Below are 57671 nucleotides of genomic sequence, written 5' to 3' on the forward strand. Positions count from 1 at the left end.
AATTTCAATCCACTCCCTCCGCGAGGAGGGAGACAGCAAAACTGTACAATGACAAACAGCAGGCTTGCCGCGATTCATACAGTTTTGACAAGGCAGTTTGATTTTAAGGCTCAAAAGCTGCCAAAAAAGCCTCTTGATCTTTGAATAAGGACGGGAATTCAGGTGCGAATGCAACGGTGATTTTTTGTTCACTTGCTGTTCGCACTAAAATATCAGTTCGCCTTCAACGTCGATTGCAGATTTCGTACCTATATGCTCAACATTCGACTTTGTTCGGTTCCCGAGATTATATATTCTCAGGCTGTCCTTGTGCTCATCTATCTCATCCTCCAGCTGCTTTCTGAGAAGTCTGAGCTGTGCGGCGTCCACAACGCACTCAAACACGGAATTCTGAACTCTCACTCCATAGTTCATACATTGCTTGGCAACTCGTCTGAGGCGCTTCCTGCCTTCCTTATCCTGAGTATTCACATCATATGTCACAAGTATCAGCATATCATCACTTCCACATAAACGGCGGATAGCAGTCGGGTGAAGAAATATCGTCATATTTGCCGCTTTCAGCCATTAGCTGAGTTATGTCCTGAGCGACTGATATCTCACGCAGACTGCCAAGCTTTTCTTCCTTCAGCTTGATAAGGTATACGGAACAGGTATCGGCATTTTCACCGTGTCTGTTGCAGCGTCCTGCTGCCTGCACAGCATTGTCCAGTCCTGCAAGAGAACGTACCACACATCTGAACGAAATATCAACGCCTGCTTCAATAAGCTGTGTAGTCACGCATATCACAGGCTTTCCCTCAGCGAGGAGAGAACGGATCAAGTCTATGCTCTCGCGCCTGTGCTGAGGACACATATTCGTGCTGAGATGTATGACTTCAGTTTTATCTTCGCACTTATCTTTTATGAGACTATACAGATTCAGGGCAGCAGCTTTTGTATTTACGATTACCAGAAGGTTTCCTGATGCCTCAAATCTTTGACAGCAAAAATCGGCGGCTTCCTCATAAGAATAACCGTAAGGGTCAATATGTGGAATTATATCAGTTCGCCTGAAAACCTTAAAATCCATGCTGTAGTCACCCGTCATACTGTCGTTTTCATCAATTATCATCGGGTGGCGAACATCGTCGGTTATCGGCTGAGTTGCCGTACAAAGAACTACAGCAGCTCCGCAGATATGTGACAGAAAATTCACGGCAAGGTCAAACATATTCAAACACCTCAGCGGAAGCGACTGAACCTCATCAATGATCATCACTGATTTGGCAAGTCGATGGAAACGCCGTACAGAAGATGTTTTGCCGAGAAACATCGAGTTCAGCAGTTGTACCATAGTCGCTGCGATAACAGGCTTGTCCCAGCGCTCTGTATGTAGCTCATAATCGAGAAGCTCCTCATTATCGTCTGATTTTTCGGCAAGAGCGTTTGAATGGTGCTCAATGAAATTATCATCACCGACAATACCACGTATCTCAGCGCTGTTTTGTTCGAGTATCGACATAAACGGAGCAGCATACATAATCCGTTTCATTCCGTGTTTAATGCAGTATTCAATGGCAAAGCGCAGTGAAGACAGTGTTTTACCGCCTCCTGTGGGAACAATTAGCCTGCATATCCGCACGTCGTTGACCGCAAAGTCTCTGCACCGCTCGGATATGCTCTGCCTTTGAACAGAAATGGGGTCAGTCCTGTCTGCAAATCCGCTCAGCTTTTGCTCCATATTGCAGCGAATCGTCTGCCAAAGTTCCCTATCCGCTGATTCTTCACGTATATCTGTATTGCTCATAAAAGAAGCGGTATCAGTTCTGTCAGCGTCTATCAGAGCTGATTCTATCATACGTTCAAGCATTCCCATATAGAAAGCGGCTTCTTCTTGTTTTTGAGCTATACCTTTTATCTTTAGCCTCAGAGCTTTATATTCACCGTCAGCATTAATCAGCAACTCATGTAGCTCGTCTTTTGATATGACCTGTTCAATATTGCTTTTTATCTCATCATAGTTTTTGTCATTTGTAATACGTTCCTTGAAGTAATCTCTACAGTTTTCGCCGATCCAGTCATGTAGACCGTGATGAGAGATTATTACCCTTGCTATAAGTCTGGCAGTTCCAATAAATTCTTTATCGGCAGTTTCTGTGATAAATCTTGCCCCCGCGTAACTATGGTCGATTTCACCGCGCGAAAAAGCGGAATCGCCCCTGATATATCTGTCAAAATCGGAGCACAGTTTGCCTGCATCATGCAACAGACCTGCAAGCTTTCCGAGGTTTTCAGCATTGAAATGTTTGCAGTACAGCGCACAAATTTCTGATGTATTTCTGCAATGTTCCATTACTGATTGTTCTCTTGTCTTATTTGAAGAAATGTGTGCAGCAAACAATGTATGTACACCTCTTTTTTATAATTCTATAGCAATATTATATAACAATGAGCCCATCTTGTCAATAAGTTTTATCAATAATTGTGCAATTAGGATGAAATAAAATCTAATGTGTAAGATGAAGTATAATAGGCTCTTATGGAAAGACCATTCTCGGCGATACAGTACCACCTATAAAGCAGAAATCATTCTATTTATCAGCATTTCCATCCAAAGCAGCATTTCTGTTTGGTTTTTGAAAAAAGATTTCGTGATTCTGCTTCAAGAGAGTTCTGCGCTCGAATAGCAGATGAAAAACATTGCTGAAGTAAGTAATAAATTTATCGCTTCCATTCCGACTATATGGAGTTCCGGTTCAAATCAAGTGTGAAGATCAGCATTGAAAAGTGAACAGATGACTTCTGCTTGAAACAATGCAAAGAGTTTTGTATATTAAGCGCATAACAACCTTTGGTTTTTATGCAATCCTCCAAAGTTGTAATAATATTGTTGACAACTTGCAGTTCTTGTGATATACTAATGTCAGAAAGTTGAAACAGTAATGTTTACAACTTTACAATTCACCAGAATCATGTTATAATCAGGAGGTACTTATTATGAAAATCGCAGTAGTTTGTGCAAACGGCAAGGCAGGTCAGCTTATCGTGAAAGAGGCAGTAAACAGAGGATTTGACGTTACAGCAGTTGTCAAGGGAGAGAACAAGTCCGCTGCTCAGAACGTGATCGTGAAAGACCTGTTCAACCTGACCGCAGCAGACCTTGCAGACTTTGACGCAGTTGTGGATGCATTCGGAGCATGGACCCCCGACACGCTTCCTCAGCACTCCACTTCACTTGCTCACCTGTGCGATGTTCTTTCAGGAACTGACACAAGACTTCTCGTTGTCGGCGGCGCAGGAAGCCTGTATGTGAACGCTGAGCATACCGCCTGCGTTTCTGACGGTGCTGATTTTCCCGAAGTTTTCAAGCCGCTGGCTTCTGCCATGGCAAAGGCGCTTGGTGAACTCCGTCAGAGAAATGACGTAAAGTGGACTTACATCAGCCCCGCAGGAGATTTTCAGGCTGACGGCGAGCGCAGCGGCAAGTACATTCTCGCAGGCGAGGAGCTGACGCTCAACTCTAAGGGCGAAAGCATTATCAGCTATGCAGATTATGCTATTGCTATGGTTGACGAGATCGAAAAAGGCGATCACATCGGTCAGCGTATCAGCGTGGTAAGAGAGTAAGAAAGAGATGAACATCTATGCAGATCACAAGTAAATTCACCGTGGCAGTGCATATTCTCACCTGCATCGACATTTTTGGCGGTCAGATGAGAGTGACCAGCGACTTCCTGTCGGGCAGTACGGGGGTAAATGCGGTGATAGTCCGCAATGTCCTCGGACAGCTTCGCAATGCAGGGATAGTTGAAACTCGTCAGGGCAGCGGCGGCGCACACCTTGCAAAAGCACTTGACGAAATAACGCTGTACGATATTTACAAGGCTGTTGACTGCGTAGATGACGAGGGACTGTTCCACTTCCATGAAAATCCCAATGCGGAATGTCCCGTGGGTCGCAATATCCACAAGGCTATGGACGGCAGGCTTGAAGCGGCGCAGTCGGCTTTGGAAAACGAGCTGAAAAGCACTACACTTGCGCAAGTTGTTGCTGATACACGCAAGATAATAGACGGAGAATAAAAAGAGAGTGTGCTGAAATGATCGGCACACTCTTTCCATAGGAGGACATATGACAGCACATGATTATCTGAATTTTATCGTTGAAGAGATACACTCCACCGTTGTGGCAACAGTGGACGGTGATGGTCTGCCCGTGACCTGTGTGATCGACATGATGTATGCAGACGAGAACGGACTGTACTTTCTCACCGCAAAGGGAAAGAATTTCTATCAGCGGTTAAAGGACAAGGGCTATCTTGCACTTTCGGGAAAAAAGGGAGAGGATACCATGAGCTGCACTGCTGTTTCTGTCCGTGGCAAGGTCAGGGAGATCGGTGCAGAAATGCTCCCTCTGCTGTTTGATAAGAATCCCTATATGTGTGAAATTTATCCCACCGAAGAAAGCCGCAAGGCACTCACCGTTTTTCAACTATATGAGTGCAGCGGAGAGTGGTTCGACCTGTCGAAAAAGCCTATCGAGCGTAACAGCTTCACATTCGGCGGTGCAGAAAGCAAGGAAAGCGGATATTTCGTGACCGATGATTGCATCGGGTGCGGTTCATGTCTGAGCGACTGTCCGCAGAGCTGTATCGAACTGAAAGAAAAAGCTGTTATCCGTCAGGAAAACTGTCTGCATTGCGGAAACTGTGCGGAGGTCTGTCCTGTGGGTGCAGTCATAAGGAGATGATCGTATGAAGAAACTTGATTATTTGCTAAACTATCTGCTGTCAGAAAGAAACGATGTTGACGGAATTGAGATACCAAACAATGATACGGATAAATTCCGCCTTTACCGATGTTTGAGCAGCAAAAAAATATGCGTGTTCCGTCAGAGCTTGTGCCGAAGTGTCCTGTCTGCGGAAAGCCTATGAGCATGAACCTCCGAGCAGATGACACCTTTGTTGAGGACGATGGCTGGCACAAAGCGGCGGAGCGTTATGATGAATTCCTGCGCCGCCATGAGGGACTGCATATCCTGTTCTTAGAGCTTGGCGTAGGCATGAACACGCCTGTCATCATAAAGTATCCGTTCTGGAAGATGACCTATGCAAACCCGAAGGCGGTCTATACCTGCGTGAATTACGGCGAAGCGTATGCACCGGACGAGATCAGAGGTCAGAGCATTTGCATCAATGGGGATATTCATGAGGTGCTGAATGCATTATGAGAATATGAAAATAGAGCGTGAGGTATCATCTCACGCTCTATTTTATTTGAGTGATGTCAGGTTTTTATAGTACCAGATTATTTGGTGCGCTAATGTGAGCCTCCCATATTAAGCTGCATTTATGCTTTTAATGAAATAGTAGATGAATTTCTTGAAAAGCCGAGTTTGCTATGGTATAATGTGTATAGTATTAAGGAGAGTGGAGGTTTTTATGAAAACAGAATACAGAAAACTGACAGAAAAAGAGCTTGACACTTTTATAAAAATGAGGATAAACCAGCTGCGGGAGGAAGGAGCAAAGGAGGATACCGACCTCTATCCTGCACTGAAAGACTATTACACACGGCACATGGCTGACGGCACTTTTGTAGCTTGGCTCGCACTTGACGGCGATAAGATCATCGGCACAAGCGGAATGTCATTCGTAGAAAAGCCGCCGTATTTCGGCTGTCCAAGCGGCAGGATAGGACTGCTGTCAAGTATGTTCACGGACAAGGAATATCGGCGCAAAGGCATTGCAAGCGAGCTTCTGAAGCGAGTGGTAGATGAAGCAAGGAACTACGGCTGCGGGACAGTTCAGATCACGGCATCGGATATGGGAGTGAAACTGTACACGGCATTCGGATTTACGCACAACAATAATTTCATGCAGTATAAACTGTAACGGAGGCATCATCACAAACGAGATATTTACAAGAGTAATCATCCGTATCTGACCGTCTTAGTCTCGGTAGGATCGGATATGAAGCACTTCTCATTGAGGAGAGTGATCTTTTCATTGCGGAGCAGTTCTCAAAAGCACACTTTCCCGTCGATCCGACGGTGCTCGGGAGCGATGTGCAGTTTCTGAACACATAAAGAGGTCTGACTCAAAAAAAGAGGAGCACTAAGCTCCTCTGATTATCGGTTATTTGTAGCGCTCAGTCCCGAAGAGGACCTTGTCGAAGAAGTCCTTTGTTTTCTCCTCGCCGAGATTCTTCTTGAACACATCTGTGGAAACTCCGCCTTTCTCGACGAGTTCATCACAGTAACCCTGAATAATATCGTGCTTTTTTGAAGCTGCCTCATCGGAGAGAGTGTCAAGTTCGGAAGCCGATGTCATATATGTGCTTATCGCGTCCGAGAACATCTCCTTTATCTTTTCATCGTCCTCTCCCCTGCCTGCCTTGTGGAGCGCCACCGTGAGGAGGTCATCATACCACGCAGGCTCGGTCGAGATGTTTTCGAGGTCTGAATATCTGTCCTCGAATCCGCGGATCTTGTCCATTACCTGAACGTACTGCGGAGCGGAGGAATCCTCTGTAAGGTCATAGAATTCCGCGTAAGCCTTGCGTTTGCCGTAGATGTACATAAAGTCCATTGAGAGCATCGGCATATCCTTCTCATACGGAGTGATGATATAGGATACCATCTGCATCATTCCCATATTCACCTTCATCACAGAGAGATTGCCGAGGTCCTTTATGTCGTACTGTGAAACGTCGAATTTCATAATACCGTACATTTTTATCTCGCTGTATTCGCCGGCATCGACAGGAGTGACCTCTGTGGCTCCCGAGAGAGTCTCCATACCCGCATCGAGAGTGCTGTTCATCACCTTCATATTTTTCGATGCATTCACCGCAGTAAAGACGGCGATCGCACCGACGAGAAGTACGATGATGAGCAATAGAGCGAGTATCACCCTGCGTATTCTGCCTTTTTTCTTAACTGTTTTTTCCATAGTAGTCCTCCTGTCAGAAATATCAAAACATCACAATTATAACATCTGACGCGGGATATGTCAATAGAGTATATCTATTAGCATAGACAGACGTTATATCGCCCTTTTAATATACAAAGCAGAGCTTGATATGAAAGCTGAGGCGCGGTCTATCTATCCTCATTGGGGCATTTTTCAAAGATCAATACGGCACTATGGACAGTTCACAAAAAGCGCGTCGAGAGCTGTTCAGCGTTCACTTCATAAAGCAGAGCAGATCAGAATACGTATCATAGCTCAACACGGATAAGTTTCTTTCAGAAATTCGATCAGCATCTCGGGGATATACTGATAGTGATGGGATTCATACAGCTTGTAGGTCAGTTCTGCGTTATGTGCCTCCAGACGCTCTTTCAGCTTTGCGACGCCTTCCAGAGTAGTATCATCCCCCTCACGGTAATTCTCGGCATAATCGGGATCCTCGAGCGAACCTGCACAGAGGAATACGGTCTTGTCCAGAGTATCGTTCCTGTCGAAATAACCGTAATCGTTCATATAAATGTCATTGCTGATGCCTTCATATTCATTATAATGCTTCAGTCCCCATAACGCAGGACTGCCGATGATGTAGTGACCGAAGGGCTGATTCTCGTATTTGTCCGAATTGAACAGTGCATGGTGGGTGAACACACCGCCGTCCGAATGACCGTACAGCGTTGAATTACCGCAGTCGATATTATAATTCTCGCACAGATACGGCATAAGGTTGTCAGTGATAAAATTCAGGAGCAGTTCACGGTTGATCACGAGATCCTCATAGCGCATTTCCTGGTCGGGGTCGGTGACATCGTAGCTGTAATAAAGGCTGACAAGTATCACAGGTGCAGCCTCGCCGTTCTCCATGCATTTTCTCAGCTCGGGACAATTACCGAAGCGCCAAATACCGTCTGTCAGGAAGAAAACGGGATAGGTCCTGTCCTTGTCGTAATCGGGCGGAAGCGTTACGTGTACAGTGAATTCCTTGCCCATTTCTTCGTCGTAAATGCTTATCTCGTCAACGGAATCCTTTATTGCTTCAACGGCATCACGGTCGAATTCCCAGTCGTCTCTGTGGTCATTGAAAGCGAACCAAAGATTCATATGATCATCTCTGTGATCAGCAGTTCCTTCGGGAAGTGTCTCATAATCGCCGCTTTTCAGTGCATCATAAGCTATCTGCAAATACATTATCTCTGTATCGACGAGTTCTTTTGAATAACCCCATTCAGTGTCTCTGTCACGGACATATTCAAGGTATTCCTCAAAAGACTTGAATGACTCTTTAACAAGTTCAGTCTCGCCGTTTTCATCAGGCTGAGAAGTAATGAACCAGTACGAACCGCCGTCATAAAAATCATCTTCAGCGGGTATAAAATACGGCAGGACAAACCCGTCTACAATAATAGTTGACGGCAAAAGGTCATCGTCGCCTTTTTCTGCTCTCTTTTGGAGCTTCCGCAGTTCATGGTCATATTCTTCATCGGTAAACATATCACGGTTTTCATCCAGATATTTACGTGTAGTCTCCGTGTCACCTTTTACAAACTCAATGCTCACATTGTGCTCAGCGTTCGGATCAGTATTGGGCTTTTCAAATTTGTCCAGCAGGGTGAGTTCACGCTTGCTGACCCATTCCAGCTCGTTTTCCGTCATTTTATTAGTGAGCTTTGCGGGCGATGATGTCTGCGTCTGTATCGGTATGGCAGAGCTGCTTTCGGTCGTTTCTGAACCGAGACTGTTTTCAGTCTGCGAAGAGCTTTCCTGCTTGCCTGCGCAGGCAGTCATGGATAAAGTCATTGCAAGGATCAAAAGAAGTGTGACTGTTTTTTTCATTATCATATTCCCTTCAGCACGATCATTGTGCGGTATTGTCTTGATGTGAACAGCAAACAGAGTCTGCTCATATCGTGTGATGTTGTTCACACGATACCGTCAGACTTTTTCCTCTTGTAATATCAATGATACCAAGCTACTCAAACAGAGATATCTGTCACGACCCATTCGTTTTCCTCAAGGGGATAGTCGCTGCCGCAGAACGGGCAGTCTTTGACCTTAGCCGCATCGAAGCTTGCGCCGCATGACGGGCAGGTCACAGCCATGACAGAAAAGCCGAGATCGGTTGGCTTTTTGATAACTTTCCGCAGGCTCAGGCGTATCTTGTCGGACTCGCGGAGGACTTTTCCGCTGCGGTAGTGGAGGCTGTCGGTATAAAACGTGAGCGAAACATCGCAAACACCGTCTCTGATGCTGTATTTGTCCACGCCTGAATTAAAGTAGGTAATATCCACGATCTCACGAAGTTTATCGGGGATCGGACTATCGCACTGGCAAATGGTCAATTCCTGCGGATTCGGGCTGAAGAGCATGAATTTCAGGAGAGACATGGACTTGTCACGGAAGTATTCTGTTGAAAAAGCGGGGTCAAGCGTACGCATCTTATTGCAGAATATCAGGGACTTTACAGTTTTACTGCCGCCGCGCGCATTCTTACCCATCAGTTTTACCGAAGCGAAACTGTTGACGATGAACCACGCACCGACGCCAAACATCACACCGAGTATCACGCTTGCAAATATAGCGGATGCGGCGTTCATCAAAAGCTCGGCACCCGCCAATGCTCCTGTGAAGGCTTTGAACAGCGTCGACACGACGATTATTATCGAAAAGAGACAGATACAGATCAGTACATATTTTACGATCTTCCTCGTATCGAAGAGCTTTTTGCCGTCTTCCTGGATGAAGAAATGCATAACCTTCGGATAGAGTTCATCCATGAGGAATTTCGTATTACAGAATTCGCATCCTGATTCGAGCTTACCAAGAGTAGACGATGCGCCGCAGTTCGGACAGCACATTGCAGTATCGGGAGAAGGAACGCCGCCCTTTTTTGGATTCTGCATTACAACGGTCAGACCGCCATCAGAGTCACTGCTGTATATCTCCTTTTGGGAATTGCGGATATTTGTGGTGAGATGCTTGCTTCCGCCGATGATGGAATTCACAAAGACGCTGTCGCCGTAGGAAAGCGCCCCGATCTCGTGACTGCTCTCTTTCGGTTTCCCGATCTGAATCTGCATATCCAGCCCAAGAGACCGCAGCTTCTGTTTTTGCAGTTCCAGCGTGAAGCGAGTATCCTGACTGGCAAGCTCAGGTATAGCGCCATTGCAGTACCAGTCGGAAAGCTGTTTTGCAAAACTGTGATAATACTGCTTATTATCTTTTTTATTTGAGTGATTGTTACTTGATCCGTATTCTTCCATAATGTCATTTTCTCCATTTCCTGCTCGGCATCGGGAGGCACGCTCCGCATCTGAATGGCAGGAAGTATTGCTTTAAAATTTAGTAATAAAGGCATCAGCCAATTCCGATCAGCACGAGCGGTGTTGCCTTTATACTAATAATATCAAAAGTCCGAACTCTTGTCAATATATATCGAAATACACAACCGCACTGATGCTTCTGTCGCCGCTGCTATAGCAAAGAGCAAAGAATAAGACAAAAAGGGAAAGGCAGCGTAACAGCGTTGTCAGGTAAGTGAACGCAGGCAAGGGACTTATGAAGAAGTAAGGGTAATTTGCAGTCCCTGAAGCATCATCGGTATGATGTCATAGCAATGAAAAAACAATTTTGCACAGTCCGTAAAGGCACAGACCTTGTGCAAAAAAAGCTCTCCAAGGGGAGCCCCCTTTGGCGGTTTCGCAGGATACCGAATATGTACCGTAAATTTACGGCTCGGTAGCCCACAAATTCCGCTAAGGGAAGCACTCCAAAGCGGAGAGCTTTTTTCATTTACTTGAACAGCATGATAATGAACTGCTCGACGAGCACGACGGATATCAGCGCAACGGGATAAGTCGCAGCATAAGCGGAAGCAACGTCCTCGGTGCCTGCGGTAGTAATGAGAGTACCGAGCGCGGGCGTAGAAGTCATACCGCCCGTTATAGAGCCGAGATTATTGAGCAGATTGAGCTTGAGCACATACTTCGCGAACAGGAAACCGATTATCATCGGTACTATCGTCATTATCATTCCATAGAGGAAGTATATCGGCTGGAAATATTCAGCGAACTTAGCTCCGCCCGAAACTCCTGCACCGATGAGGAAGAACATAAGTCCGAGCTCGCGGAAAACCTTGAGGGTCGAATCCTTAGGCATGATGCTGATGCTACCGATGCGTCCGAAGTGACCGAAGAGGAGTGCTACCAGCAGACAGCCGCCTGTTGTTGAGAGCGAGAAATTCTTGAACTTGACAGAGCCGATTATGATACCGAGAACAGCTGCAAGAGCGAAAGGCATGATACCGAAATCGTCCATGTGGATGAGCTTCTTGTCAGACTTCATCTGCTTGGATTTCTTCTCCTTGCCGACGAGGAGCTCACGCTCCTTAGCCATATCAGCACCAACCATTTTCGGGATGAGCTGAACAAAAAGTACGACTCCGAGAACGCCGAAAATATACGCTATTCCGTAGCCAACGCTTACAACAGGCTCGAGGTCAGCACCTGCCGCGTCCTTAGCAGCTGAGAATCCGGGAGTGCTTGTGAGCGCACCGGAGAGGAGTCCCGACATAAGCGCGGTGAATTCTCCCGTATCGAGGTCGGTGAAGTTTCTGCCTATCATGATGCATCCCGCACAGGCGAGTCCGCCGCTGAGAATGATGATTATAGCGAGGAGAACATAGGACTTGAAATTCTTCTTGAAGTTGGCGAAGAAATTCGGACCCGCGATGAATCCGACCGCAGAAACGAAGAGTATCAGACCGAGGTTATCGACTATCTTGAGTGCCGAATCGACGAAAGAGACATCAGCGATGACAGTGCCTGCTGCGTCCTTCTGGCTGACGACGAGCTGAGTAGTGAGCTGGTCGTGGAAGATCATACCGTACACGAGAGCGACGATGAAAACGCCGGCAGTGCCGAGAGAAATGCCCTTGATCGTGATACGTCCGAGGATGTATCCGAGCGCAGCGATGAGCAGCACGGAAAACATCAGGAAACCGACGCTCTTCACGGTCAGTAAACCGTCAAACAATTCCATAGATATTTACACTTTCTTTCATATTTATTCACAGCAACGGGACACGCATGGTGTCCCGTCCGTCATATTCACTTTGATTTTCTTGCGTAATGCGGGAGCAGCATCGGCGAAGCGGTACCGCTTGCAGCGCCTGCAGCCTCGAGCTCCTTGTTGAAGCGTTCGATGTGCTCGAGCGTGAGCTTCGCGGGAGTATCCGTGCCCTTAGCCTTAGCAGCCGCACACACGCCCGCATTTCGGCCGAACACGATAACATCGAGGAGCGAGTTGCCCATAAGGCGGTTCCTGCCGTGGATACCGCCCGCGACCTCCCCTGCCGCGAAGAGGTTCTCAACGTCCGTACCGCAGTCCTCGGATATGTTGAGACCGCCGTTCTGGTAGTGGAGAGTCGGGTAAACGAGGATAGGCTCCTTGCGAATATCTATGCCGTACTTGCCGAACATACGCATCATAGCGGGGATACGCTTCTCGATGGTACCCTCACCGTTCTTGTACTCTATCATCGGGGTATCGAGCCATACAGCCTTGCCGAGATTGGTCTCGACGCCCTTGCCGCGCTCGGTACACTCACGGATAATGGAAGCCGCAGTAACGTCACGTGTCTCGAGCGGGTGCATGAACACATCGCCGTCGATGTTGACGAGCTTAGCTCCGAGCGAGCGAACCTTCTCGGTAACGAGCGCGCCGAAGATCTGCTCGGGATAGCCCGTACCCGTCGGGTGATACTGGAGGGTATCGGCGTAGAGGAGGCTCGCACCGACCCTGTATCCGAGCACAAGGCCGTCAGCCGTAGCGCCGTAGTGGTTGGAAGTCGGGAATCCCTGATAGTGCAGACGTCCCGCACCGCCCGTTGCGATTATGACAGTCTTTGCGCGTGCCACGAGGAGCTCCTTAGTCTCCATATTCATGAGGACAGCACCTGCCGCTCTGCCGTTTTCGTCGAGGATTATCTCCACAGCCGCCGTGAAGTCGATGACGGGAATACCGCGGTTGAGGACCTCATCGCGGAGAGTACGCATTATCTCGGCGCCCGAGTAGTCCTTAGCCGCGTGCATACGCTTGCGTGACGTACCGCCGCCGTGTGTGGTTACCATAGTGCCGTCGGCTTCCTTGTCGAACTCCACACCGAGCTTATTGAGCCACTGGATAGCCTCGGGAGCCTTGGTAACGAGCTTTGCAACGAGCTCGGGCTTAGCGGCGAAATGGCCGCCTCCGAAAGCGTCGAGGAAATGGATAGCGGGTGAATCGTTGGGCTTATCGGCAGCCTGAATACCGCCCTCAGCCATCATGGTGTTGGCGTCGCCGATACGGAGCTTAGTGACTATCATAGCCTTCACGCCCGCCTCATCAGCCTCTATGGCAGCAGAAGCGCCTGCTCCGCCGCCGCCGATGATGAGCACATCGGTGTCATAGTCGGGAGAAGTGAGGTCAACGTCAGCCGCGCTGATACGGCTCTTTCCCTGCAAGAGCTCAGCGAGCTGAGTAGGCACCTTATCGCCCTTGTTGACGCCCGCAGAGAGCACAGTGAACTCCTCCTGCTTGTAGTCGGGGTGGAAATGAGCGAGCAGCTCGTCCTTTTCCTCGGCAGTCATACGTCTGGGCTCGAGCTCGGCGTTAGCGGCTCTCTTCTCCGCAACTATCTTCGCGAGCTCGTTGAGCTTATCTATCTTATACATTGTGCGCCCTCCTTACTTCTCGATATCGCGGTGGTTGTACATATCCTTGAGCTCGTCAACGTTTGTGACAGCCTTGGACATGAGCTCAGCCATCTTGTCGTTGAAGATACCCTCGTTGACCTCATTCACGCGGTCATTGAGGTGCTGACATTCGGGAGCGATGTACTTGCCGTTGAGACGTCTTGCGAGCATAGCTACCTGCGGGTGTGAGATACCTGCGGGACAGCGTGACGAGCACACACCGCACATAACGCAGTCGAAGCTCTCCTCGGCGCACTTCTCGTACTCGCCGCGCTGAGCGTAGGCGATGTACTGCATAACGTTGAGCTCCTGCGTGCAGGCCTTAGTGCAGGCATTGCAGCCGATACAGCTGTATATCTCGGGATAGAGCTGCATCATTATCTGCTGGTCGGGCTTTATCTCCTCGATGTTGTAGACTTTCTTTTCGAGCGGGAAGAAAGGCAGCGTAGCGACGTACATCCCCTCCTGCACCTCAGTCTGACAGGCGAGGCAGCCATGCAGCCCCGACTCGCCCTTAATCCTGTAAATGGTAGCGCAGGCGCCGCAGAATCCGTTGCGGCAGCCGCAGCCTCTCACGAGCTCATAGCCCGCATATTCCATAGCAGTCATTATAGTAAGACCTGCGGGCACCTCATACTTTTTGCCGAACAGGTAAACATTAAGCATATTTTCCATGAATAGTTCTCCTTATCAATACTCGTCGGGCAGCTCACCGAGCTGGTCGAAACGGAAAACGGGACCGTCCTTGCAGACGTACTTATTGCCGATATTGCAGCGTCCGCACTTGCCCACGCCGCACTTCATACGCAGCTCCATAGTGGTATAGACCTGCGTCTCGGTGAAGCCGAGCTCCTTGAGCCCCGCAAGCGTGAACTTTATCATTATCGGAGGTCCGCACACGAGCACGGTCTTGCTTGTGGAAGGAGCGAGCTCCTTGACGTAGTTGGGAACGAATCCGACGTGACCGTCCCAGCCCTCCTGCGGGTTGTCGATAGTGAGGTCGACCTCTATATTCGGGTCAGCCATCCACTCGTCGATTATCTCCTGATAGTCCACGAGGTCGTCCTTGGAGCGCGAGCCGTAGATGACCTGCACATCGCCGTAATTGGCGCGGTTATCGCGGACATAGTTGATTACGGAGCGGAGCGGCGCGAGACCGATACCGCCCGCGATAAAGAGGAGGTCCTTGCCCCTGAGGTCGCCCTCGACGGGGAAAGCGTTTCCGTACGGACCGCGGATAGTTATCTGCTGACCGACCTCCATAGCGTGGAGCCACTCGGTAAGGCAGCCGCACTTCTTTATGCTGAACTCCATGTACTCCTTATTTGTGGGAGATGAAGTGATAGAGAACATCGCCTCGCCCACTCCGGGGATAGAGAGCATCGCGCACTGACCTGGCATATGCTCGAAGACCTTGCCGCCCTCGGGAGCGACCACCCTGAACGTCTTGACGTCGGGGGTATCCTGCCTGATATCGGTAACAACGCCGATCTTCGGAATCAATGTATCGTTGTTCATCACTTAGCCTCCAATGCTTTCATTACCTTGACGATATTCATGGAAATGGGACATTTTGCGAGACATCTGCCGCAGCCCACACATCCGAACTCGCCGTCGTTGTTGGCGGGGAAGTACACGAGCTTGTGCATAAAGCGCTGACGGAAGCGTTCGAGCTGAGTCAGACGCGGATTTCCGTGCGCCATCTTTGTGAAGTCGGAGTACATACACGAATCCCAGCAGCGGAAGCGCTTGATGCCGTGCCCCGTGTTGAAGTCCTTGATATCGTAGCACTGACAGGTGGGACATACGAAGGTACAGGTGCCGCAGCCGAGACACGCCTCGGAGAGCTCCGCCCACTTGTCGGAATTGAAGTATTCGTTGAGCTTATCGCCGCCGAAATTCTCGGTCGAGAGCTTCGCGAGCGGGAGCCTGCCCATTATCTCTCTTGCCCTTGTCTGGACTTCCATAAGCTTGTCTGTATCGCCGTCCTCGAGGAATGAGGAAATGGACTCGACAAACTTCTCCCCCTTCTCGGTGTTGGCGAGGAAGAAGATGTTCTCGCCGTCGTCGAAGCAGGAAACGTCTCCGCCTGGGACAGTCGGGTCAATGCCGAATGTCTTGCAGAAGCAGGTCTCGGCGGGACGTGTACAAGCCATAGTAATGACAGTACCGTGGTCGCGGCGGTTCTTGTAGAAGGAGTCAACGGGCTCGCAGAGGAACACCTTATCGAGGATAGTGAAGCTCTTGGCGTCGCAGGCGCGCACACCGAAGATGACGAAATCCTCGCACTCCTCACGTATGTCCCTGACCTCGATATTCTTGCCCTCGAGCCTGAATTCGGCGAGGTTCTCGGTCTGCGGGAAGAAGAAGTCCTTGGCACTGCGGACGGTATTGAGCTCCTTAGTGAGCTTCATGCCGCTCTCGTACTTCTTATACTCAGCAGCGCCCTCCTCACGGTCGGTGGGGATATAGAGGTCCTGCTTTGCAGCGACGGCGTCGAACAGCTCATAGAGCCTTGCCTTTGAGATCTTCTGCATTACTCAACACCCCTTTCGTGAACGACAGACGGCTCGCAGTCGTCCTTGGTATAATCTGTAAGAGGCGCTCTTGAAGTAGTATCGGCGCCCGCCTGATACTCGCCGTAGAGCTCGTTTATATCCTTGATGAACTTTCGGTTGAGCAGGTGGAGCGGAATATGCTGCGGACAAACGCGCGAGCACTCGCCGCAGTCGGTACATCTTCCCGCAACGTGGAAAGCGCGGATGATGTGGAACATATTCTCCTCGAAGCTGTCAGCGGGAGCCTTGTTGTCGATACCCGACTTCGGGTTGTCGAACACGCAGTTCTCGCAGGTGCAGGCGGGACAAACATTCCTGCACGCATTGCAGCGTATGCACTTGGAAAGCTGGTCACGCCAGAAGTCGAAACGCTCCTGAGCGGACATATTCTCGAGCTTCTCCACCATCTCAAAGCGGTTGGAATCGAGCACATCTCCGTCCTCGCCGATGAGCTCGTCGAAAACGACGTGCTTCTTGCTCTTGCAGGACGCGCACTTGCCGAGCACAGCCTCATAGAACGGCATAGTCTGAGTGCCGTAGACAGTCTCTATTTTCAGAGTATAGTCCTCATTCTTCACACTGAGTATACCTGTAATGCCCTTTGCCTTTATCTTTTCGATGTCGAGCTTGGGACCGCCCTCAATGCCGATGACATAGACCTTCTCGCGGTCGATGCGGTGCTCCTTGACGAGCTGATTGAAGCTGTAGGTGTCGCAGGGCTTGAGGAAAGCGAGCACCCTGCCCTCCTTCTGAGTCTCCTTGACGAGGTACTTCGACACGTTCGCGGCGGTGAATTCGTCACAGACGAAATCCCTGTCGAGCTCTTCGGCGCTTGTGAACACAGCGGGAGTGATATCATACGTGAACTCTCCCCTCTTCCAGCCGATAACGCGATCAACGCTGCCGTCCGCGAGGAGCTCCTTTGCTCTTTTTATCATTGCTTCCTGCATCGTAAGTCCTCCAATCTCCTGTTAGGTCCGAGCGCCCTGACGTCCTCGGTGAACTGCTGCATGGTAGCCGCGAACTTAGCGCCCTCGGCAGCGGACACCCATTCAAGGCGGGTCCTGTTGCGCTCTATGCCGAGGAAGTCGAGCATACTGTACAGCAGGGTGATACGTCTGCGGGTGAAGTAGTTGCCCGAGGTGTAGTGGCAGTCACCGGGGTGACAGCCGCAGATGATAACGCCGTCAGCGCCCTTCTGGAAGGCGCGGAGAATGAACATGGGGTTCACTCTGCACGAGCATGGAACGCGGATTATCTTAACGTTTGTGGGATAATTCAGTCTGTTAGTGCCCGAGAGGTCAGCTCCCGCATACGAACACCAGTTGCAGCAGAAAGCGACTATAACAGGCTCAAAATTTTCATTTACTTGCATATTGCGTCTACCTCCGCCATTATCTGACTGTTAGAGAACCCGCTGAGGTCCATAGCACCCGAAGGACAAGCGACCGTACAAGCGCCGCAGCCCTGACAAACTGCAGGGTTTACGCTTGCCACGCGGCGCACCTTCGTGCTGCGGTCGGGCATTCTGAATTCCTTTTCGATATAAGTGATAGCGCCGTAGGGGCACACCTTTTCGCAGGACGAGCAGCCGTTGCACATGAGCTCGTCGGAGTGTGCAACACACGGGTTGCAGGTTATGCTGTTCTTGCAGAGCAGACCGATAGCCTTAGCGGCAGCGGCACTTGCCTGCGCGACGGTCTCGGGGATATCCTTCGGTCCCTGACAGGCACCCGAGAGGAAGATACCCGCAGTAGCGCTCTCCACAGGGCGGAGCTTGGGGTGCGCCTCGGTGAAGAAGTCGTTGGTATCCATCTGAGTGGTGAGCATCGTCGCGAGCGGACGGGCAGTCTTGTCGGGCTCGATAGCAGCCGCGAGAACGACCATATCCGCGTTGATGTGGAGCTGTTCATTCGCGAGCAGGTCAGACGCCTGAACATCTATCTTACCGTCTGACTTGGGCGTGACCTTTCCGACCATACCCTTGATGTAGTGAACGTTGTACTGCTCAACGGCGCGGCGGTAGAATTCATCGAAGTTCTTGCCTGGGGTACGCACGTCGATGTAGAATACGTAGACTTCTGTATCAGGGTACTTCTCACGTATGAGCATAGCGTGCTTTGCGGTATACATACAGCATATCTTCGAGCAGTAGGGCTTGCCCTTCTCGTCGTCGCAGCGCGAGCCTACGCACTGCACGAACACGATAGTATGCGGGTGGGTCTTGTCTGACGGACGCAAGAGCGTGCCGCCGTTGGGGCCTGCCGCATTCATGAGCCTCTCCAGCTCGAGCGAAGTAACAACATCGGGGCACTGATTGTACGCGAACTCGTCGTACTTGTCGAGCTTTATGGGGTTGAAGCCCGTAGCAACGACGATAGCACCGTACTGCTGCTCGATGAAGGAATCCTGCTGCTTGTAGTCGATAGCGCCAACGGAGCAGACCTTCGAGCACACGCCGCACTTGCCCGACTTCATCATCATGCAGTAGTTGGGGTCAATTGTCGCGACCTTGGGAACAGCCTGCGCGAACGGTATATATATAGCGGAGCGGTTATCGAGTCCCATATTGAACTCGTTAGGCACCTTTTTCATCGGGCACTTCTCTGTACAAAGACCGCAGCCCGTACACTTTGTCTCGTCAACGTAACGAGCCTTTTTCTTGATCTTGACTGTGAAGTTTCCGACGAAGCCCTTCACGTCCGCGACCTCGCTGAAAGAGTGTATCGTGATGTGCTCATTCTGCGAAGCCTCGACCATTTTCGGCGTAAGTATACAAGCGGCGCAGTCGAGCGTGGGGAAAGTCTTGTCTATCTGAGCCATCTTGCCGCCGATAGTGGGCTGCTTTTCAACGATATCGACGTCGAAGCCCGCCTCCGCGATGTCGAGAGCCGTCTGAATGCCCGCGATACCGCCTCCGATGACGAGAGCGCGCTTAACGACTGGGCTCTCCATAGAGGTGAGCGGCGTATTGAGTGCGACCTTCGCAACAGCCGTTCTGCCGAGGATAATAGCCTTCTCGGTAGCAGTAGCGATATCCTTGTGTATCCACGAGCACTGCTCGCGGATGTTGGCGATTTCAACGAGATACGGGTTCAGACCTGCGGAAGCCGCCGCCTTTCTGAACGTATTCTCATGCATACGGGGCGAGCATGAGCAGATAACGACGCCCGTGAGTTTCTGCTCCCTGATAGCGTTCTTGACGAGCTCCTGACCCGACTCCGAGCACATATACTGGTAGTCCTGAGAGATGACTACTCCTGGCTCATGACCGAGAGCCTCCGCAACAGCCTTAACGTCTACCGTAGCGGCGATATTGGTACCGCAGTGACAGACAAAAACACCTATTCTCTGCATAGCGCAGTCTCCTCCTTACTTAGCGTACTTTCGCATAGCGGTCACGATAGCCTGCTGAGGGAGGTCATCGTCGAGCAATGCGGGGATATCGGAAGGCTCGAGGCGGTTCCCGCCCTGCTGACGGACAGCCGCAAGGCGCACAGCCTCGACCACTCTTGCGGGCTCAACACCGCGCGGACACCTGTCGACGCAGGCGAAGCAGGTCAGGCACTTGTATATCGACTCCGACTTCATCAGCGTCCCGATATCGCCTTTTTCGACCATATACACGAACTGATGCGGATGATATTCCATTTCATCGTAGGAGGGGCAGGTCGCGGAGCACTTACCGCAGCGCATACATTTGAGCACATTGACTCCGCTCGAACGGAGCACCTGTTCCTTTAGGTTCTTATTCATTGCTTGCCTCCTTTAAGCCGAGAGCCTCGGCGAGAAGCTCGGTAAAGTAGTAAACGGGCAGGTCTGAGCCCGAATTCTTTTTAAGGTTGTACAGGCAGAGCGGACAGGCAGTGATGACCATTTCCGCGCCCATATCCTCAGCGGAGCCCATAACAGCGCCGCTTCTCTTCCGAGCCTGCGCCTTGTCCTCCATGGTGATGTAGCCGCCGCAGCACTCGTTTCTCTGCGCGTAGATGACGGGAGTACCGCCTATCGCGCGGATAAAGTCCTCGATGATGGTAGGATTCTCGGGGTCGTCCATCGCGAGAGCCTTTGCGGGTCTGAGGAGCAGACAGCCGTAATACGCGGCTATCTTTCTGCCCGTGAACGGGTTCACTACCTTCTCTTTGAGCTTGTCGAAGCCCACAACATCGCGGAGCATCTCGAGGTAGTGATAGACCTTGGTACCGCCCGTATAGGGCTCAGCGAGACCGAGGTAGTTGTTGACCTTAGCCGCCATTTCCTCGTCGCGGGAAATATCGTATTCGGTCTGTTTTATGACGTTGTGGCACGCGGAGCAGACCGTGATGAGGGGCTGCCCCGCCTCCTTAGCGGAGTTGAGCACTCTCACCGCAGAGAGCTTTGTAGCTATCTCGTCCTTGGCTGTAGTATAAGCGCCGCCGCAGCACTGCCAGTCGGCGGGCTCTTCGAGAGCTATACCGAGCGCCTCTGCGGAGGCACGGGCATAGGCATCGAGGTCTTTCGCCTTAGTGCGGAGCGTACAGCCTGGGTAATATGTAAATGTTTCCATAGCACATTCCTTTCTAATGCGTAATGCATAATTCATAATTGGGATACGTTATTCCGAAAAGCATTCTGTAGGGGCGCATTCCGTGCGCCCGACAGCCATTGACGGCAATTGCGGGCGAGCGGAACTCGCCCCTACAAATCATTTCAGATTCGTCCGCGCAAGCGGACACCGCAATTATTCACTATTCATTATTCACTATCTGATACGTCCTTTGGACGTATCAGACCATTTTCTCGGGGTGGAACACCTCGTCGAACTTCTCCGCTGTGAGGAATCCGAGCTCCACGCACGCTTCCTTGAGGGAGATATTGTCCTTGAACGCCTTCTTTGCGGTCTTGGCGGCATTCTCGTAGCCGATATAGGGATTGAGTGCCGTCACGAGCATGAGCGAGTTGTGGAGGTTGTGGTGCATCTTCTCCTTATTCGCCTTTATGCCGACCGCGCAGTTCTTGTTGAAGCTGAGTATCGACTCAGCGAGCAGTCTTGCCGACTGGAGGAAGTTGTACGCGCATACGGGCATGAACACATTGAGCTCGAAGTTGCCCTGTGAAGCCGCCATACCTACAGCGACATCGTTGCCCATGACCTGTACCGCGACCATAGTTACCTGCTCGCACTGAGTGGGATTGACCTTGCCGGGCATGATAGAAGAGCCGGGCTCATTCTCGGGGATGAATATCTCACCGAGACCGTCTCTCGGACCCGAGGCGAGCCAGCGGACGTCGTTGGCGATCTTCATCATATCGGCGGCGAGAGCCTTGAGCGCACCGTGTGCAAAGACGATCTCGTCCTTGGAAGTGAGCGAGTGGAACTTATTGGGAGCAGTCACAAACTTCTTTCCCGTGAGCTCGCTGATAGCCTCAGCGGACTTCTCAGCGAAGCCCGCAGGAGCATTAAGTCCCGTACCCACGGCAGTACCGCCGAGCGCGAGCTCCTTGAGCTCCTCACACGAAGAAAGTATCATCTTCCTGTCCTTTTCGAGGGAAGCTCTCCAGCCGCTTATCTCCTGCGAGAACTTGATAGGAGTAGCGTCCTGAAGGTGGGTGCGTCCGCTCTTTACAATGCCCTCATTCTCGGCTTCGAGGCGCTTGAAAGTCTCGACGAGGGTATCTATCGCGGGCACGAGCTTATCCTCGAGAGCGATGACCGCGGCGATATGCATAGCCGTAGGGAAAGTATCGTTTGAGGACTGGCTCATATTGATGTCATCGTTGGGGTGGAGGAGCTTGCTGCCCGCTATTTCATTACCTCTGTTGGCGATGACCTCATTCGCGTTCATATTGGACTGCGTACCGCTTCCCGTCTGCCATACAACGAGCGGGAAGTGGTCGTTGAGAGCACCGCTGATGACCTCGTCGCACGCCTGAGAAATGGCGCTGAGCTTCTCGTCGGTCATCTTTTCGGGCTTAACGGCATGATTGGCGACAGCGGCAGCTTTTTTGAGGATACCGAAAGCGTGGGTGATTTCGCGCGGCATAGTCTCGATACCGACGCCGATGAGGAAATTCTCGTGGCTTCTCTCGGTCTGAGCCGCCCAGTACTTGTCAGCGGGCACTTTGACCTCGCCCATAGAGTCATGTTCGATACGATAATCCATAGTTGAACTCTCCCTTTTCCGAAGTAATAATTATTCTAATAATAAGTATATCAGCGATATCCCGCGAATTCAAGAGCGGATTCAGCATAGCGATATACGGATATTGATATAATATTAACAATGTTTATCTGTTCTGTCGGCGTGACATATGTTTATATATTCCAGAATATGCTGCAACATATTTTTCGCGCGGCAAAACTGCATAATATATTTTGTCACAGTCAGGCAGTTCCGTGCGCAATGCACATACCACAGCGGCACACTCGCAGGAAAATGATAGACAAAGGCTCTCATTCCCGACCGCAGTCCGCCCATTCTCAGTCATAACTCAACGGCATAGCAGCATAACCATTCCGATATGTCGCAGCTGCGAGATTGACAAAAAAATCACATTTTCCAAACATTACCAAAACACAGAATGCAGGGAAAACCCTGCACCTGATACTATTCGTCCGACGTATTGATGCAGTATGAGAGCGTAGTCAGGCTGTCGCCGAGGTGAACGTTCTCAACCGCAACGTCCTTGTGAGTGACGCGCAGGTCATAGTGCGTGAAATTCCAGAACGCGCGTATGCCGTAGCTGATAAGGCGCTCGACCTCCTTCTCCGCGGCCTCGCGGGGGATGCAGAGGATAGCCGCCTCGGGCTTATGCTCCCTGCAAAAGCCCTCGATATCGGCAACGCTCATAACGGTGAGCTCGCCTATTCTCTTGCCGACAAGCTGAGGATTAGCGTCAAAAATGCCGATGAGGTCGAAGCCCCTGTTGCGGAAGTCGATATGGGAGGCAAGAGCACGTCCGAGGTTGCCTGCTCCGAGAAGTATCATCGGAGTCTGCTTGTCGAGACCGAGGATCTTGCCTATCTCGGCTTTGAGTCCCGTCACATTGTAGCCGTAACCCTGCTGACCGAACTCGCCGAAGCAATTGAAATCCTGACGTATCTGCGAGGCAGTGAGCCCCATTTTCTCCGCGAGCTCGCGAGAGGAGATACGAACATAGCCGTTCGCCTCAAGGTCGCCGAGGAAGCGGTAATACCGCGGCAGACGTCTGATAACCGAATTAGAGATAGCGCTTTTTGCCATTTTAAAAATAAGCCTCACAATCTATGCGGAAAACCGCCAATTACATCAAGCTGTCAAGTCTGACTTTAATTTCGTCAAGGAAAGTCTTTGAATCCACCTTACGCTTGTTATCAAGCTTAGAGATGAGGAAGAGGTCGCCTGTCATAACGCCGTCCTCAATGGTCTTGATAGTAGCCTTCTCGAGCTTGTCCGCGAAGTCGCAGAGCTCGGGAGTCCCGTCGAGCTCGCCTCTCTTGCGGAGAGCGCCGCTCCATGCGAATATGGTAGCAACGGAGTTTGTGGAGGTCTCCTCGCCCTTGAGGTACTTGTAGTAGTGGCGCTGAACAGTTCCGTGAGCAGCCTCATACTCATATATACCGTCGGGAGAAACGAGCACGGAAGTCATCATCGCGAGCGAACCGTAAGCAGTCGATACCATATCGGACATAACATCGCCGTCATAGTTCTTGCAAGCCCAGATATAGCCGCCGTTAGAGCGGATAACGCGGGCAACGGCGTCGTCGATGAGGGTATAGAAGTATTCGATGCCTGCCGCCTCATACTTCTCCTTGTACTCATTGTCATATATCTCCTGGAAGATGTCCTTGAAGCGGTGGTCGTACTTCTTGGAGATAGTGTCCTTGGAAGCGAACCACACGTCCTGCTTGAGGTCGAGACCGTAGTTGAGGCAGGCTCTTGCGAAGCCCGCGATAGAATCGTCGAGGTTATGAAGACCCTGGATGATACCGTCGCACTTTGTAAAATCGTGGATGAGCTCGCGAGTCTCGTTGCCGTTCTCATCGGTGACAACGAGCTCAGCCTTAGAGCCCTTAGCAACGCGCATCTCGGTATTCTTGTAAACGTCGCCGTAAGCGTGACGAGCGATAGTGATAGGCTTTGTCCACGTAGGGATATAGGGCTCGATGCCCTTCACGATAATAGGTGTACGGAACACCGTACCGTCGAGAGCCGCACGGATAGTACCGTTAGGCGACTTCCACATCTGCGTGAGGTTATACTCGGGCATTCTTGCCGCATTGGGAGTGATAGTCGCGCACTTGACAGCCACGCCGTACTTCTTTGTAGCCTCCGCGGAATCGAGAGTGACCTGGTCCTTGGTCTCCTCGCGGTGCTTGAGCCCGAGGTCGTAGTACTCGGTATTGAGCTCCACATAGGGTTCAAGGAGAGTTTCCTTTATCCACTGCCAGAGGATACGTGTCATCTCGTCGCCGTCCATTTCGACGAGAGGAGTTTTCATAGTAATTTTAGCCATTGGTTCAGACCTCCAAAAAAATATTTACCGCAAAAGCGGGTCATGTTACAAACATAAGTGCGAGCATCGCGACGATAGCCGCGCCGAAGGATATCTTGTCGATGAGTTTGTCGTCGACATTTTTGATGATTTTCGGCAGAGTCAGTCTCAGCACGACATACAGCACCATAGCACAGCCGAGTATCGCGAAGTCCTTAGCCGTCCAGTGGCGATGTCTCAGCCGAAACATAAGAGTTTCGGATAGAAGCATATCATTCTCCTCTCAGTATCACCTATTTTTCTCATAAACCGCCACAACAGCGAAAAACACTGCGAGTACCGCGAACATAGAGCCTATCTCGGTGAAGTCGGCGAGCATCTCCGAATGGTTCGAGGTGAGGTTGAAACGCTCGTAAAACCGTTGTGTAAGGTCATGCAGCTTCTTCCCGACAAGGCTGAACAGAAAATATACCACTATCACCGCAGCAACCAGAAAAACAGCACTTATGCCGTTGACCAGTTCGGGCAGATATGAACCGAAAAACATCAGTACAAGCAGCCATGCGACCATAGACATTATCGCCGCGTATATGCAGCCCGGCTGATATCTTTTCCATCCTTTAAGAGTAGTCTTCATATCATTTCAGAAGCGGCAGAGCGACCGCCACAGTCATCCCCGCGATAATGAGTGCCCCGATGATATCGACCGCGGCAGCGAAGCCCTTCCAGCCTCCCGCACGGATATGCCGATAGACATTGAGACACCATGCGAGGAACATGAGCACGAACAGAAACACCAGAAAAACTACCATTCCTCTCATAGCTGCACCTCCCGCGGCTGCCGTCACCGAAACACTTATAACTTATACTTGATAAGACCGAGCACAAACAGATGTGCGGGGTAAAAAACATAAAAGAACCATTTCGACAGCTTTCTGAGCTTACCGCCGCCTCTTTCGCCGTTATACAGCATTATCACACCCACAGGCAAGGCAAGTCCGAGCACATACCACTTAGCCGTAAAGACCGAAATATCGTTTGCAGCGTCCAATATGAGCGGCAGTATCACCCTCACAAAAGCGACCGCGAAGTAAGCGAGCACCTGAACGCTCTTATTCCCCCGCGCAAACTCAAACGCAAGCACGAACAGCACTCCTGTCATGCCCCAGTCGCAGAACGACGCGAAATACAGCACCGCGAGCAGCATAGGCAGCTTCATCGCCTTGTCCACTCTGTCGGTATTGACGATATGCACAGCCAGCAGCGAGAGCAGGAGCGTCGTTATGACGCTTTCCTTCGCGATGACGAACATCGTCCCGTTGCAGGCATAGGTGAAAGCAAAATGCGAGATGAAGGCGAAGATGCCGAGCCTCAGAAAATACTTTTTGAGATCCCGCGTATGGTGATAGCCCTCAGAGATAAAGAAGCACATCACAGGAGCCGTGATACGGCCGAAAAAGCGCATTATACCGTATATCAGCAGATCGGAAGGAACAAGCAGTACCGCGATATGGTCACACAGCATTGCGAGTATCGCGATATATTTCAATCCCGAGCCTGTCAGCCCGAACTCTCTTTTTCCGCCTTGAACAGTACCCGCACCGTCCATTACTTCATCGACTCTCTTGTATAGTCGAGCAGACCGCCCGCGAGCATGATATCCTTAGTACGACCCGAAAGCTCGCAGAGAACGGGTATCTCGGCACCATTGGTCTTATTTACGACAGTGAGTTCGCTCCTGCCGTCGGCAACAGCCTTTCTCACGTCAGCGAGAACGAGCTGATCGCCCTGATTTATCTTGTCATAGTCAGCCTCATTCACGAAAGTGAGCGGGAGAATGCCGGCGTTGATAAGGTTTGCACGATGGATACGTGCAAACGACTTAACGAGCACAGCCTTGACTCCGAGGTAGAGCGGAGCGAGAGCCGCGTGCTCACGCGACGAGCCCTGACCGTAGTTGGAGCCTCCGACGATGATGCTCTTGCCGAGGGACTTAGCTCTCTCGGGGAACTGCTCATCGCAGACAGCGAAGCAGAACTGGCTTATTTTCGGGATATTCGAGCGCAGAGGAAGTATCTTCGCACCTGCGGGCATGATGTGGTCGGTAGTGATGTTGTCGCCGACCTTGAGTGAAACAGGCGCGTCGATAGTCTCGAGGAGCGGAGCTGTCTCGGGGTAGGGCTTTATGTTGGGTCCGCGGAGTATCTCCACGCTGTCCATTTCCTCAGCGGGAGCGGGCGGAACGATCATATTGTCGTTGATAGTGAACTCCTCGGGGAGCTTGAAATCGGGCATATCGCCGAGCTCACGCGGGTCGGTGAGGAAGCCTGTCAGAGCGGAAGCCGCCGCCATTTCAGGCGAAACGAGGTAGATCTGACCGTCCTTGGTTCCCGAGCGTCCCTCGAAGTTTCTGTTGAAAGTACGGAGCGAGATACCCTTTGAGTTAGGCGACTGTCCCATGCCGATGCACGGACCGCAAGCCGACTCAAGAATACGCGCACCCGCGTCGATAAGAGTAGCGAGGGCACCGTTCTGAGCCATCATATTGAGCACCTGCTTTGAGCCTGGAGCGATAGCGAGCGAAACATCGGGGTGAACGGTCTTGCCCTTGAGTATATGAGCGACCTTGAGCATATCGAGGAGAGAAGAATTCGTACATGATCCGATGCAGACCTGGTCTATCTTGAGCTTTCCGATCTCCTCAACGCTCTTGACGTTATCGGGAGAATGCGGACAAGCGGCAAGAGGAACGAGCTTGCTGAGGTCGATATCGAGCTCCTCGTCGTAAACTGCGTCGGGGTCGGCTGCGAGCGGAGTCCAGACCTCCTCACGCTTCTGAGCCTTGAGGAACTGCTTAGTCACCTCGTCGGAGGGGAAGATAGAGGTCGTAGCACCGAGCTCGGCGCCCATGTTTGTGATAGTGGCACGCTCGGGGACAGAGAGCGTCTTAACGCCCTCACCGACGTACTCGATGACCTTGCCGACGCCGCCCTTAACGGAGAGACGTCTGAGCACTTCGAGGATAACGTCCTTTGCAGACACCCACGGACTGAGCTTGCCTGTGAGGTTCACTTTTACCACCTTGGGGCAGGTTATGTAGTAAGCACCGCCGCCCATAGCAACAGCGACATCGAGACCGCCCGCACCGATAGCTATCATACCGATACCGCCGCCTGTGGGGGTATGGGAGTCAGAGCCGATGAGGGTCTTGCCGGGAACACCGAATCTCTCGAGGTGGACCTGGTGGCAGATACCGTTGCCGGGGCGCGAGAAATAGATGCCGTGCTTCTTGGCAACACTGCCGATGAAGCGGTGGTCATCAGCGTTCTCGAAGCCGTTCTGGAGCGTATTGTGGTCGATATAAGCGACCGAGCGCTCGGTCTTAACGCGCGGAACACCGATAGCCTCGAACTCGAGGTAAGCCATAGTACCCGTAGCGTCCTGAGTGAGGGTCTGATCGATGCGAATGCCTATTTCCTGTCCTTTTACGTACTCGCCGTCGACGAGGTGAGCCTTTAATATCTTTTCGGTAAGAGTTGAACCCATAGATATCAGTCCTTTCAAACATATATATATACATTTTACTACTTTTCACAAAGTTTGTCAAGAATTAAACAAGGGAGTAAACACATATAGTTAGCAACTGCTAATCGCCAGTCGTATTCTCCCGTATCAAAACCAAAAGGGCGGACGAAGGGGAGCCCCCTCTGGCGGATCGCAGGTTACCAAATATGAGCCGTTACTTTACGGCTCGGTAGCCCATTTTTTTCCGCTAAGGAGAGCAGCCTCATATCCACCCTTTGTTATCAGAAAATACTGCCTATCGTTCCGTTCATACGAAGCACCGAATACACCACCAGCACGAAGATGATACCGCCAATCAAGCCATATTTGTCCATTCTGCGGCGTTCGCGCCTGTATTTCGTGTAAGATGGCTCCTGATGGAACACCATCGGAGCAAACTGCCCGTTTTCCCGAACATCGTCCATGTGCTTGTCAAACCTGTGCATCTTTAACAGCAGGAAACACATCAGAGCAATTATCGCGAATGCAAGCAGCACATCGAGGTGCTCAGACATCGTTCCTGATGATATCGTCGAGCGACTCACGGCGTACGCCGATACGAGCCTCACCGTCCTTAACAAAGACAACGGCAGGGCGCTGGAGCCTGTTATAGGTCATCGCCATGGAGAAGTTATACGCCCCCGTAGCGAGAACAGCGATGATATCGCCCGATTCAGCGTGCTGCAAGGGCATATTCTCGCCGATGAGGTCGCCGCTCTCGCAGCATCTTCCCGCGATAGTGACCTTCTCATCGCGCGGCTGATCGGCTTTATTTGCAACGACCGCCTCATACTCGGACTGATAGAGGATATAGCGCGGATTATCGGGCATACCTCCGTCCACTGAGATATATGTACGAATGTCGGGAATGACCTTGCGCGCACCGACCTTATACAGTGTGATACCCGCCGAGCCGACGATAGCGCGGCCGGGCTCGATATACATTCTCGGCTGAGCTATGCCGAGCTCCGCACACTGAGCCTTGACTACGGCTGAAACGCGCTCGATGAACTTCTCAAACGGCTCGGGGTCGTGCTCGGTGAGGTACTTGATACCGAAGCCGCCGCCGAGGTTGAGCCCTTTTATCTCGTAGCCGAGCTCGTTCTTGACCTTCGCGATGAAGCCGAGCATAGTCTTAGCCGCCTCTTCAAATGGCTCGATGTCGAAGATCTGCGAGCCGATGTGGCAGTGAACGCCGTAAAACACGACATTCCCGCAGGAAACAGCCTCTTTCACAGCCTCGAACGCCTCGCCCGTTTCGAGCGCGAAGCCGAACTTGCTGTCTATCTGACCGGTGAGCACCTTTTCGTGGGTGTGAGCCTCGATACCGGGCTTGATGCGGAACATGATATGGGGCTTTTTGCCCATATCCTTGGCGATAGCCTCAAGCCTGTGAAGCTCGGGGATATTGTCGACGATTATGTGACCGACGCCGACCTCGAGGCAGTATCTGAGCTCCTCGTCGGACTTGTTATTGCCGTGGAATCCGACCTTTTCCATGGGGAAGCCCGCCTTTACGGCTGTGTAGAGCTCGCCTATGGAGACAGCGTCGAGACCGTCGCCCTCGCTTGCGACGATGCGGCACATCTCCATGCAGGAGAAAGCCTTGCTTGCGAAGTGGACTTCTCCCCTGCCCTCGTAGAACTTGTTCATGCTGTCGTGGAAGCGGCGGAGGTTTTCGCGGATGAGGTTTTCGTCCATAACGTAGAGCGGAGTTCCGTACTGCTGGGCGAGTTCTATTGTGTCAGCTCCGTCTATGGTCAGGTGTCCCTTAGCATTGACGCCAAGATTTTCCGATACGAACATATCTATCATTCCTTTCATAAGTAAGGGGCGCGGAGAAATCTTCCGCATTGAATAAACTTAAGCGCGAACATCGGGTTCCAAGGGACTGTGTCCCTTGGCAGGTCAAGGGCAGAGCCCTTGCAGGGTGTGGGGCAGCGCCCCACGACGGAGTGCGCTCTGCAAGGGGATGAATTTCAAAACAGTCCAGTGGACTGTTTTGAAAGAGGGGAGGCTCTGCAAGAGAGAGCCTCCCCTTGCGGAAGTTCTCAGTTGCTATGTCCGCGGAATTATTCCGCGCAAAATAACAATACCGCTTGTATTATTATTTCAGAAACAGCAGATATCGTGTTCGCAAACAATTCACTGGATTGTTTGCGAAGAGCGGCTTTTGCTTAATAATGAGAGTGTTTCGCCGCCATAGACGGCGACTAAGGGCTTTGCCCTTAGAACCCACCAAGGGCGCTGCCCTTGGAACCTGCGGGGCTCTGCCCTCGACCCGCAAGCCTTTGAAAAGGCTTGAGCGAAACTTTTGGTTTCGCGCCGTAATTGATTCAAAACGGTGGATACCTCCGCGCAGGTGGTATCGGGGACACCGTCCCCTACATATCAGTCCCCGGTCACGTCCTCGACTATCTGCCGAAGCTCGTCCACGCCCTCGAAAGTCATGGACGAGAACGGTACGCAGTGTATATCGTCAAAGCACGGTATCTCATCCCTGAAAGCTTCCATGCGCTTCTCACGCTCGGACTTTTTGAGCTTGTCCGCCTTGGTGAGGACGATGACGAACGGCATTTCGGTATCTATCAGGTAGTTTATCATGTCCACGTCGTCCTTGGTGGGAGCGTGGCGCATATCCACAAGCATGAATACCAGCCGTATATCGCGGTCAGAGCCGAGGTAACCCTCGATGAGCCCCGACCAGCGTTCCTTTTCGGACTTCGCGACCTTCGCGTATCCGTAGCCGGGGAGGTCCACAAAATAGATATTTTCCAGCCCGTAGAAGTTGATAGTCGCCGTCTTGCCGGGGACCGAGCTGACTCTCGCGAGGTTCTTACGGTTAAAGAGCTTGTTTATGAGCGTGGATTTTCCCACGTTTGAATGTCCCGCAAACGCAATCTCCATGCGCTCGGGAGCTGGTATCTGGGAGAACTTCCCGTACGCGGCGACAAATTCCGCTTTGTTGTAGTTGAGCTTCACGGTCATCCTCCTTTTCGTGTCAGTTTGCCACAGCCGCAGACGCGTTCTTTGCAGGTCTGCCGCGCCTGCGCTTGACAGGCTGCTTTATAAGCGCCGTATCGAGCACCTTCGCGAGGTCGTCCGCGTATACGAACTCAATGGCGTTCTTGACGACATCGTCTACCTCCTCGAGGTCGGGCTTGTTTGCGACGGGGATTATCACCGTGCCTATCTCAGCCTTGTAAGCCGCCATGGTCTTCTCGCGCAGACCGCCTATCGGGAGCACTCTTCCGTGGAGGGTTATCTCGCCTGTCATAGCCACATCGGCTCTCACGGGCATACCCGACAGCGCCGAAACGAGCGCAGTAGTCATCGTAACTCCCGCGGAAGGACCGTCCTTGGGGACAGCACCCTCGGGAGCGTGTATGTGAATGTCGTTGTTCTTGTAGAAATCGGGGTCTATGCCGTACTTGTCGGCAACACTTCTCACGTAGCTGACCGCTATCTTCGCGCTCTCCTTCATGACGTCGCCGAGCGAGCCCGTCACCTCTATCTTGCCCGTGCCTTTGAGCACGATGACCTCGAGCGGCATCAGCACTCCTCCGACGCTCGTCCACGCAAGCCCGTTGACCACACCGACCTGATCCTTCTGGGAGAGGAGGTCGGGCAGATACTTCTTCACACCGAGCCAGTCCTGAAGCTCCTTAGCCTTGACGGTCACGCGCTTGGCGTCGCCCGATGCTATCTTCTTGGCAGCCTTTCTGCAAAGCGAAGCGATGGACCTTTCAAGGGTACGCACACCCGCTTCCTTGGTGTAATACTGTATGATGTCGTGTATCGCAGCGTCCTCTATTTTGAGCTGAGTGCCCTTCAGACCGTGCTCCTTGAGCTGCTTGGGAACAAGGTGCTCCTTTGCGATGTGGAACTTCTCCTCCGCTGTATAGCTCGGGAGCTCTATCAGCTCCATACGGTCGAGGAGAGGCGCAGGTATCGCGGAGACGTTATTGGCGGTGGTGATGAACACGCACTTGCTCAGGTCGAACGGCACTTCGATGAAGTGGTCGCGGAAGGCGTTGTTCTGCTCGCTGTCGAGCACTTCGAGCATCGCGGACGACGGGTCGCCCTTGATATCGCTGCAAAGCTTGTCTATCTCGTCAAAGAGTATCAGCGGATTTGCCGAGCCTGCCTGCTGGAGAGCAGTTATGATACGTCCGGGCATAGCGCCTACGTAGGTCTTTCTGTGACCTCTTATATCAGCCTCATCGCGCACGCCGCCGAGAGAAACTCTCGCGTACTTGCGTCCCATAGCCTTGGCTATAGACTTGGCAATGGAGGTCTTGCCTATTCCGGGAGGTCCCGCAAGGCAGATTATCTGTCCCTTTATCTCGGGGTTGAGCATATGCACGGCAAGGAACTCGAGAATGCGCTCCTTGACCTTTTTGAGCCCGTAGTGGTCCTTTTCGAGGATATCCTCGGCCTTGTCCATGGATATCTTTGCCTTTGTGTACTTGTTCCACGGCAGGTCGAGCACGGTGTCGAGGTAGTTCTTGATGACGAACGCCTCCTGTGACGACGGCGGGAGCTTGCCGAGCTTATCCGCCTCTTTCAGGAGCTTTTCGGTATTCTTCTTGTCGAGTTTAAGGCTGTAGATGTCGTTGATATACTCGAAGACCTCGTCGCCGTCGTCCTCGCCGAGCTGTTCCTGGATTATCCTCATCTGCTCGCGGAGGTAGTATTCCTTCTGTCCCTTGTCTATGCTGTTCTTGGTCTGTTCGTTGATGAGGTTCTCGAGCTCGAGTATCTCCACCTCCGAGGACAGGCACGCAAAGAGCACCGACAGCTTGTTGAGGATATTTGTCTCCTCGAGGAGCGTCTGCTTATCGCGGTAGTTGAGGTTGCAGTTGAACGTGACCGCCTCAAAGAGCTTGTAGGGGTCGTCCTGTGTCATCACGGACGTAAGGAGCTCCTTCGGCATCTTCGGGAAGTACTGGGAATAGCGCTCGAAGACGTCCTTCACGGAGCGCATGAGAGCCTCCGTCTCGACCTCGTCGACCTTTGCCCGCGAATATGTGGGCATACGCTTGACTTCCGCCTTCAGCGTTTCGCCGTCGTCTATGAGACGTATCAGGCTTGCCTTGTAAACGCCCTCAACGAGGACTTTCATGATATTGTCTGGGAGCTTGAGCACCTGCTTTATCTCCGCGACCACGCCGACTTTGTACACATCGGTAGCCTTGGGATTTTCGACATAAGTCTCATGCTGAGTTACAAGGAAGAGCTTGCCGCCCTCTTTGAGAGCCATTTCTATCGAATCCACGGATTTCTGGCGTGCGACGTCGAAATGCATGACCATTTTCGGAAATGCCACGAGACCGCGCATAGCCACGGCGTAGAAGATGTTGCCGTTGTCTGTATTTTTATCGCTTTTTCTTGTCTGTTCCATTTTTCACCTAATCCCTTTGGTATCGGTATTTGCCTGTTTTTCCGCAGTTTGTGCTGTTAAAGCCCGCGGTTGAACTATATTATAGCATATTTTCAAGTAAAATGCAACCGCACAGCAAAAAGTTCATATTCCTATCACCTTTTACACATTATCGCCGCAGGCTATACCCCCTGCCCCGCCTGAACACCGTCCTGTGGCTGTTACCGCAAAAAATGATAAATGTAACAGATAAAGTGATAATAATAACCTTTACTCTTCCCTCACATTTCGTTATAATATGGGTAAAGGATCACGAACGGAGGGTGTGCCATTAAAAAGCTGATAACAATAATAATGGCAGCAGTAATGACGGGAATGCTGTTGTGTACGGGATGTAGTATGAAACGGGTAGACTATGAAGCGGTATTGTTAGATTACCTGAGCAATCGCTACCCAGATGACAATTTCACGGTCTCTTCCAATCAGCTTACCACCGAGGGAAACAATCCGAATTTATTTTCCGTTTATTTTCGCAGTGAAAGATTCCCTGATGAGGGAATTAAAGCATGGGCGGAAAAAGTTGATGGGAAGTACAATTTTGAAGATAATTATATGAAATATTATCTGCAAAACGATATCGAAGCTTATGTGCATGATATCGCAGAAAAAAGCTTTGGAGAGTGTAAGGTGTTTGTGGATTTCAGCAATTATCGCCATTGCTTGCCTGAATCTTTTCCTACGGATGCAACCGCTGAGGATTTTTTGAAAACAGGAGAAGCCTGCTATTTTGTTGTTTTTGTTTCTCCGGGACACATTTCATTGCAGGATGCAAGGGAAGAACTTAAGAATTATAAATCTGAGCTTGAAAAATGTGAGTTTGAAAATATTGGTTCCGCTGTTTATATTCTTCCTGATATTGAATCGTTTGAGAAAACAGATTCAGTTAATGGACCGACAGGAAGGTTCCATGATATGGAGAATTATGATTGGGTGGGCAGCTTAAAAAGTGTTGAAATGAACGAATAGGAGATAGTGGATAATCATGGATAAATTTTTGAAGAACATGGAGGTGTTCCCTGCAAGTGGTGTCGGGTGGACGGTTTGTCAGGCGCGGACGCACAGTGAGCATTGCTTTAGCGCTTTGCAGCTTTAAAAGAACTAATGTTCCACGTGGAACATTCCGCTCTGACACCGCTTTTTTCACTCAAAAACTGCATTTTTCAGGTAAAAATACAACTATTTTTATGCCTCCCGAACTCTTTAACACTTCACAGCGGTAAATGAGCAGACGCTGCACGCAAAAACTTTCCGCTCCCCAATAATTTTTTCTCAAATCTTGCATTTCGGATAAAAATATGTTATAATTACACTGTTTTGAGAAAATAGTTTTTTCTTGTGAAAGGGGAAAAATATGAAACATTATCTTGAATCCACCGACTCAGTCCTCTCAGAAGTCAAAAGCTCCTCGCATGGTCTGACTGCTGACGAAGCCGCTAAACGCCTCGCCGAAAACGGTCAGAACAAGCTCGACGAGCCTCCGAAACCCACTCTCCTCGCACGTTTCATCGAGCAGTTCAAGAACCCGATGATACTCGTGCTCATCGCTGCTGCCGCGATTTCCGCGATAACAGGCATTATCTCCGAGGGCAAGCTCGAAGCTGATGTATTCATTATACTGTTTGTTGTAATTGCCAATGCTGTACTCGGAGTATATCAGGAAAATAAAGCCGAGTCCGCTATCGAAGCCCTTCAGGCTATGAGCGCTGCTCAGAGCAAGGTCTTCCGTTCGGGCGAGCTCGTAGTTATACCGAGCTCCGACCTCGTTGTCGGCGACGTCATCGCCCTCGAAGCAGGCGACAATGTCCCCGCTGACTGCCGTATCCTCGAGGCTGCCGCTCTCAAGGCCGAAGAATCCGCGCTTACGGGCGAGAGCGTTCCCTGCGACAAGTGCAGCGACGTCCTCACGGGTGAAGATGTGCCGCTCGGCGACAGAAAGAATATGCTCTACATGGGCAGCAGTGTCGCCTACGGACGAGCCGAAGCCGTCGTTGTCGCTACGGGCATGGACACCGAAATGGGTAAGATAGCAGGTGCTATCGCTAATGCTGACGACGATGAGACTCCCCTCCAGAAGAGCCTCACTCAGCTCAGTAAGGTACTCTCTGTGGCTGTACTGCTGATATGCGTGATAATCCTTATAATCAGCGTGATACAGATGCTCGTTAAGAACGGCACTATCACTCTCCCCGACTTCCTCAACTCCTTCATGATAGCCGTCAGCCTCGCTGTTGCCGCTATCCCCGAGGGTCTCGCGGCTGTTGTCACAGTCGTGCTTTCCATAGGCGTTACCAATATGTCCAAGCGAGGAGCTGTTATCCGCCGCCTCACCGCTGTTGAGGCGCTCGGCTGTGCGCAGGTCATCTGCTCGGATAAGACGGGTACTCTCACTCAGAACAAGATGACCGTTGTTGAGGAGTCCACAAGCGACAAGCTCCTGCTCGCACGCGCTATGGCGCTCTGCTGCGACGCTCAGCTCAATACCGACGATACCGTTACAGGCGAGCCTACCGAGGCTGCACTCGTCGCATACGCTAACAAGAACGGGCTCAAAAAGTATCAGCTCGAGGCTGAGACCCCACGTGAGGCGGAGGCTCCGTTTGATTCGCTCCGCAAGATGATGTCTACCGTCCACAAGACCGAAAAAGGCTACGTTCAGTACACTAAGGGCGCTCCCGACGTTGTGCTCGGCAACTGTACCAAGATATTCGACGGCGGCGTTGTCCGCGATATGGATGAGCACGACCGCGAGAACATCCTCTCCGAAAACAAGGCTATGGCGGACAAGGCGCTCCGCGTGCTCATGGCTTCCTACCGCGAGTACGACAGTCTCCCGCAGGACTGCTCCCCTGCCGCTCTCGAGCATGACCTCATCTACATCGGCATGACGGGTATGATAGACCCTGTTCGTCCCGAAGTCAAGCCCGCTATCGCACTCTGTCAGTCCGCGGGCATACGTCCTGTAATGATTACGGGCGACCACCGCGACACCGCTGTTGCTATCGCTAAGGAGCTCGGTATCCTCGGCGAGGGGCAGAAGGCTATCACGGGCGCTGAGCTCTCGAAGATACCCGATGACGAGTTCAACAGCACAGTTCAGAACTACAGCGTTTATGCGCGTGTTCAGCCCGAGCACAAGGTGCGCATCGTAAACGCTTGGCGCAAGAAGAATATGACCACTGCCATGACGGGCGACGGCGTCAACGACGCTCCGTCTATCAAGAGCGCCGATATCGGCGTAGGTATGGGTATCACGGGTACCGATGTAACCAAGAACGTCGCCGATATGGTGCTCACCGATGACAACTTCGCCACTATCGTCGGAGCTGTCGAGGAGGGCAGACGTATCTACGACAATATCCGCAAGGCTATACAGTTCCTGCTCTCGAGCAACCTCGCCGAGGTCATCTGCATTCTCGTTGCGACTCTCGGTCTCGGTAAGCTCACGGGCGGCGCGTTCACCATCTTCGGACCTGTTCACCTCCTGTGGATAAACCTCATCTCCGACTGCTTCCCCGCTGTTGCGCTCGGTATGGAGTCCGCTGAACCAGGTATCATGGACCGCAAGCCCAGAAGCAGCAACGCACACATCTTCTCCGACGGGCTCGGGGTGAACCTCCTCTGGCAGGGATTCGTTATCGCTGTCCTCACACTCGTTTCCTATGTCATCGGCGCACAGTCCTCACCCGAGGCGGGCACAACTATGGCGTTCATCACTCTCTCTGTGTGTGAGATGCTCCACTCATGGAATATGCGCAGCCTTGAAAAGTCCATCTTTGCTATGCACAGCCATAACAAGATGCTCCTCCTCTCGATACTCTTCTCGTTCGTGCTCATTATCCCGATACTCTTTGTTCCCGTCTTCCGCAGCGTGTTCTCGCTTACCAAGCTCGCTCCCATGGAGTACCTGTACGCCTTCCTCATCGCTGCCGCTATCGTTCCGATAGTCGAGATAGTCAAGGCTATTAGTAGAGCTGTGAAAAAGTAATCCCAAAATGCAGAATATTAAGGCAACACAGCACAAGCTTTGTGCGGTATTGCCTTAAAAGCAGCCGACTGTCTGTCGGCTGTTTTCATAAAAGGAGTTCCAATGCTTAAATTCGTAAAGTCGCAGCCTGTGCTCGTCATCGCTTTCATCGCGGCTGTCGTCACCATGTTCTTCGTACCGCCCGACAGCGGGTACGCCGACTATATAAACCGAACCGTGCTCATCGAGCTGTTCGCTCTCATGATAGCAGTAGCGGGTTTCCGCAGCGTCGGCATCTTCGACAGGGCGTCCGATATCATGCTCAAAAAGGCGGGGACGGCTCGGCGTATCACGCTCGTGCTCGTGCTGCTGTGCTTCTTCTCTTCCATGCTCGTCACGAACGATGTGGCGCTCATCACCTTCGTGCCGCTAAGTCTGATGATCTTCGGGGCTGCCAAGGACGAAAGGCTCCGCATTCGTGCGATAGTCCTCGAGACCGCCGCTGCCAATCTCGGAAGTATGCTCACTCCCGTAGGCAACCCGCAGAACCTCTACATCTACGACGAGTACAAGCTCACGGCTATGGACTTTGTACGCACTATGCTGCCGTCGGGTATCGTCAGCCTTGCGGTGCTGGTGCTGCTCACGTTCATCATTCCCGCTGAGAAGTGTGAGGCTCCCGCAGAGAAAAAGACGGCGTTCAGAGCCGCTCCCATTATCGGCTACAGCGTGCTGTTCGCTGCCTGTCTGCTGACTGTGTTCCGCGTCCTACCCGATTGGGCGTGCCTTATCGCGGCGGTCGCGGCTGCTCTCATTTTTGACTATAAGCTCCTCCTCAAGGCGGACTACGCTCTGCTTGCGACATTTGTCTGCTTCTTCGTGTTCGTCGGCAATATCTCGCGCATTGGTGCGGTCAACGACTTCTTCCGCGGTATCCTCGACGGCAATGAGCTCGTCATCTCGCTCCTGCTCTCGCAGGTCATCAGCAACGTCCCCGCGGCGGTAATGCTCGCAGGCTTCACCGACAAGGGCACGGAGCTCCTGCTCGGCGTCGACATCGGCGGGCTCGGCACCATAATCGCCTCGCTCGCGAGCCTTATCTCATTCCAGTTCTACCGCAAGACCACGACTGCGCGGGCAGGGCTGTATCTGCTTACTTTTACGTGGATAAGCCTGATACTGCTCGCGCCGCTGCTCATTCTGAATCTGCTGATACTCTAAAAAAAGGACTGTCAGAGGGGAGAACCCTTTGACAGTCCTTATTCTTTAGGCAATACCGCACAAATCCTTCAGGCGGGCTTTGTGCGGTGTTGCCTTTATTCTGCTATTGTTTCGAGAGTGACCACCTTGTTGCGTCTGTTCGTGAGGATGGGCTCTGCCTTATCCGTCACGCACTCCTTTGTCACGGTAACTCGCGCGATGCTGCCGTCCGACGGTACAAGATACATCGTCTTCATCAGCACGCCCTCGAGTATCGAGCGGAGTCCTCTTGCGCCAGTTTTCTGCGCGATAGCTTTCTTTGCTATCTCCACAAGCGCATCGTCGTTTATCTCAAGCTCGATATCATCGTAGTCAAACAGCTTCTTGTACTGCTTGATAAGCGCGTTCTTCGGCTCGGTAAGTATCGAAACAAGGGATTCCTCGTCGAGTTCCTCGAGCACCGTGATAACGGGCAGTCGTCCCACAAATTCGGGCACCATGCCGAACTTGATGAGGTCCTTCGGTATCACCTGCTTGAAAATATTGGTCTTTTCGACCTTGTCGGTCTTTATCTCGCCGCCGAAACCTATCGGTGCTTTGCCGATACGCTTCTGTATCTGGCGCTCAAGCCCGTCAAAGGCTCCGCCGCAGATGAAGAGGATGTTCCTCGTGTCTATCTGGAGCGTCTCCTGATTCGGGTGCTTTCTGCCGCCCTGCGGAGGTACGTTCGATACCGTGCCCTCGATTATCTTCAGGAGAGCCTGCTGTACGCCCTCGCCGCTGACATCGCGGGTTATCGAGGTGTTCTCGGACTTTCGGGCTATCTTGTCTATCTCGTCGATGTAGATGATGCCGCGCTCTGCCGCCTTGATGTCGTAGTCAGCCGCCTGTATCAGTCTCAGGAGCACGTTCTCGACGTCGTCGCCTACGTAGCCTGCCTCGGTGATGGTCGTGGCATCGGCAATGGCAAACGGCACGTTCAGGAGCTTGGCAAGAGTCTGTGCGAGGAAGGTCTTTCCTACGCCTGTGGGGCCGAGGAGAAGCACGTTGCTCTTCTGGAGCTCTACGCCGTCCTTGTCCTGCTCATCCTGGCTCATTATTCGCTTGTAGTGGTTGTAGACGGCTACTGCAAGAGATATCTTCGCGTCGTCCTGTCCGATAACGTACTCGTCGAGGAAGTTCTTTATCTCTACGGGCTTGAGGAGCTTCATGGAAGTCTGTTCCTTCTTGTCGCCCTTTGCTGCCTTGCGGTGTGCCTTGGATATGCCAGGTCCGAATATCATCTCGTAGCAGTATACCACGCACTCGTCGCATATATTTGCAGAGCCTGCGGAAAACATACTCTGAACGCGGTTCTCGCCCTTTCCGCAGAAGCTGCACGACTTGAATTCAGCCATGTTGCCTTACCTCTTTTCGATTACCTTGTCGATAAGTCCGTACTCGAGTGCCTCCTGAGCTGTCATATAGTTGTCGCGCTCGCAGGCTTCGTGTATCTCCTCTGCGGTCTTTCCCGCATTTGCGGCAAGTATGGACTCGAGGCGCTCTCTGGTGCGCTCGAGGTTCTTAGCCTGTATCATGATGTCGGTCTGCTGACCGCCGAGACCGCCGCCGATGAGTGGCTGGTGTATCATTATCTCGCTGTTGGGAAGAGCGATACGCTTGCCCTTGGCTCCCGATGAGAGCAGGAAAGCGCCCATTGATGCTGCCATACCTATGCATATGGTCGACACGTCGCACTTGATGTAGTTCATTGTGTCGTATATCGCCATACCTGCGGACACAGAGCCTCCGGGGCTGTTGATGTAGAGGGATATGTCCTTTTCGGTATCCTGACTTTCAAGGAACAGGAGCTGTGCAACTACAAGGCTCGCAGTCGTGTCGTTCACCTGATCCGAAAGCATTATTATTCTGTCATTCAGCAAACGTGAGAAAATATCGTAGGATCTTTCTCCGCGGCTCGTCTGTTCGACAACATACGGTATAAAACTCATAATTTCATCGCCCTTTCTATAAAACCGTTGTCCCACAAAATATATGCGGGACAACTTTAAACTATTTCTGTTTTTTGCTGATTATTCAGCCTTCTCCTCTGCCTTAGCAGAGTTGTCTACTACTGCGTTCTCCTTAACGAGCTCTACAGCCTTCTGAACTCTCATATCAGCTGTGTACTCGCCGAGAGGTATGAATCTCTTTACTGTTTCAACGTCTACGTTGTTGGCAGCTGCGATCTCGGAGAGCCCGTTGTTTATCTCCTCCTCGGAGATCTCGATGTTCTCGAGGTCTGCTATCTTCTCAAGTGCAAGACGGAGCTTTACTTCGCCCTCTGCTCTGTCACGGTATGTGTCTCTGAGGGAATCCTCGTCCATTCCTGTGTACTGGCAGTACATCTTGAGGTTCATGCCCTGCTGCTGGAGCTGCTGGTCGAATGCACGGATAAGAGAATCTATTCTCTGCTCATACATACAGTTCGGGATGGGAGCGTCTACCTTTTCGATAAGTGCATTGAGGATAGCGTTCTCATATGCGGAATCTGCCTGCTGTACAGCTGCCTCTTCGAGCTTTGTCCTGATGTCGGCTCTGTACTCGTCAACTGTATCGAACTCTGTTGCGTCCTTGATGAGGTCGTCGTTTATCTCGGGGAGCTCCTCGTAGCTGATAGCCTTTACCTTTGTCTTGAAGGTTGCTTCCTTGCCTGCGTAGTCAGCCATGTGGTAGTCCTCGGGGAATGTTACGACTACGTCGAACTCGTCGCCGATGTTATGGCCTACGATCTGGTCCTCGAAGCCCGGGATGAACTGACCGCTGCCGAGCTTGAGCGGGTGGTCTTCGCCCTTGCCGCCCTCGAATGCCTCGTCTCCGAAGAAGCCCTCGAAGTCGATAACAACTTCGTCATCCATCTGGGCGGGTCTGTCCTCAACGGAAACTATACGTGCATTCTTCTTTCTGATGATCTCTATCTGCTTGTCGATATCGTCATCGGTTATATCCTTGACTTCCTTGGGAGCCTTTATTCCCTTGTAGTCGGAAATTTCGATCTCGGGCTTTGTTACGCATACGACCTTGAGCTCAACGCCGTTCTCCTTGTCGATGGAGGTTACTTCTACGTTGGGTCTGTCAACGAGGATGAGGTTCGTCTCGGCTACTGCTGCGTCTATCTCGGGTCCGAGAAGGCTGTTGATAGCGCCCTCGTAGAATGCGCCCTCGCCGTACTCCTTCTCAACGAGCTTTCTGGGAGCCTTGCCCTTTCTGAAGCCCTTTATCTGGATATTCTTTCTCTGGCGCTGGAACTCCTGCTCAACTGCGTTCTCAAAGGTAGCAGCATCGACTGTGATTACCAGCTCGGTGGTGTTTACATCTGTCTTGTTTGATGATTTTAACATATTGATCCTCCATGATATGATTTAACTGATGACCAGTGGGTACATCTATAACAATACTGGAATATTATACCACATTTAGGAATAATTTTCCACTGTATTTTTCAGCTTCTACGAATCGGACAATCCTACATCACTTTTTCAGGCATAAACTGTATATAATCCCCTGCTATCAGGTGAAAATCTATGTCGTCGTAGGTGTTCGTCACGCAGAGCGCGTGCGCCGAGCGCCCGTGGATATGTCCGTAGTAGCACGCCTTTATCTTGTAGCGGTAGAGCACTTCGAGTATGTCATAATTGAAGTTCGAGGCAAATATCGGCGGATAGTGCATGAACACTATCGGCTCCAAGCCAGCCTTGACTGCGGACTGTATGGACGTCTCCAGGCGCTGTACTTCGCGCTTCAGGACTTTCTCGTCCTGCTCTTCCCTGCCGCCGTCTGTGCCGTTTACCCAGCCGCGCGTGCCGCAGATGCCGATGCCTTCGTACTCGTAGTGGTTGTTGTGGAGGATATGCAGCGTGTCAAAGCCGTTCTCCGCAAAGAAGCCCTCCATTTTCTTCATCGTCACCCACCAGTAGTCGTGATTGCCTTTCAGTATCACCTTGCGCCCAGGAAGGTCGTTGATGAAGCGGAAGTCGGGCTCTGCCTGCTGAAGGGACATCCCCCATGAGATGTCGCCCGCGAGCACCACCGTATCCTCGGGCTTTACCGTCTCACGCCAGTTCTTCTCTATCCGCTCCTGATAGCTGTCCCAGCCAGCAAAGACCGCCATGGTCTTGGACGGGTCGCTGAAGCAGAGATGGAGGTCGCCTATGACGTAAAGGCTCATTATATGCCGAGTCTGCCGAGCACGTACTGCTTCTGCTCAGCCTTGTCTATCACGTCGCTGAAACGCTCGGGCTTGTTCCTGAGGTCTGCAAGAGCTGCGGGTACGGGTATATCCGAAAGCTCTGCGATGCGGTCTACCTTGGCGTACTCGTCGATGTCGGACGCCTTGCCCTCGAGTGCTTCGAGGACTGCCGCGCTGAACTTGTACGGGCTCGCTGTGGAGGCGATGACTGTCTTTGTCGTGTCGCCCGTTGCCGCCTTGTAGTCGTTGTATACCTTGACTGCGACTGCTGTGTGGGTGTCGCAGGTGTAGGAGTATTTCTCGTAGATATCGTGGATAGTTGCCTTGGTCTGCTCATCGTCGCAGAAGCCGCCGTAGAACTCCTCGGCAAGCTTTGCCTTGACGTCGGCGCTTACCTCATACCTGCCCTCGGTTGCGAGCTTGCCGAACCACTCGCTTATGAGCTTGTCGTCCCTGCCCGTCATAAGGTAGAGGAGGCGTTCGAGGTTGCTCGAGATGAGGATGTCCATTGAGGGCGATACCGTCGCGTAGAATTTGCGGTTCCTGTCGTATACGCCCGTATTTATGAAGTCCGTGAGGACGTTGTTGATGTTCGACGCGCATATGAGCTTGTTTACGGGGATGCCCATGTGCTTTGCATAGTAGGCCGCGAGGATATTGCCGAAATTGCCCGTGGGTACTACGATGTTTATCTTGTCGCCGAGCGCTATCTCGCCGTCCTTGACAAGCTCGGCGTAAGCTGATACGTAGTATACCACCTGCGGCACGAGACGTCCCCAGTTGATGGAGTTCGCCGACGAGAACATCATGCCGTTTTCCTCAAGCTTTGCCTTTACCTCGTTGTTCGTGAATATTGCCTTTACGCCGTTCTGGCAGTCGTCGAAATTGCCCTTGATAGCGCATACGCCGACGTTTGCGCCCTCCTGCGTCTTCATCTGGCGCTTCTGCATCGGGCTGACGCCGTCCTCGGGGTAGAATACGAGGATAGATGTACCCTCGACGTCCTTGAAGCCCTCAAGCGCGGCTTTTCCCGTGTCGCCCGATGTAGCAACGAGGATAACTATCTTCTTGTCGAGCTTTATCTTCTTTGCCGATGTTGTGAGGAAATAGGGCAGTATCTGGAGCGCCATGTCCTTGAACGCGCACGTGGGACCGTGCCACAGTTCGAGCATATATGTGCCGTCGAAGAGATGTGCCATTTCAGCAATGCTCTCGGTCTCGAAATTCTTCGTGCTGTAGGCGTTGTCCGTGCAGTAGTGTATCTCTGCATCGGTGAAGTCTGTGAGGTACTTCGCGAAAACGTATGCGGCTCTGTCGGCGTACTTCATCTCGCCGAGTGCCTTTATCTCGTCGTTTGTGAGCGCGGGTATGCTCTCGGGGACGAAGAGTCCGCCCTCCGCTGATATGCCCTGCGTGATTGCCTCCGCACTGCTCACCTTTACGCTGCTGTTTCTTGTGCTGTTGTAAAACATAGGATCACCCTTTTATTATATTTTGCCGTGTAAAATCGGCGTTTTTTAACAATTTGATTCTGTAGGGGCGCATTCCTTGCGCCCGTGCCGCCTTGACTTAAATTCTGATATGCGGGCGCTCGGAAAGCGCCCCTACAACGGGATATCAGAAAAACACATCATACCCCGTCGTATCATAGGCGTTTTCAAGGTAGTCTACCTCCGCTGCGCCGCCGTCAGCAAGCGTGACCTGCGCCGTGTCGAACCGCGGCTGCAATATGCTCGGGGAACGCCGCAGATACTCCGCCGCCGCACGTATCACAAGCCCCTGCTTGCGCCTGTTCACAGCCTCAAAGCCGCTAACCATGCTGCCGCGTCTGCGGGCTTTGACCTCCACGAACACTATGTAGTCGCCGTTCTCGGCAATAATGTCTATCTCTCCGCCCTTTATGCGGAAATTCCGCGATATTATGCGGTATCCGCGCTCTGTGAGATACGCGCAGACACGCTCCTCGCCGAGCCTTCCCGCCTCGGTCTTAGTCATTGCCGTCACCGAGTATCTTTTTCAGGAACGTGCGGCGATGTACCTCGCTCGGTCCGTATTTTTTCAGCATTTCGCAGTGCAGAGCCGTTCCGTAGCCCTTGTGCTGCTCGAAGCGGTATTCGGGATATTTAGCCGCTATCTCACGCATATAGCGGTCTCGCGATACCTTCGCGAGCACCGACGCCGCCGCTATCGAAGCAGACGTCGCGTCGCCCTTTATCACGCACCGTGCCTGACATTCAAGCTCGGGCAGCCTGTTGCCGTCAACAAGCGCAAGGTCGGGATTTATGCCAAGTCCGCTGACCGCGCGCTTCATAGCGAGCATGGTCGCATTCAGTATGTTCAGGCGGTCTATCTCCTCGACCGTCGCGGTCGCTACACAGTACGCCTTCGCCCTCGCGATGACCTCGTCGTAGAGCTTCTCGCGGCGGGTCTCCGATATCTTCTTGCTGTCGTTGAGGTAGTCTATCAGCGTTTCGTCGTCAAGCACGACTGCCGCCGCATACACGTCGCCTGCGAGAGGTCCGCGCCCTGCCTCGTCAACTCCGCATATTATCGGGAACTCCCTGCGGAGCTCGGTGTCGTAGTCGAAAAGCTCCTTGTGGAGAATTATTCTTGCCATAGTCACTCCTTCGTCGGCGGGAGCTCGAGCGTTATCCTTCCGAGCTTGCCGCTCCTGAACTCGTCGAGCACCGTTATTGCGGCTCTCTCGGTGTTTATCTCGCCGCCCGATATGACCATTCCGCGCTTCCTGCCGACCTTTTCGAGCAGAGCAAGTCCGTCGTCGTCGGCGCTGAGCTCTATCTTGTAGCGCTCTGTCAGCGACTGCGGGTAGCTTTCCGCGAGGTGGCTCAGGAGCTTCATCGCGAGCGTTTCGATATCGAGTATGTCGTCGCTTATCGCGCCCGTGAATGCGAGCCTTACCGCTGCCGACTGGTCCTCGAACTTCGGCCACAATACGCCCGGCATATCGAGGAGCTCGGTGTTGTCTTGCAGCTTGACCCACTGCTTGGTGCGGGTCACGCCCGGTCTGTCCTCGACCTTCGCGCGCTTGCCTCCCGCAAGCCTGTTTATCAGCGAGCTCTTGCCCACATTCGGGATACCGAGTATCATCATGCGTATCGGTGCTCCGCCCATCCCGCTCCTTTCGCGCTTCTCCATGAGCTCGCGCAGAACGGTCGCTTTCAGTGTCGGCATGAGCTTGTTCAGTCCCTTGCCCGACTTGCAGTCCACAGCCAGAGCCGTCACATTTTCCCTTTTAAGGTAATTGACCCACGCAGCTGTCGCGTTCGCATCGGCGAGGTCGCATTTATTCAGCAGTACGATACGCGGCTTATTCGCGGTGAGCGTGTCTATCTCGGGATTTCGGCTGCTCATAGGCGTGCGGGCGTCTATCAGCTCCGCGACTGCGTCCACGAGCTTGAGATTGGCACTGATAGCCCTTCTCGTCTTCGCCATATGTCCCGGGAACCACTGTATCGTTTTTATATCGTTATTATCCAAAGCAAACTCCTTCGTTTACAGCTTTATCTCACCACTTATGAGCCTGTCGATTATCGCCTTTGCCCGCGATTCGAGCTTTGGCAGGCAGTCAAGCGGGAAGAATCTCAGTTCGGTGCTCTCACCGTCGTTGATGTTAAGCCTTCCGCTGTAATTTCTTACGCGGTACAGTGCGATAATAGTGTCCACCTCATCGCCGTTTGGGTAAGAGTAATGGTATGCATCTCCCGACAGCACTGCAACCAGCTCAAGAGCGTCTGCATCAAGGTCTGTTTCCTCCTTGAGTTCCCTGACAGCGCACTCCTCGAGCGTTTCGCCGAGCTCCTTGCCGCCGCCCGGAATGCCCCAGTCGCCTGTGTCGCTCCTCAAATTCAGCAGAAGCTCGCCCTTCTCATTGAAAACGAGCACCGTCGCACCTGCATATATTATCGGGTCGTGACCAACCTTTTTCCTAATTTCGGATATGTAACTCATATCGCTCTCCTGTATGTCTCAGTCAACAGCTCCGAAGCTCGCGAACGGGTAGAATCTCAGCAGGACTGTGCCTACCACGCTCCCCTCGGGGACGAAGCCTATCTCCGACGAGCGGCTGTCCTTCGAGACAGAGCGGTGGTCGCCCATAACGAAAATGTATCCTTCGGGCACGGTTATCGGGTACTTGCCCGTGAATGCGCCGCCGTCAGCGTGGGTGAGCCCGAGGCGGACGTAGTCCTCACGGAGCTTTTCGCCGTCGACGTACACTGTGCCTTTCGTGAAGTCGATATCTATGGTCTGACCTCCGCGGGCTATCACGCGCTTTACGATTATATCGTTCACACCCTTGCCCTCTGCGACCGAGCCGTCCTCGGCGAAAGTGTAGCTGTTTTTCGCATCAATGAGGATAATGTCGCCGTTTTCAGGCTTCTTGTCGAGCAGGTTCACCAGCACCTTATCGTTCGGCATCAGCGTATTCTCCATTGAGCCGCCCTTTATCGAGGCTATCCGCAGTATGTACGTAAATACCAATGTCACAACAAAAAAAGTTATGACAAGGGTCTCTGCGATGTCGGCTAAGCCGCTGCGCGGAGACCTTTTGCTGCTGTCGGGGACCTCAGTCATTCTCGGGTCCCTTCCATGAATCTGTCAGTATGTCGAAATCTTTCAGCGGCGAGTATCTCACGAGAGCCTTGCCGTATATCTGGTTCTTTTTCACAAGTCCGACGCTTCTTGCTCGGCTGTCGGTGGAATGATTGCGGTTGTCGCCCATTACGAAGTAGTAGCCATCGGGTATGGTTATCGGGTACTGGTCCGTGAATGCGCCGTAGCCGATATCGGTGGTCTCTGCTCCGCTGTTGATGTAGGGCTCGTTGAGCACCTTGTCGTCTACGATGACCTTGCCTTCCCTGATATCTACGGTCTGACCGCCCTTTGCGATGACGCGCTTGATTATGCACTCGCCTATCGCGCTCGAAGTCCTTTCGTCGGGGATATAGGGCTCGCCGTTTTCGTCAAGGAGGTAGTTCACGTCCTTGTTGATAACGAGGATATCGCCGTAGTCAACGTCGAAAAACACCGTAGACATGAATATCTTGTCGGTGTTGTTGAGCGACGGGTCGTAGTCCTTGTTAAGGGTGGGCACCATTGAGTGTCCTACGATATTTACGGGGTGGAGTATGTAGGTGAACACCATTACTATGACGAACACCGTCACGAGTGTGGACTCGATTATCTCGATTATGTCGTTGAGCAGGCTCGTCTTCTTCTCGGGAGCTTCTTCCTGCTTGTTCTCTATCTTTTCGTTATTGTTTTCCATAACGTGACCTCGCTGAAATAGAAATATGTAGCAAAAAAGGGACTTTGCGTCCCTCGAGGATTAGTCCGTCCTGCCGACAGCAAGTGTCGGCAGATACGGTCTTTACCGCCGCTCTTAGCGGATCTGTTCCTTGACCTTTGCAGCCTTACCAACTCTGTCTCTGAGGTAGTAGAGCTTAGCTCTGCGGACTTTACCGCTTCTTACGATCTCTACCTTGTCAACAACAGGTGAGTGGAGAGGGAATACTCTCTCGATGCCGCAGCCGTGTGCAACACGTCTTACTGTGAAGGTCTCGCTGATGCCGCCGTGCTTCTTGGCGATAACTGTTCCCTCAAAGACCTGTATACGGCTCTTGTCGCCTTCCTTGATCCTTACGTGAACCTTGATGGTGTCACCGATGTTGAAAGCGGGAACGTTTTCCTTCATGCTCGATTCGCTGATGAGTTTGAGTGCATCCATTTTAATTTCCTCCTAAAATTTCCGAACATTCTTACCCGTTCCGTGCGATGAGTTCAGCATACTGCATTGCACGGGAAAATATATGAAAATGTGTGAGACTGTCACACGAGCCGCTTTCGCAGCCTCTGCATAAGCAGGTATCGGGCAGCGGACTATCCGATTTAATGTCTTTCGGCATTAACCCTCGACCGTATGTGAGATATACGGACGGAATTTCAAATGCTTTTATATCATACCACACTTTGGCATAAAATGCAAGCGATTTTTCAAAAAAACATATTTAATTTATTGTTCTCCCGCTGTAGGGGCGAGTTCCGCTCGCCCGCATATTGCGGTCAAACACAGTCGGGCGCACGGAATGCGCCCCTACAGGCTATTTTTTCCGCAGCACAGCCATTGCCGCGTGGTGGAGAATGTCGAACTCCGCGGGCGCCGTTCTTTCGAGCATTTCCATGTGCTCGCGCTCCCATGCGGCGGTCTCCTCGGGCGTGAGTGAGGCTCCGACGCCGCGGCACGCCTTCATCCTGCCGTTCCAACTCTCGCGCGTGAAGTGTACAGGCAGGTCGTAGTCCTCGCTGACCTCGACCTCGAAGTATCTCTCCGCTGCTTCGGGTATGTACACGGGCTTGCGCTCGTAGCCTGCTCCCGTCCACTTCGGATTGTATTTCAGCACGAGCTCCTCGCTCACTTTGGCAAGGGCGTCGTCTTCGGGCACCCATGCCATGAACAGGATAACGAGCCGTCCGCCGTCTTTCAGCAGGCGTGCGAGCTTCGGCATAACGACGTCATAATCAAAGTAAAAAAAGCACTGGCACGCCGTTATCACGTCGAATGAGCCGTCGGGGAAGTCGAGCTCCTCTGCGGACGAGACTACGTAGTCTATGTCCATTCTGCCCTCTTCGGCAAGACGCTTAGCCTGCGCTATCTGGTTCTCCGAGATATCGGAGCCGACCCACTCCGCACCGTAATGGTACATCGCACGGGGAACTACGCCCGTTCCCGTGCCGAGGTCAAGCACGCGCTGTCCGCGGACGCATAGTCCGTGCTCTGCGACTTTATCAAAGAAAACAGGCGGGTAAATATCGCGGTATTTAGCGTAGTCGGACGAGGTGCGTCCCCAGTCGAACGCCTTTCCGCCGTCTATGTTTTGGCTGAATATGTCCATTTATATCTGCTCCTTTCAACGTTAAACTGTAGGGGCGAGTTCCGCTCGCCCGAAAGCTAAATCCTTGTCAAGACGGGCGCACGGAATGCGCCCCTACAATAACTTCGTACCGCACGGGCGGATAATATCCGCCCCTACTCGAAAACGGTGTTGTCCGCGCACAGGATTGCCGTGCGGCGGATATCCGCGGGCTCAAAAGCTGTGTCCGTGACGTTTTTCAAAGCCTCTATGAACAGCGTGGGATTGTAGTTCGTCTGTGTGCCCGCGGGCAGGTACATCGTGATGTCAACCGAATGCCCCGTGTCCGTACAGGTCAGGAGCTCCGTATCGGGTTTGATATCTACCGTCTTTACGCCCTTTTTCGTCTTCTTTTCTATGAGTATCTCGGGCGCCGCAATAAGGCTCTGTACCGCTTCGTACAGCCCTGCGGAGTCCTCCGTCACAAGCGAGAATGCGTACTCAGCCTTGGCTATCGCTGTTATCTTCTGCTTCTGCTCCGCGACCTTCACTATCCGCATACCCTCGGGCATTACCGCATTCAGCGCGTCGCGTATCGCCTCCATCGACATATCATCGTCGGTGATGTTGAAGTCCAGTATCTCGCAGCTGCTCTCGAATCCCAGCGACAATGCCAGTGCGAAGCTGTAGTAGGGGTGCGGATTGAAGCCCTCTGTGTACCATATCGGTATGCGTGAACGCCTGAATGTACGCAGCATACAGCGGTTCAGGTCAAGGTGGGAGATGTACTTCGCACGCCCCTTTTTCTCAAACGTTGCTCTGACTCTTAGCAAAGCATTCCCTCCCCACTTTCTTGTTTACTCCGCAGCCCGAACACCTCTGACGGCAGTTCGGAGTCGTTTTTGACTCGTGTGCTGTCTTGTTCTCGCGTACGAGAAATGCCTTGTCCACGAGGTAGTCGAGGTGGTCCCACGGCAGTATCTCGTCATATTCAAAGCGGCGGTTCGCGTAGAACGACGGGTCTATGCCGCAGTCCGCGAACGCCTCCAGCCACAGGTCGGGCTTGAAGTATTCCTCCCAGCTGTCGAACTTGCAGCCCTTCTTCCACGCCGCGTATATCGCGGGACACAGCCTTCTGTCGCCCTTCGCCAGTATGACTTCGAGCATACTTACGTTCGGGTCGTGGTAGCTTATCTTTATCTTCTTGCTCTTGGTCGAGCCGAGCAGCAGCTTCTGCTTGTGCTCGACCATTTCACGCGTGTCCTGCGGCTCGAACTCGAACGGTGTGAACGGCTTAGGTACAAACGTTGCACAGCTCACCGAAACCTGCACGCCCTTGCCGCGCGGTCTGTCCTCGATGCTGTAGAAGAGGTCGACGATACGCTGCGCGAGCTCCGCTATGCCGACGATGTCCTCATCTGTTTCGGTCGGAAGCCCCATCATGAAGTAGAGCTTGACGCTGCTGTAGCCGCCCTCAAAGGCGATGCGGCAGGTGTTCATTATCTCCTCCTCGGAGACGTTCTTGTTGATGACGTCGCGGAGGCGCTGTGTGCCGCCCTCAGCCGCAAATGTGAGCCCGCTCTTGCGCACCTTCTTTATCTTGTTGAGCAGCGATTCCGAGAAGTTGTCCACTCGCAGCGACGGCAGCGACAGGTTGATGCGCTCGCCCGCCGTGTAGTCGATTAGCTTCGAGAGCATATTGTCGATGTCGGAATGGTCGCTCGTACTCAACGACGCGAGCGAGACTTCGTCGTAGCCTGTGTTCTCGCACAGGCACTTGGTCTGCTCGTATATCGTATCTGCCGATTTTTCGCGGAATGGACGGTATATGAAGCCCGCCTGACAAAAACGGCAGCCGCGTATGCAGCCGCGCAGCACCTCAACGGACACGCGGTCGTGGACTATCTCCGTGAACGGGACAACGAAATTCTTCGGGTAGTAGACCTTGTCGTAGTCGCGGATTATGCGCTTTTGTACGGTCGCGGGTATGCCCTCGTCTACGTCGAGGCGGTCTATCGTGCCGTCCTCCTTGTAGGCGAAGTGATAGAACTGCGGCACGTATACTCCGCCTATCTGTGCGGCGGCACGCAGGAACTCCTGCCTCGTCGCGCCCTTCCGCTTCATCTCGAGGTAGAGGTCCATGAGCTCGAGGTTGACCTCCTCGCCCTCGCCGAGCACGAACAGGTCGAAGAAGTCAGCGAGCGGTTCGGGATTGCACACGCACGGTCCTCCCGCAATGACTATCTGTGTGAGCTCCTGCGGTCTGTCTTTCGCGAATATCGGTATGCCCGCGAGGTCGAGCATATTCAGTATGTTCGCGTAGGAGAGCTCGTACTGCAATGTGAAGCCGATGAAGTCAAAATCGCGTATGGGGTCGAGGCTCTCGAGGGCGTAGAGCGGGATGCCGTTCGCGCGCATTATCGCCTCAAAGTCCTCCGAAGGCGCAAAGCAGCGCTCGCACCAGTAATTCTCACGCTCGTTCGTCAGCGAGTACAGTATCTTCATGCCGAGGTGCGACATTCCGATGTCGTATGTATCGGGGAAGCAGAACGCGAAGCGGACATCAACCTTCGACTTGTCCTTTATCACGCTACCGACCTCACCGCCTATGTAGCGCGAGGGCTTCTGCACCTCGAGAAGGTGCTTCTCAATTTTTGCTTTTAAGTCCATATATCCACCTTTGGGTATCATCAAATATGTGTAGGGGACGGCGTCCTCGACGTCCCGCAAATCAATTGCCTGTAGGGGCGGATATCATCCGCCCTGTCTGTTCATTTTACAGCGTGAAGCGCATGGGCAGGAAGTCCGAGAGCCTGAACCAGCCGTTCGACAGTATCACCGCAAGTTCGTCGCCGCAGAACTCGCTAAGAACTTGCAGACACGCTCCGCACGGCGGGCAGGGCTTGGAGAAGTCACGCGTGGAGCTGCCCGCTATCGCGATAGCCTTGAACTGCGTCACACCCTCCGATACCGCCTTGAACACAGCCGTGCGCTCGGCACAGTTCGTCAGCGAATATGACGCGTTTTCGATATTGCAGCCCGTGAATACCCGCCCGTCCGACGACATCAGCGCCGCTCCGACGCGGAAGTGCGAGTAGGGGCTGTACGACTTTTCGGCAGCCTTTACGGCTGCGGCAAAGAGCTCCTTGTCCGTCATTTTTTGCCGCCTCCGACCTTGTGCTTCTTTCCGTCGGGAGTCATGATGTAGGTGTGCTCGAGCTGCTGCATGAGATTGCCCGTCACGGAGGCGCGGTACTCGTTGCGGAGCTCGGTCTGCTCGGCTTTTTCGGCTTCGGTGAGTCCCTCCGCCTTTGATTTGCGCGCGAGCTCGTTTATGCGGTCTATTTTTTTCTGTTCCATGATAACCTCGCTGACCTTCCGCATTCTGCGGAAAATGTAGTTATTGTAATTATAACCCGACATGGCGCAAATGTCAAGGCGCGGCAATGATGCCCTCCTAATTGTAGGGGACGCCGCCCTCGGCGTTCCGCAAATACGCGTACGGCATACACGGGTGCGCTCGTCCAAATAAAAACGTCAGATTTCTCGTTCGCAAACAATCCGGTGAATTGTTTGCGAACATGATAGCTGACGTTTCAATGCAGGCGCTCGGAATACGCCCCTACAGCGGAACGCCGAGGGCGGCGTTCCCTACAACGATACGTATAATTACACATTACAAAAAATGCGAATTTTTTTCGTAAAATTATTGTAAAAGCTGTCCGTATATGATATAATAAATAATGTATATGATTTTTTCAGCCACTTTTGGCAGAACGGAGCTTGATATGGACAACATCATTACCTTCGGCGGAAGTATGACCAAACAGATAAATTTTGCCATGCAGCAGAATTATGTGCCCGTTTTCCGCAATATCACCCTCACCAACAACACCGACGAGGTCATCCCCGCTGTAAGGCTCAGGGTCAGCTTCGAGCCCGAATTCGCCAAGCCGTTCGAGTCGCTCCCGACCGACCTGCTGCCCTCGCGTCCTGCGGAGATAGCTCCCGTGAATATAGTCCTCAATGCCGACTACCTGTTCAGTCTCACCGAAAAAATGGTCGGCAGCGTGACCGTCGAAGCCGTAAAAGGTGACGAGGTCATCGCCTCACAGGTGAACACTATCGAGCTCCTCGCCTACGACCAGTGGACGGGCGTGCTCTTTATGCCCGAAATGATAGGCGCCTTCATCACTCCCAACCACCCGAAGGTGAAGGAGATAGTCGCCGAAGCGGGAAAATATATGCAGAAATGGAGCGGTTCGCCGTCCTTCACGGGATATCAGGACCGCAACCCAAATATCGTGAAAATGCAGATGGGTGCGATATACGCCGCTTTGCAGGAGCAGAATATCGCCTATACCGCGCCGCCTGCGAGCTATGAGACCGCTCAGCGCGTGCGCCTGCCCGAGGACGTCCTCACAGGCAAGAGCGGCACCTGCATCGACCTTGCCGTGCTGTACTGCGCCTGCCTCGAAGCCATTGACCTCAATCCCCTGCTCTATATCGTGAAGGGTCACGCTTTCGCGGGCTGCTGGCTCGTCAACGAGACCTTCTCCGACTGCCTGCAATACGACGTCTCCGCTATTTCCAAGCGCATCGCCAAGGGCGTGAACGCGATGAGCGTGGTCGAGTGTACCGACTTCACCGCGGGCAAGGGCGTCGATTTCGACACAGCCGAGGCTCACGCCGCCAAGCACCTCGAATCATTCGACGACTTCTATTTCGCAGTCGATGTTACCCGCACGAGAGCGGGCGGCATTCGTCCCATGCCTGCGCGTGTGTTCGAGAACGGCGCTTTCAAAGCCGTCGACTACGGCGAGCGCAAGCGCAGCGAGATAACCTCCGCACCCTCGGAAATGGACATAATCGGCGATATTCAGCTCGACGGCGAGCCGCGCGAAGTCACAAAGCAGGTCATCTGGGAGCGTAAGCTGCTCGACCTCAGCCTCCGCAACAGCCTCCTCAACTTCCGCCCCTCCACTATGAACGTGCAGGTAATGGTCACCGACCTCGGCGAGCTCGAGGACGTGATATCGCAGAATGAGGAGTTCAAGGTATGCCCAGTGCCGAACGATATGTCCTTCACTATGGCTGACAGCAAGATTTTCGAGACCGAAAACGACAAATCAAAAATCGACGCCGTTGCCGACTCCGAATTCAAGAGCCGCCGACTCCGTACCTTCATCAGTGAGGCGGAGCTCGAAAAGATAATGAAAAAACTCCACAGGCAGGCTAAGGTCAGCATCGAGGAAAACGGCGCGAATACGATATATCTCGCGCTCGGATTCCTCCGCTGGTACGAGACCGACAAGAGCGAGAAGGCTCGCTATGCTCCGCTCGTGCTGATTCCCGTCGACATCAACCGAAAGGTGCAGGACAAGTCCTACACGATAAAGGTACGCGACGAGGAGACGCAGGTCAACATCACCGTGCTCGAAATGCTCAGGCAGTTCTTCGGCATAGATATCAAGGGGCTCGACCCCGTGCCTATGGACGAGAACGGCGTTGACCTGCCGCTCATATTCAGCACTGTCCGTCAGGGTATCATGGCGCGTACACGCTGGGATATCGAGGAGTACGCTTTCATCGGACAGTTCTCCTTCAACCGCTTCATCATGTGGAACGATATCCGCAACCGCGCCGATGAGCTCGCCGCAAACAAGGTCGTTGCAAGCCTCATCTCGGGCAAGACCGAATGGGAAGGCGGCGATATCTCCATGACTCCCCTCGACCTCGACAACAAGGTCGCTCCCGCTGACCTTGCTGTGCCCGTAGCTGCCGATTCTTCGCAGCTTGCGGCTGTTTATGCTGCAAATGCGGACAAGAGCTTCGTCCTCCACGGACCTCCCGGAACAGGTAAGTCCCAGACTATTACCAATATGATAGCCAACGCCCTCCACCACGGCAAGACCGTGCTCTTCGTCGCCGAAAAAATGGCGGCTCTTGAGGTCGTGGAGAAGCGTCTGAACAAGATAGGGCTCGGGCCGTTCTGCCTTGAGCTCCATTCCAATAAAGCACAGAAGCGTGCCGTGCTCAAGCAGCTCGAGGATACGCTCAACGTCGGCAGAGTCAAGACTCCCGCCGAATACGAGGCTGAGGCTGCAAAAATAGCCTCTCTGCGCGCCGAACTCAACGACACTATGTCCGAGATACACAAGGTTCGCCCGTACGGTCTGTCGCTCTACGACGCGGCTGTCAGGTACGAACAGTTCAAGCCGTTCGGCGGGAAGTTCAGCTTCTCGCAGTCGCAGATAGATGCAATGAACGCCGAGACCTACTCACAGTGGCACGAAGAGCTCGAACGCCTCGCTGCGGCAGGCAGGGAGTTCGGCGACGTGACCGCTTCTCCCCTCACCTGCTGCCGCCTGACGGAGTGTACTCCCGATACGCGCGGCAGGCTCGAAGCTAAGCTCGGCGAGTTCAAGTCGGCGCTTGCGGCGGCGGGAGCTCACAGCGGTGAGCTCTGCGCGGCTGTCGGCTCGGAAAAACTCGGCTACGAGCAGTGCAGGGCTGCCGCTGACCTCATCACCACGGCTTCCTCCGATGGGTATATCCTTCCGCAGATACTCACAGGCAGCGATTGGGAGCTCCGCAGAGAAGCTGCGGGTCAGCTCATCGCTTCGGGACGTCAGCAGCGCGCGCTCAAGGCGGAGGTGCTCGGTCAGTTCGAGCCGTCCGTCCTCGCATACGATGCGAGCGGGGCTCTCGTGAACTGGAAAACAGCTCAGAGCAAGTGGTTCCTGCCTAAGCTGTTCGGTACGAACAAACTCGTCAAGGAGCTCGCGGCTCACGCAAAGTCGCCCGCTACAGTAACAAAACAGAACATAGTTCAGCACTACGAAAAGCTCAATCAGCTCGGAGCTCTGAGCGGTGCCATAATCAACGCGCAGCCCGAGCTTACCGCGGTATTCGGCGCTCTGTGGCAGGGCGAGAACTCCGACTGGGATATGATAGACAAAGCTGTGGCGCTCTCCGATAAGCTGAGAGGAGGACTGGCGGCGGCTCCGCTCGGTGCGGAGGAGAAGACGCGGCTCGCACAGGCTCTCGTCAGCGGCTACGGCGACCCGTCCGCAAAGACGGCTTCCAAGGCTGCGGCTGACAGGCTCTCTGCGGACTTTGCTCAGCTCAGTGAAGAGGTGTCCGCGCTCGGAAGCGAATTCGCCCTCACGCCCGACGCTCTCGGCGGGGATAACTGGTCTGCGGAGGCTTCCGCACAGGCTGACAGCGTTATCGGTGCGCTCCCGCAGCTAAAGGAGTGGACGGGCATAGTCACGATATGCAACAGGCTCACTGAACTCGGCATCGGCAATGTCGCCGATAACTTCCTCGCGGGAAAAGTGCGCTCGGACGAGCTCCTCGGCGGGTTCGACTGCGATATCTGCCGCGCTATGGTGACCTCCACTATCTCCGCGAGCCCGATACTCTCCAAGTTCCAAGGGACACTGTTCGAGGAGACTATACGCAAGTACGGCGAGGTGCTCGACAGGTTCTCGACCCTCACCATTAATGAGCTCGTTGCCGAGCTCTCCGCCAAGATACCCGCGGCAGGCGCTTCGGCAGCAAGCTCCGAGATAGGCATTCTCCAGAAGGCGATAAAGAGCAACGGACGCATGATGTCCATACGCAAGCTCTTCGACAGCATTCCCAACCTCCTGCGCAGGATGTGCCCCGTCATGCTCATGAGTCCGATATCCGTCGCTCAGTA

Annotated in this window: 52 protein-coding genes and 1 pseudogene (1 of these 53 running past the window's edge); 9 read left to right on the plus strand and 44 right to left on the minus strand. The window is 52.6% G+C overall.

What is annotated here, in order from left to right; genetic code table 11:
* Positions 1–204: 204 nt before the first annotated feature.
* Positions 205–495, minus strand: a complete 291-nt coding sequence (gene cas2, locus BMX22_RS13020) for a CRISPR-associated endonuclease Cas2 (protein WP_074742859.1) — start codon at positions 493–495, stop codon at positions 205–207.
* Between the two features lie 4 nt (positions 496–499).
* The gene (gene cas3, locus BMX22_RS13025; RefSeq protein ID WP_318259749.1) at positions 500–2335 is read right to left on the minus strand and encodes a CRISPR-associated helicase Cas3'; all 1836 of its coding nucleotides are present in this window, start codon (positions 2333–2335) and stop codon (positions 500–502) included.
* Positions 2336–2979: 644 nt separating this feature from the next.
* Here cas3 and BMX22_RS13030 point away from each other — a divergent pair.
* The 5 genes and pseudogenes from BMX22_RS13030 (at position 2980) to BMX22_RS13055 (ending at position 5875) form a co-directional block, all read left to right on the plus strand.
* Positions 2980–3609: an NAD(P)-dependent oxidoreductase gene (locus BMX22_RS13030; RefSeq protein WP_074742860.1), complete on the plus strand. Its 630-nt coding sequence runs from the start codon at positions 2980–2982 to the stop codon at positions 3607–3609.
* A gap of 17 nt (positions 3610–3626) precedes the next feature.
* Entirely contained in the window at positions 3627–4064 is a 438-nt protein-coding gene (locus BMX22_RS13035) for an Rrf2 family transcriptional regulator (protein WP_074742861.1), read from the plus strand.
* A 49-nt stretch (positions 4065–4113) separates the two neighbouring features.
* Positions 4114–4731, plus strand: coding sequence for a 4Fe-4S binding protein (locus BMX22_RS13040; protein WP_074742862.1), 618 nt, complete (start codon positions 4114–4116; stop codon positions 4729–4731).
* 108 nt (positions 4732–4839) lie between these two features.
* Positions 4840–5211 (plus strand): annotated as a pseudogene (locus BMX22_RS13050) (Sir2 silent information regulator family NAD-dependent deacetylase); the annotation flags it as partial.
* Between the two features lie 211 nt (positions 5212–5422).
* Positions 5423–5875, plus strand: a complete 453-nt coding sequence (locus tag BMX22_RS13055) for a GNAT family N-acetyltransferase (protein ID WP_074742864.1) — start codon at positions 5423–5425, stop codon at positions 5873–5875.
* 243 nt (positions 5876–6118) lie between these two features.
* On the opposite strand, the gene BMX22_RS13060 is transcribed toward BMX22_RS13055, so the two are convergent.
* The 25 genes from BMX22_RS13060 to lon all read right to left on the minus strand — a co-directional run bounded on the left by BMX22_RS13060 (position 6119) and on the right by lon (position 33663).
* Positions 6119–6934 carry a hypothetical protein gene (locus BMX22_RS13060; RefSeq protein ID WP_074742865.1) on the minus strand — a complete coding sequence of 272 codons (816 nt, stop codon included), beginning with the start codon at positions 6932–6934 and terminating at the stop codon, positions 6119–6121.
* 276 nt (positions 6935–7210) lie between these two features.
* Complete coding sequence (locus BMX22_RS13065; protein WP_177173033.1) at positions 7211–8785, minus strand: alpha/beta hydrolase; 1575 nt, start codon at positions 8783–8785, stop codon at positions 7211–7213.
* 140 nt (positions 8786–8925) lie between these two features.
* Positions 8926–10212 carry a hypothetical protein gene (locus BMX22_RS13070; protein ID WP_074742867.1) on the minus strand — a complete coding sequence of 429 codons (1287 nt, stop codon included), beginning with the start codon at positions 10210–10212 and terminating at the stop codon, positions 8926–8928.
* 529 nt (positions 10213–10741) lie between these two features.
* Positions 10742–11989 (minus strand): permease, encoded by a 1248-nt coding sequence (locus tag BMX22_RS13075; RefSeq protein ID WP_074742868.1) that lies wholly within the window; start codon positions 11987–11989, stop codon positions 10742–10744.
* Positions 11990–12057: 68 nt separating this feature from the next.
* On the minus strand, positions 12058–13662 hold the full coding sequence (locus BMX22_RS13080) for an FAD-dependent oxidoreductase (protein WP_074742869.1): 1605 nt from the start codon (positions 13660–13662) through the stop codon (positions 12058–12060).
* A gap of 12 nt (positions 13663–13674) precedes the next feature.
* Positions 13675–14358, minus strand: a complete 684-nt coding sequence (locus tag BMX22_RS13085; RefSeq protein WP_074742870.1) for a 2Fe-2S iron-sulfur cluster-binding protein — start codon at positions 14356–14358, stop codon at positions 13675–13677.
* A gap of 15 nt (positions 14359–14373) precedes the next feature.
* Entirely contained in the window at positions 14374–15201 is an 828-nt protein-coding gene (locus BMX22_RS13090; RefSeq protein ID WP_074742871.1) for an FAD/NAD(P)-binding protein, read from the minus strand.
* Complete coding sequence (locus BMX22_RS13095; protein WP_074742872.1) at positions 15201–16220, minus strand: 4Fe-4S dicluster domain-containing protein; 1020 nt, start codon at positions 16218–16220, stop codon at positions 15201–15203. The genes BMX22_RS13090 and BMX22_RS13095 overlap by 1 nt, the downstream gene beginning before the upstream one ends.
* The gene (locus BMX22_RS13100) at positions 16220–17191 is read right to left on the minus strand and encodes a 4Fe-4S dicluster domain-containing protein (protein WP_074742873.1); all 972 of its coding nucleotides are present in this window, start codon (positions 17189–17191) and stop codon (positions 16220–16222) included. The genes BMX22_RS13095 and BMX22_RS13100 overlap by 1 nt, the downstream gene beginning before the upstream one ends.
* Positions 17176–17616 (minus strand): hydrogenase iron-sulfur subunit, encoded by a 441-nt coding sequence (locus tag BMX22_RS13105; protein ID WP_074742874.1) that lies wholly within the window; start codon positions 17614–17616, stop codon positions 17176–17178. The genes BMX22_RS13100 and BMX22_RS13105 overlap by 16 nt, the downstream gene beginning before the upstream one ends.
* A complete protein-coding gene (locus BMX22_RS13110; RefSeq protein ID WP_074742875.1) occupies positions 17607–19598 on the minus strand; it encodes a CoB--CoM heterodisulfide reductase iron-sulfur subunit A family protein in 1992 nt (663 codons plus the stop codon). Before BMX22_RS13110 ends, BMX22_RS13105 begins: the two co-directional genes overlap by 10 nt.
* Before the next feature lie 15 nt (positions 19599–19613).
* Complete coding sequence (locus BMX22_RS13115; RefSeq protein ID WP_074742876.1) at positions 19614–19997, minus strand: 4Fe-4S dicluster domain-containing protein; 384 nt, start codon at positions 19995–19997, stop codon at positions 19614–19616.
* On the minus strand, positions 19990–20787 hold the full coding sequence (locus tag BMX22_RS13120; protein ID WP_074742877.1) for a CoB--CoM heterodisulfide reductase iron-sulfur subunit B family protein: 798 nt from the start codon (positions 20785–20787) through the stop codon (positions 19990–19992). Before BMX22_RS13120 ends, BMX22_RS13115 begins: the two co-directional genes overlap by 8 nt.
* Positions 20788–21007: 220 nt before the next feature.
* On the minus strand, positions 21008–22384 hold the full coding sequence (gene fumC / locus BMX22_RS13125; RefSeq protein WP_074742878.1) for a class II fumarate hydratase: 1377 nt from the start codon (positions 22382–22384) through the stop codon (positions 21008–21010).
* A 444-nt stretch (positions 22385–22828) separates the two neighbouring features.
* Entirely contained in the window at positions 22829–23464 is a 636-nt protein-coding gene (locus BMX22_RS13130) for a redox-sensing transcriptional repressor Rex (protein ID WP_074742879.1), read from the minus strand.
* 40 nt (positions 23465–23504) lie between these two features.
* A complete protein-coding gene (locus BMX22_RS13135) occupies positions 23505–24716 on the minus strand; it encodes an NADP-dependent isocitrate dehydrogenase (RefSeq protein ID WP_074742880.1) in 1212 nt (403 codons plus the stop codon).
* A gap of 40 nt (positions 24717–24756) precedes the next feature.
* Positions 24757–24966, minus strand: coding sequence for a hypothetical protein (locus BMX22_RS13140; RefSeq protein ID WP_074742881.1), 210 nt, complete (start codon positions 24964–24966; stop codon positions 24757–24759).
* Between the two features lie 18 nt (positions 24967–24984).
* Positions 24985–25332 carry a hypothetical protein gene (locus BMX22_RS13145; protein WP_074742882.1) on the minus strand — a complete coding sequence of 116 codons (348 nt, stop codon included), beginning with the start codon at positions 25330–25332 and terminating at the stop codon, positions 24985–24987.
* A 1-nt stretch (position 25333) separates the two neighbouring features.
* Positions 25334–25516, minus strand: coding sequence for a hypothetical protein (locus tag BMX22_RS13150; RefSeq protein ID WP_074742883.1), 183 nt, complete (start codon positions 25514–25516; stop codon positions 25334–25336).
* 35 nt (positions 25517–25551) lie between these two features.
* Complete coding sequence (locus BMX22_RS13155; RefSeq protein WP_074742884.1) at positions 25552–26304, minus strand: TraX family protein; 753 nt, start codon at positions 26302–26304, stop codon at positions 25552–25554.
* Positions 26304–28241 (minus strand): aconitate hydratase, encoded by a 1938-nt coding sequence (locus BMX22_RS13160; protein ID WP_074742885.1) that lies wholly within the window; start codon positions 28239–28241, stop codon positions 26304–26306. Before BMX22_RS13160 ends, BMX22_RS13155 begins: the two co-directional genes overlap by 1 nt.
* 260 nt (positions 28242–28501) lie before the next feature.
* Entirely contained in the window at positions 28502–28774 is a 273-nt protein-coding gene (locus tag BMX22_RS13165; RefSeq protein WP_074742886.1) for a hypothetical protein, read from the minus strand.
* On the minus strand, positions 28767–30065 hold the full coding sequence (lysA, locus tag BMX22_RS13170; protein ID WP_074742887.1) for a diaminopimelate decarboxylase: 1299 nt from the start codon (positions 30063–30065) through the stop codon (positions 28767–28769). The genes BMX22_RS13165 and lysA overlap by 8 nt, the downstream gene beginning before the upstream one ends.
* Before the next feature lie 585 nt (positions 30066–30650).
* On the minus strand, positions 30651–31247 hold the full coding sequence (gene yihA / locus BMX22_RS13175) for a ribosome biogenesis GTP-binding protein YihA/YsxC (RefSeq protein ID WP_074742888.1): 597 nt from the start codon (positions 31245–31247) through the stop codon (positions 30651–30653).
* A gap of 13 nt (positions 31248–31260) precedes the next feature.
* Positions 31261–33663: an endopeptidase La gene (lon, locus tag BMX22_RS13180; RefSeq protein ID WP_074742889.1), complete on the minus strand. Its 2403-nt coding sequence runs from the start codon at positions 33661–33663 to the stop codon at positions 31261–31263.
* A gap of 378 nt (positions 33664–34041) precedes the next feature.
* Between lon and BMX22_RS13185 the strand changes: the two genes are divergently transcribed.
* The 3 genes from BMX22_RS13185 (at position 34042) to BMX22_RS13195 (ending at position 38887) form a co-directional block, all read left to right on the plus strand.
* On the plus strand, positions 34042–34668 hold the full coding sequence (locus tag BMX22_RS13185; protein WP_143055536.1) for a hypothetical protein: 627 nt from the start codon (positions 34042–34044) through the stop codon (positions 34666–34668).
* Between the two features lie 385 nt (positions 34669–35053).
* Positions 35054–37687 (plus strand): cation-translocating P-type ATPase, encoded by a 2634-nt coding sequence (locus tag BMX22_RS13190; RefSeq protein WP_074742891.1) that lies wholly within the window; start codon positions 35054–35056, stop codon positions 37685–37687.
* A gap of 102 nt (positions 37688–37789) precedes the next feature.
* Complete coding sequence (locus BMX22_RS13195; RefSeq protein ID WP_074742892.1) at positions 37790–38887, plus strand: SLC13 family permease; 1098 nt, start codon at positions 37790–37792, stop codon at positions 38885–38887.
* Positions 38888–38982: 95 nt separating this feature from the next.
* Here the strand turns inward: BMX22_RS13195 and clpX are convergent, their stop codons facing one another.
* The 17 genes from clpX to BMX22_RS13280 form a co-directional block, all read right to left on the minus strand.
* The gene (gene clpX / locus BMX22_RS13200; protein WP_074742893.1) at positions 38983–40263 is read right to left on the minus strand and encodes an ATP-dependent Clp protease ATP-binding subunit ClpX; all 1281 of its coding nucleotides are present in this window, start codon (positions 40261–40263) and stop codon (positions 38983–38985) included.
* 6 nt (positions 40264–40269) lie between these two features.
* The gene (locus tag BMX22_RS13205) at positions 40270–40857 is read right to left on the minus strand and encodes an ATP-dependent Clp protease proteolytic subunit (protein WP_074742894.1); all 588 of its coding nucleotides are present in this window, start codon (positions 40855–40857) and stop codon (positions 40270–40272) included.
* An 81-nt stretch (positions 40858–40938) separates the two neighbouring features.
* Entirely contained in the window at positions 40939–42246 is a 1308-nt protein-coding gene (gene tig / locus BMX22_RS13210) for a trigger factor (RefSeq protein ID WP_074742895.1), read from the minus strand.
* A gap of 125 nt (positions 42247–42371) precedes the next feature.
* The gene (locus BMX22_RS13215; protein ID WP_074742896.1) at positions 42372–43073 is read right to left on the minus strand and encodes a metallophosphoesterase; all 702 of its coding nucleotides are present in this window, start codon (positions 43071–43073) and stop codon (positions 42372–42374) included.
* The gene (gene thrC / locus BMX22_RS13220; protein WP_074742897.1) at positions 43073–44566 is read right to left on the minus strand and encodes a threonine synthase; all 1494 of its coding nucleotides are present in this window, start codon (positions 44564–44566) and stop codon (positions 43073–43075) included. Before thrC ends, BMX22_RS13215 begins: the two co-directional genes overlap by 1 nt.
* 145 nt (positions 44567–44711) lie before the next feature.
* Positions 44712–45089 carry a YraN family protein gene (locus tag BMX22_RS13225; RefSeq protein WP_074742898.1) on the minus strand — a complete coding sequence of 126 codons (378 nt, stop codon included), beginning with the start codon at positions 45087–45089 and terminating at the stop codon, positions 44712–44714.
* Positions 45082–45711 (minus strand): ribonuclease HII, encoded by a 630-nt coding sequence (gene rnhB, locus BMX22_RS13230; protein WP_074742899.1) that lies wholly within the window; start codon positions 45709–45711, stop codon positions 45082–45084. The genes BMX22_RS13225 and rnhB overlap by 8 nt, the downstream gene beginning before the upstream one ends.
* Positions 45712–45713: 2 nt before the next feature.
* On the minus strand, positions 45714–46592 hold the full coding sequence (gene ylqF, locus BMX22_RS13235; protein WP_074742900.1) for a ribosome biogenesis GTPase YlqF: 879 nt from the start codon (positions 46590–46592) through the stop codon (positions 45714–45716).
* A 15-nt stretch (positions 46593–46607) separates the two neighbouring features.
* On the minus strand, positions 46608–47063 hold the full coding sequence (locus BMX22_RS13240) for an NUDIX hydrolase (RefSeq protein WP_074742901.1): 456 nt from the start codon (positions 47061–47063) through the stop codon (positions 46608–46610).
* Between the two features lie 18 nt (positions 47064–47081).
* On the minus strand, positions 47082–47687 hold the full coding sequence (lepB, locus tag BMX22_RS13245; RefSeq protein ID WP_074742902.1) for a signal peptidase I: 606 nt from the start codon (positions 47685–47687) through the stop codon (positions 47082–47084).
* A complete protein-coding gene (gene lepB / locus BMX22_RS13250; RefSeq protein WP_074742903.1) occupies positions 47680–48381 on the minus strand; it encodes a signal peptidase I in 702 nt (233 codons plus the stop codon). The genes lepB (BMX22_RS13245) and lepB (BMX22_RS13250) overlap by 8 nt, the downstream gene beginning before the upstream one ends.
* 114 nt (positions 48382–48495) lie before the next feature.
* Positions 48496–48840 carry a 50S ribosomal protein L19 gene (rplS, locus tag BMX22_RS13255; protein WP_074742904.1) on the minus strand — a complete coding sequence of 115 codons (345 nt, stop codon included), beginning with the start codon at positions 48838–48840 and terminating at the stop codon, positions 48496–48498.
* 373 nt (positions 48841–49213) lie between these two features.
* Positions 49214–50005, minus strand: a complete 792-nt coding sequence (locus BMX22_RS13260; protein WP_074742905.1) for a class I SAM-dependent methyltransferase — start codon at positions 50003–50005, stop codon at positions 49214–49216.
* Positions 50006–50139: 134 nt separating this feature from the next.
* Positions 50140–50796 carry a TIGR03936 family radical SAM-associated protein gene (locus tag BMX22_RS13265; RefSeq protein ID WP_074742906.1) on the minus strand — a complete coding sequence of 219 codons (657 nt, stop codon included), beginning with the start codon at positions 50794–50796 and terminating at the stop codon, positions 50140–50142.
* A complete protein-coding gene (locus BMX22_RS13270) occupies positions 50771–52633 on the minus strand; it encodes a TIGR03960 family B12-binding radical SAM protein (RefSeq protein ID WP_074742907.1) in 1863 nt (620 codons plus the stop codon). Before BMX22_RS13270 ends, BMX22_RS13265 begins: the two co-directional genes overlap by 26 nt.
* Before the next feature lie 106 nt (positions 52634–52739).
* Positions 52740–53120: a cytidine deaminase gene (locus BMX22_RS13275; RefSeq protein WP_074742908.1), complete on the minus strand. Its 381-nt coding sequence runs from the start codon at positions 53118–53120 to the stop codon at positions 52740–52742.
* On the minus strand, positions 53117–53323 hold the full coding sequence (locus BMX22_RS13280; RefSeq protein WP_031562144.1) for a DUF896 domain-containing protein: 207 nt from the start codon (positions 53321–53323) through the stop codon (positions 53117–53119). The genes BMX22_RS13275 and BMX22_RS13280 overlap by 4 nt, the downstream gene beginning before the upstream one ends.
* Before the next feature lie 428 nt (positions 53324–53751).
* On the opposite strand from BMX22_RS13280, the gene BMX22_RS13285 reads away from it, so the two are divergent.
* Positions 53752–57671: the 5' portion of a DUF4011 domain-containing protein gene (locus BMX22_RS13285; protein WP_074742909.1), read on the plus strand. The gene runs 1879 nt beyond the window's last position; only the first 3920 of its 5799 coding nucleotides appear in the window; the start codon lies at positions 53752–53754; its stop codon lies off the right edge, out of view.

Source organism: Ruminococcus sp. YRD2003 (assembly GCA_900109435.1).
Lineage (GTDB): Bacteria > Bacillota > Clostridia > Oscillospirales > Ruminococcaceae > Ruminococcus > Ruminococcus flavefaciens_G.

Bases quoted from the DNA above. Each gene is read 5' to 3' on its own strand.
- BMX22_RS13185 (WP_143055536.1), top strand. From the start codon at position 34,042: ATGAAACGGGTAGACTATGAAGCGGTATTGTTAGATTACCTGAGCAAT.
- lepB (WP_074742902.1), bottom strand. From the start codon at position 47,687: ATGACTGAGGTCCCCGACAGCAGCAAAAGGTCTCCGCGCAGCGGCTTA.
- lysA (WP_074742887.1), bottom strand. From the start codon at position 30,065: ATGTTCGTATCGGAAAATCTTGGCGTCAATGCTAAGGGACACCTGACC.
- BMX22_RS13275 (WP_074742908.1), bottom strand. From the start codon at position 53,120: ATGACGGACAAGGAGCTCTTTGCCGCAGCCGTAAAGGCTGCCGAAAAG.
- BMX22_RS13055 (WP_074742864.1), top strand. From the start codon at position 5,423: ATGAAAACAGAATACAGAAAACTGACAGAAAAAGAGCTTGACACTTTT.
- lon (WP_074742889.1), bottom strand. From the start codon at position 33,663: ATGGAACAGACAAGAAAAAGCGATAAAAATACAGACAACGGCAACATC.
- BMX22_RS13130 (WP_074742879.1), bottom strand. From the start codon at position 23,464: ATGGCAAAAAGCGCTATCTCTAATTCGGTTATCAGACGTCTGCCGCGG.
- BMX22_RS13090 (WP_074742871.1), bottom strand. From the start codon at position 15,201: ATGAACAACGATACATTGATTCCGAAGATCGGCGTTGTTACCGATATC.
- BMX22_RS13225 (WP_074742898.1), bottom strand. From the start codon at position 45,089: ATGACTAAGACCGAGGCGGGAAGGCTCGGCGAGGAGCGTGTCTGCGCG.
- BMX22_RS13260 (WP_074742905.1), bottom strand. From the start codon at position 50,005: ATGGACATATTCAGCCAAAACATAGACGGCGGAAAGGCGTTCGACTGG.
- BMX22_RS13110 (WP_074742875.1), bottom strand. From the start codon at position 19,598: ATGCAGAGAATAGGTGTTTTTGTCTGTCACTGCGGTACCAATATCGCC.
- BMX22_RS13035 (WP_074742861.1), top strand. From the start codon at position 3,627: ATGCAGATCACAAGTAAATTCACCGTGGCAGTGCATATTCTCACCTGC.
- BMX22_RS13205 (WP_074742894.1), bottom strand. From the start codon at position 40,857: ATGAGTTTTATACCGTATGTTGTCGAACAGACGAGCCGCGGAGAAAGA.
- BMX22_RS13150 (WP_074742883.1), bottom strand. From the start codon at position 25,516: ATGAGAGGAATGGTAGTTTTTCTGGTGTTTCTGTTCGTGCTCATGTTC.
- BMX22_RS13070 (WP_074742867.1), bottom strand. From the start codon at position 10,212: ATGGAAGAATACGGATCAAGTAACAATCACTCAAATAAAAAAGATAAT.
- BMX22_RS13135 (WP_074742880.1), bottom strand. From the start codon at position 24,716: ATGGCTAAAATTACTATGAAAACTCCTCTCGTCGAAATGGACGGCGAC.
- BMX22_RS13075 (WP_074742868.1), bottom strand. From the start codon at position 11,989: ATGGAATTGTTTGACGGTTTACTGACCGTGAAGAGCGTCGGTTTCCTG.
- BMX22_RS13160 (WP_074742885.1), bottom strand. From the start codon at position 28,241: ATGGGTTCAACTCTTACCGAAAAGATATTAAAGGCTCACCTCGTCGAC.
- BMX22_RS13270 (WP_074742907.1), bottom strand. From the start codon at position 52,633: ATGGACTTAAAAGCAAAAATTGAGAAGCACCTTCTCGAGGTGCAGAAG.
- BMX22_RS13240 (WP_074742901.1), bottom strand. From the start codon at position 47,063: ATGAGTTACATATCCGAAATTAGGAAAAAGGTTGGTCACGACCCGATA.
- BMX22_RS13105 (WP_074742874.1), bottom strand. From the start codon at position 17,616: ATGCAAGTAAATGAAAATTTTGAGCCTGTTATAGTCGCTTTCTGCTGC.
- BMX22_RS13095 (WP_074742872.1), bottom strand. From the start codon at position 16,220: ATGCAGAAGATCTCAAAGGCAAGGCTCTATGAGCTGTTCGACGCCGTC.
- BMX22_RS13065 (WP_177173033.1), bottom strand. From the start codon at position 8,785: ATGAAAAAAACAGTCACACTTCTTTTGATCCTTGCAATGACTTTATCC.
- BMX22_RS13120 (WP_074742877.1), bottom strand. From the start codon at position 20,787: ATGGAAACATTTACATATTACCCAGGCTGTACGCTCCGCACTAAGGCG.
- BMX22_RS13030 (WP_074742860.1), top strand. From the start codon at position 2,980: ATGAAAATCGCAGTAGTTTGTGCAAACGGCAAGGCAGGTCAGCTTATC.
- cas3 (WP_318259749.1), bottom strand. From the start codon at position 2,335: ATGGAACATTGCAGAAATACATCAGAAATTTGTGCGCTGTACTGCAAA.
- fumC (WP_074742878.1), bottom strand. From the start codon at position 22,384: ATGGATTATCGTATCGAACATGACTCTATGGGCGAGGTCAAAGTGCCC.
- tig (WP_074742895.1), bottom strand. From the start codon at position 42,246: ATGTTAAAATCATCAAACAAGACAGATGTAAACACCACCGAGCTGGTA.
- BMX22_RS13040 (WP_074742862.1), top strand. From the start codon at position 4,114: ATGACAGCACATGATTATCTGAATTTTATCGTTGAAGAGATACACTCC.
- rplS (WP_074742904.1), bottom strand. From the start codon at position 48,840: ATGGATGCACTCAAACTCATCAGCGAATCGAGCATGAAGGAAAACGTT.
- BMX22_RS13215 (WP_074742896.1), bottom strand. From the start codon at position 43,073: ATGAGCCTTTACGTCATAGGCGACCTCCATCTCTGCTTCAGCGACCCG.
- cas2 (WP_074742859.1), bottom strand. From the start codon at position 495: ATGCTGATACTTGTGACATATGATGTGAATACTCAGGATAAGGAAGGC.
- BMX22_RS13080 (WP_074742869.1), bottom strand. From the start codon at position 13,662: ATGTATAAGATAGATAAGCTCAACGAGCTCGCGAAGATAGTTGCGGAG.
- rnhB (WP_074742899.1), bottom strand. From the start codon at position 45,711: ATGGCAAGAATAATTCTCCACAAGGAGCTTTTCGACTACGACACCGAG.
- BMX22_RS13165 (WP_074742886.1), bottom strand. From the start codon at position 28,774: ATGTCTGAGCACCTCGATGTGCTGCTTGCATTCGCGATAATTGCTCTG.
- thrC (WP_074742897.1), bottom strand. From the start codon at position 44,566: ATGTTTTACAACAGCACAAGAAACAGCAGCGTAAAGGTGAGCAGTGCG.
- BMX22_RS13145 (WP_074742882.1), bottom strand. From the start codon at position 25,332: ATGAAGACTACTCTTAAAGGATGGAAAAGATATCAGCCGGGCTGCATA.
- BMX22_RS13280 (WP_031562144.1), bottom strand. From the start codon at position 53,323: ATGGAACAGAAAAAAATAGACCGCATAAACGAGCTCGCGCGCAAATCA.
- yihA (WP_074742888.1), bottom strand. From the start codon at position 31,247: ATGACCGTGAAGCTCAACTACAACAAAGCGGAATTTGTCGCCGCGTAC.
- clpX (WP_074742893.1), bottom strand. From the start codon at position 40,263: ATGGCTGAATTCAAGTCGTGCAGCTTCTGCGGAAAGGGCGAGAACCGC.
- BMX22_RS13060 (WP_074742865.1), bottom strand. From the start codon at position 6,934: ATGGAAAAAACAGTTAAGAAAAAAGGCAGAATACGCAGGGTGATACTC.
- BMX22_RS13195 (WP_074742892.1), top strand. From the start codon at position 37,790: ATGCTTAAATTCGTAAAGTCGCAGCCTGTGCTCGTCATCGCTTTCATC.
- lepB (WP_074742903.1), bottom strand. From the start codon at position 48,381: ATGGAAAACAATAACGAAAAGATAGAGAACAAGCAGGAAGAAGCTCCC.
- BMX22_RS13100 (WP_074742873.1), bottom strand. From the start codon at position 17,191: ATGCAGGAAGCAATGATAAAAAGAGCAAAGGAGCTCCTCGCGGACGGC.
- BMX22_RS13140 (WP_074742881.1), bottom strand. From the start codon at position 24,966: ATGCTTCTATCCGAAACTCTTATGTTTCGGCTGAGACATCGCCACTGG.
- BMX22_RS13155 (WP_074742884.1), bottom strand. From the start codon at position 26,304: ATGGACGGTGCGGGTACTGTTCAAGGCGGAAAAAGAGAGTTCGGGCTG.
- BMX22_RS13085 (WP_074742870.1), bottom strand. From the start codon at position 14,358: ATGGAAAATATGCTTAATGTTTACCTGTTCGGCAAAAAGTATGAGGTG.
- BMX22_RS13115 (WP_074742876.1), bottom strand. From the start codon at position 19,997: ATGAATAAGAACCTAAAGGAACAGGTGCTCCGTTCGAGCGGAGTCAAT.
- BMX22_RS13190 (WP_074742891.1), top strand. From the start codon at position 35,054: ATGAAACATTATCTTGAATCCACCGACTCAGTCCTCTCAGAAGTCAAA.